Source organism: Pseudophaeobacter flagellatus (assembly GCF_021228235.1).
Classification (GTDB): Bacteria; Pseudomonadota; Alphaproteobacteria; order Rhodobacterales; family Rhodobacteraceae; genus Pseudophaeobacter; species Pseudophaeobacter flagellatus.
This window is the reverse complement of record NZ_JAJQRG010000015.1, coordinates 1-55,846: the sequence shown is the minus strand read 5'-3', so window position 1 is coordinate 55,846 and position 55,846 is coordinate 1. Positions and strand designations below refer to the sequence as shown.

Genomic DNA, 55,846 nt, shown 5'->3' with positions numbered 1-55,846 from the left:
CGCGCTCCAATGCGCGACTGATCCAAGAGCGGCTGTTGACCGACCGTGCCGCTGCGGCCCAATTCCTGCCCTTTCATATGCTGGATCATACCCCGGAAGAGGCGCTGGAAGCCATCGTGTCCCGGATTCAACCCGATCTACCACTCTCGGTGGTCTTGCTGGGCATGGGCGAGGACATGCATACCGCCTCATTGTTTCCCGGCGTTGCGGGCGTAAAAGAGGCGCTTTCAGCGCAGGCCCCGGCCTTGGCCATATTGCGCCCTGACAGCCAGCCGGAAGCACGCATCAGCTTGTCGGCCCCGGTGTTGAACGGGGCGCTGTCAAAACATCTGGTGATCTTTGGCGAGGCCAAGAAAGACGCCTTGAAGCGGGCGCTTTCATTGCCGCCAGAAGAGGCCCCGATCCAGGCGGTCTTGTCAGAAATGACAGTGCACTGGGCCCCATAACGACGCAACTGGGGGCCTTGGCGGGGCGCGCGGTGGTGGCGAACAAAACGTGGACCGGCGGGGGGTAGACTGGCAGCTGCAGATTGGGCCATCTAGGCTTGGCGCATATAGTACAAGGCTGCACCGGTTGGGGCTGGGTGCATCAGCCCTGCGCGGGCTTTGCCCCGTCTTTGGTGGTGAACTGCCGCTTTAGCGCCTCGGGCAAGGGGTAACCTGCGCTGCCATCGGGGCTGCGCAACACCATCACCGCCTCCAGCGCCGCCCGCAGCCCGCCAGACCAGATCTGCTGTTCCATCACATAAGAGGTGTTGCGAAAAGAGATCACCCGCGCTGTGGTGATATAGGGCTCATCCAGCACCATTTCGCGAATATAATGCACATTGGCATTGCGAAGCACCGAGCGCGGTGGCGGCATCCCGGCAAAATGCTGGGCGCAAAGCTGGTCAAAGTAAGACACCCGTGCGGTTTCAAACCAGCCCAGATAGGCCTTGTTGTTGACATGACGCAGGATGTCCAACTCTGAGAACCGAACCCGGTCCGCCAATGCCATGGGCTTTGGCTGATCCAGCCCCTGCGCCAGTTGTTCTTCCGCCGTCAGCGGTGTGAGATAGCGTAATTCCATAGCGATGGTTTGCCGCGCGGCGCCGCAAAAAGCAAGGGAGAGCGCAGTCCCGGAACGGAGCGGAACAATCCTGACTCAGGCCCTGCGGCCAGAGATCGCAAGACGGGAGACTTATGTGCAGAATATTCAGTCGGGGATAGGGAGATTTTCCCTGGTCCATGCGGCGCTATGGGAGATTTTGGAGCGGGTAACGAGAATCGAACTCGTAACTAAAGCTTGGGAAGCTGCCGTGATACCTTTTCACCATACCCGCCGCTGGGGCTTTGGTATCTAATGGCGGGGATGAGGTCAATACGCTGACAGCGGGAAAAGGCTTGCCAAGGGAAGTCTCTTGGCAAGCCTTTGTTTGGGCAATGCGAATTGGCTTGGCCCCGCGTGTGATGGCCGTCTCATGTGCGGGTTGTGCCGGGTTATCCGCGGCGGCGACGCCTACGGCCGCCTGTTGAACCGTCGCCACCGCCAGTGTTGAAATTCACCTCCGGCAGGGTGACCACCGTCGACAGAATCGGAAAAGGCTCGGCGGAGTTGGGAATCGCCGAAGCATTGACAAAATGCTCTTGGAAACGCGGCTCTACGGCTGTTTCGATTTTTTCGATGCGGCGCACGGTTTCTTCGATTTCGCGCCGCGCATCGGTGTTGAGCAGGGCAATGCGGGCGCCAGTGCCCGCAGCATTGCCCGCGCTGGTGACCTTCTCTAGCGGGCAGTCGGGGATCATGCCCAGGACCATCGCGTGCTTGGCCGAGATATGCGCCCCGAAGGCGCCGGCCAGCACCACGCGATCGACAGTTTCGACACCAAGTTTATCCATCAACAGGCGCGCCCCTGAATAGAGCGCCGCTTTGGCCATCTGGATGGCGCGAATATCGGGGTTGGTGATGGTGATCCTGGGGCCGCCGTCGGCGGATCCGTCCCAGACCAGGTAGGCATTGGTGCGCCCATCGACGATGCACCGCTGCGTTCCGGTTTGCTCTGCAGATCCGATCAGGCCGGACGCATCCAGCACCCCGGCCAGACGCATCTCGGCGATGGCTTCGATAATGCCCGAGCCACAGATGCCGGTGATGCCGGTGGTGGCGATGGCTGCGTCAAACCCGTCTTCGTCGGACCAGATGTCAGAGCCGATGACCCGAAAGCGGGGCTCTTTTGTTTCCGGGTTGATTTCAAGCCGTTCAATGGCACCGGGGGCAGCGCGCTGGCCGCTGGAAATCTGCGCGCCCTCAAAGGCGGGGCCGGTGGGGGAGGAACAGGCCAACACCCTGGTCTTGTCGCCCAGCAGGATTTCAGCATTGGTGCCCACATCAACCACCAGCACCAGGTCTTCTGATTTGTCGGGCGCCTCGGACAGGGCCACCGCTGCGGCATCGGCGCCAACATGGCCCGCGATACAGGGCAGTAGATAGACGCGGGCAGCGGGGTGAATGTTCAGGTCCAGATCCGTCGCGCGCAGCGATAGCGCACCAGAGCTGGCAAGCGCAAAAGGCGCCTGTCCCAGCTCAAACGGGTCGATCCCCAGAAACAGGTGGTGCATCACGGGATTACAGACAAAGACCGCATCAACGATAAGGCTCTGGTCGATCTCGGCTTCGCTGGCAATCTGGGTGAAAAGGGCATTCATGCCTTCGCGCACCGCGCGGGTCATTTCCTGATCACCGCCTTTGTTCATCATCCCGTAGGACACCCGGCTCATCAGATCTTCGCCAAATCGGATCTGCGGGTTCATGATGCCAGACGAGGCGATGACCTCGCCTGATTTCAGATCGCACAGATGCGCCGCGATGGTGGTTGAGCCAAGATCAACCGCGAGGCCATAAAGCGTGCCCGCATAGTAGCCGGGCCAGATATGCATGATCTTTGGCGGCTGGGTCTCATCGCCCAGATGTACCGCAACGGTGACCTTCCAGTTGCCCTTACGCAGGATCGGTTGCAGGCACTGCAGAATGTGCAGGTCGCTTTGTACGTTTTGCAGTTGCCACTGGTCGGCAAGCGCTGCGATCAGCCGTTCCATATCACCCGAGGGATTGTGCATGTCGGGTTCTTCCACCTCGACATAAAACAGCCGGGTCGAGGGGCTCATGATGATGTCGCGGGCTTCGGCCCGTTTGCGCACCACCTGACGGTGCACCTGGCTTTCGGGGGGGACGTCGATCACCACATCGCCCTGCACCTGGGCCTGGCAGCCCAGACGCCGACCGTCGATCAGTCCGCGCTTGTCCTTGTAGCGTTGTTCAACCTTGTTCCATTCGGTCAGGGCATCATCAGCGACACTCACCCCGTGTTTGGAGAATTCACCATAGGAGGGTGTGATCTGGCATTTGGAGCAAATTCCCCGGCCGCCGCAGACCGAATCCAGGTCAACGCCAAGCTGGCGGGCAGCGGTCAGAACCGGTGTGCCGATAGGAAAATGTCCGCGCTTGCCAGATGGGGTAAAGATGACGAGAGGATCGCTGCTCATGTAGGGCACCCTGTGAATTCCGAATTTCTGACCAGACCATAGGCGCAAGCCGCTGTAATCAAAAGTCGCGGAACGCCACAATTTGGTTCAGCCGCGTCTTTTTCTGCTCTGCCTGCCGCCAGTACCTTGCCGGGCGCGGGCCCCAAGCCCGGTGCCTTGGTCGGTGCCATGGCTTTGCCGTCTGCGCTGCGGCCAGCCGGGGTGGTGGTAGGCAGGGAATTCATTGCTGTAGCGCAGGAATTTTCGGTGGGGTCTTTTCTATCCGGGGGGACTGTGCAATAGGGTCACCGTCAAACGGGGTTTTGCATAGGGGTTGCAAATGCAGATTCGTGAGGCACTCACCTTTGATGATGTTCTACTGGTTCCAGGCGCGTCCGACGTCCTGCCCAGCACTGCTGATACGCGGACGCGCGTAACGCGGACAATTGATCTCAATATTCCGCTGATGAGCTCGGCGATGGACACAGTGACCGAAGCCCGCATGGCTATTGCGATGGCGCAGGCGGGCGGCATGGGGGTTATTCACAAGAATCTCGATACCGAAGAACAGGCGATGCAGGTGCGCCGGGTCAAACGTTTCGAGAGCGGCATCGTTTACAATCCCATCACCCTTTTGGCCAATCAGACACTGGCAGATGCCAAGGCGCTGCAAGAACGCTACCGGGTGACCGGTTTCCCTGTGGTGGATGAACTCGGGCGAGTGCTCGGCATCGTGACCAACCGCGATATGCGCTTTGCCCATGATGATGCAACGCCGGTTTCGGTGATGATGACATCCGACAATCTGGCGATGCTGCAGGAACCGGCCGATCTGGACGAAGCCAAGTCGATGATGCGGGCGCGCCGCATCGAAAAGCTGCTGGTCACCGATGGCGAGGGAAAGCTTACCGGGTTGTTGACGCTGAAAGATACTGAACAGGCCGTGTTGAACCCGACCGCCTGCAAGGATGATCTGGGCCGCCTGCGGGTTGCGGCTGCCAGCTCGGTTGGGGATAGCGGCTTTGCCCGCTCCGAAGCGCTGATTGATGCTGGTGTTGATATCGTTGTTGTTGATACCGCCCATGGCCATTCCGCCGGGGTGATTGACGCGGTGAAACGCATCAAGACGCAATACCCCAATGTGCAGGTCATTGCCGGCAATGTGGCCACTGCTGCCGCAACCAAAGCCCTGATTGGGGCGGGCGCCGATGCCATCAAGGTCGGGATCGGACCTGGTTCCATCTGTACCACCCGCATGGTGGCCGGTGTTGGCGTGCCGCAGCTGACCGCTGTCATGGACTGCGCTGCCGCCGCCGGAGATACTCCGGTAATTGCCGATGGTGGTATCAAGTTCTCTGGCGATTTTGCCAAGGCGATTGCCGCCGGTGCGTCCTGTGCCATGGTGGGGTCGATGATTGCAGGTACGGATGAATCCCCCGGTGAGGTCATCCTTTACCAGGGGCGGTCGTTCAAATCCTACCGTGGCATGGGGTCTTTGGGGGCGATGGCTCGGGGCTCTGCGGATCGCTATTTCCAAAAGGATGCCGCTAGCGATAAACTGGTGCCCGAAGGCATCGAAGGTCAGGTGCCTTATAAAGGCAGCGCAAATGCGGTGGTCCACCAATTGGTTGGCGGGCTGCGGGCCGCCATGGGCTATACCGGCAGCGCCACGGTTGAGGCCATGCGCAAGGATTGCTCCTTCGTGCGGATCACCGGCGCTGGGCTGAAAGAAAGCCACGTCCATGACGTGCAAATCACCCGCGAAAGCCCGAACTACCGTATCGGGTAAATCAGTTGAAAGGATGACGATGACCTCTTGTAGCCTTGGAGCCGTGGCATGACCCCGGCAGCCCGTCATCAGGCGGCCATCGAAATTCTTGATCTGATCCTTGAAGGGGAAGCGGCAGAAAAGGCGCTGACCACCTGGGGGCGGCGCAATCGCTATGCGGGGTCCAAGGACCGCGCGGCGGTGCGGGACCACGTGTTTTCCGCCCTGCGTTGCCGCCGCTCCTTTGCGGTGCTTGGTGGTGCGGAAACCGGCCGTGGCCTCACTCTGGGGGCGCTGCGCGCCGAGGGCAGCGCGCCTGAGGCCGTGTTTAGTGGCCAGGGCTATGGCCCCAGACCGTTGGATGATGCAGAACGGACCGCACCGCGTGACTTTGCCTCTGAGGCAGAGCGGCTGGATATTCCGGACTGGGTGTGGCCATCCTTTAGCAGCAGCTTGGGAGATCAGACCGAGGCCGCCGCGACTGCGCTGCAAACGCGGGCGCCCGTGCATCTGCGGGTCAATCTGCTGCGCGGCAATCGCGCCAATGCAATCGAAGCACTGGCGGAAGAGGGGATCCTCTGCGAACCACATCCCGTCAGTGAAACCGCGCTGGATGTGACCACCGGGGCGCGTAAAATCCGCAACAGCACCTGTTTTGCTGATGGCCTGGTGGAGCTGCAGGATGCCGCCAGCCAGGCGGTTGTCGATCAGCTGCCGCTGAAAGACGGCATGCGGGTGCTCGATTACTGTGCAGGTGGCGGCGGCAAGAGCCTGGCCATGGCCGCGCAGGCTAAGCTGGACCTCTATGCCCATGATGCAAATCCCAGCCGGATGATTGATCTGCCTTTGCGGGCGCAGCGGGGTGGGGTGGATGTGACCTGCCTGTCCGAAGAAGAACTGCCAAAGCAGGCCCCCTTTGATTTGGTGCTCTGTGATGTGCCCTGTTCTGGTTCAGGATCCTGGCGACGGGCCCCAGAAGGTAAATGGCGCCTTACCCGTGCGCAGCTCGATGAAATTCGCTATGCGCAGCGTCAAATTTTGCACGACGCGGCCGCGCTTGTCGGCGAAGACGGCCTGCTTGCATATGCGACCTGCTCTATGTTGGATGAGGAAAACTCTGAACAAGTTCAAGCGTTTCTGGACGAGGTTGAGGGCTGGTCGCTGCAGGTGCAAGCCGCCTGGCAGGTGCAGGATGGCACCGACGGGTTTTTTGTCTCTGTGTTGACGCGGCTTCCCGCAGGTTGTTAGGTAATTCGGTACGAAAGCTACATCACTCTTAACGTGGTTTTAAGGCTTTAGCGGCGTTATTGCGTTGAACAATCCAGAAGATGGAGCCGAGATGCCCGGAAGCCAAAATTCATCCGTGCCCGCCCTCAGAATATTCCATCCGGAACATCTGCGCCTTGGTGCGACTCTGGCGCTCTCCTGTGTTTTGCTGGTGGTGCCGATGTTCTTTACTTGGCCGGATTGGATTATGCGCGGCTTGACGGCTGTTGGCCTGACGCTGCTGGTGGTTGCTTTGCTGATGCTGATTCAGGCGCGGTTGCGGATGAATGCGCGGGCTATGGCGATAGAGCTGCTGACCGGGTTTATCGAAAAAGATGCAACCCCCAGTTTTGTCACCGACGATGATGGTAGCATTCATGCCTGTAATCACGCGGCCCAGAATCGCTTTAAGGACAATAGTGGCGATACCCTTGCCGGGGCGCTGCGCTCTGTGCTGGCCAATCCTTCGGCGGTCTTGTTCCGGCTGCAAAGCCGGGCGCGGTTTGAAGGCGCGGCGCGCGAGGACATCGTAACGCGCCGGGGCCATGTGCGGCTTGCGGTACATCAAATGCAGGGCGGCAATTTTTTGTGGCGTGTCGAAGATGTCGCTGAACGCCCCAGTGGGCGGGGATCAGAGGTGGTTCCGATCCCAATGATTACCGTTGGGCGCACTGGGGCTGTCCTGTTCATGAACGAGGCGGCACGCAAACTGGTGGGTGAACGGGTGAAATCCACCGATCGCCTGTTCTTGTCGCTGCCAGTCTGCAGTGGTGAGATCAACACCATCACGACAAAAGGTGGCCCGGTCGAGGTGCTGGTCACCGAGTTGAACCGCACCCAGGGCCGCAGCGAGCTGTTCCTGATGGAGGTCAACAGCGCTGAACTGCAGAGCCAGCAGTCCAGCTTTGAACATATGCCAGTGCCCTTTATCAAAGTGGCGCCGAACGGCGATGTGCTATCGCTGAACAAGATGGCGATGTCCATGTTGGGCGTCGATGGGCGCGAGACTCTGAAAATGGCCCAGCTGATGGAAGGGTTGGGGCGGCCGATGACCGATTGGCTGCACGATACGGCAGCGGGGCTGGCCTCTAACAAATCGGAATTCCTGCGCCTGTCGCGTCCTGACAAAGAGGTCTTTGTTCAGGTGACGCTGACCCGGGCGGTAGAAGACGGCAAAACCATTCTGATTGCTGTGCTCAATGACGCGACAGAGCTGAAAACCCTTGAGGCCCAGTTTGTACAGAGCCAGAAAATGCAGGCGATTGGTCAGCTTGCCGGCGGTGTCGCGCATGATTTCAACAATCTTCTGACTGCGATTTCAGGGCATTGCGATCTACTTCTTCTGCGTCATGATCAGGGTGATCAGGACTACGGAGATTTGATCCAGATCCATGAAAACGCCAACCGCGCCGCGTCACTGGTAAGCCAGTTGTTGGCCTTTTCGCGCAAGCAAACGCTGCTGCCAGAGATTCTGGACGTGCGCGATACCCTGGCGGATCTGACCCATTTGTTGAACCGCCTGGTGGGGGAAAAGGTCACGCTGACGCTTAGTCATGATCCGGTGATGCGGTCTATCCGCGCGGATAAGCGGCAGTTGGAACAGGTCTTGATGAACCTGGTGGTGAATGCCCGTGATGCGATGCCCAATGGCGGTGAAATTCGCGTTCGCACAGAGGCGGTGACCCTGGATAAGCCGCTGACCCGAAACCGTGTTACTGTGCCCGGAGGCAATTGGGTCACGGTCAAGGTCAGCGATGAAGGTGTCGGCATTTCAGCGGATAAGCTGCAAAAGGTCTTTGAGCCTTTTTATACCACCAAACGCACCGGCGAAGGCACCGGCCTGGGCCTGTCTACGGCCTATGGCATCGTCAAGCAGACTGGCGGCTATATCTTTGTTGACTCCGTTCTTGACAAGGGTACGCAGTTCACCCTCTTCTTTCCAGTCTATCAAGAAGGGCTGGAGATTGACGCCGAGGCCGAGGCAGAGAAGGTCGCCGTCGAGAAGCCCAAGGCGGTTGCGGCACCGCAGCACGGCGAAGGCGTGGTCTTGCTGGTTGAAGACGAAGCCCCCGTGCGGGCCTTTGCCTCGCGGGCGCTGCGGATGCGTGGCTATACCGTGCTAGAGGCGGAATCGGCAGAAGATGCGCTGCGCACCCTGGAAGACCCCAGCCTTGAGGTGGATGTCTTTGTTACCGATGTTGTGATGCCGGGGATGGATGGGCCGACTTGGGTGCGTGAGGCGCGCAAAACCCGGCCCGACACCCGTGTTGTCTTTGTCTCGGGCTATGCCGAGGGCGCCTTTGGGGAATCTGACGCGGTCGTCCCCAATTCGGTATTCCTGCCAAAACCTTTCTCGCTCAACCAGTTGACAGAAACGGTGCACGCGCAATTCCAGTGACGCCAGGCCCGGCGGGCCGCTGAATCTACCCGGTTTTGCGATCAGGTGATGCTGTCATAGAGCGCAAATTCATCCGGTTTCTTGCGCCGATACAGGGCATCGATTTCAGGGCTTAGGGTCAAATCCATCGCAGGGCTAACGTTGCGCTGTCGCAGGGCCAATTCGCCCCCCAGCCGATCTTGCAGGAACTGTTGTAGGCGGGGCTGATCTTCGTAGCGGAACAAATGCGTCACCCGGCAGCCGTTTTTCTGCGCCTCCAGAAACTTTGCCTGGCTGCCAACCTTGGCATGTTCAGGCTGCTGCCCCTTGCAGTAATCGCGCACAAAATCATCAAAGTTCAGCCCGCGGGTAGAGGTGGTCTTGCCGTCCAGAAAGGGGCGCTGGCGAAAGCGATACCAGCTGCCAAGCCAGCTGACGGGTTCGCGCATCACCGCTGCCACATCCAGCTCTGCGTTGCAGACCCGCGCGAACATGGGCCGAATCCATCGGTTATAGCGATAGAGCGGCGCATGCTTTAGCTCCGGTGGGTTGGTAATGGCTAGATCTGCACGGCTTTGCAGTGCCTCTTGGTAGGCGGATGTTCCGGTTTTTGGCACCGAAAGCAAAACCAGTCTTGCGTCATAAAATACCAGCATTTTTATCGTCAAACCCTGTAAAATAAGTTGTTTAAACCGTTGCGGCCCTGTTTAGCACCCCGCCGTTTGGCTGAATAGGTTAAGTTTGCGTTTGCTTTGTTCTCTTTTTGGTCCCATAAAGAACAAGAGGCGAACAAAGCAGTGATTGCCGCAAGCGCAGCTCTATGACACATAGAAGGGGACAAGGGACTATGGCGGATCTGTTGACCATGAAAAACAAAGTAAGCGGTGACAAGCAAAAGGCGCTCGACAGCGCGCTTGCACAGATCGAGCGGCAATTTGGCAAGGGCTCCATCATGAAGATGAGCGACGGTGCCATTCAGGAAATCGAGGCGAGCTCGACCGGGTCGCTTGGGCTGGATATTGCACTGGGTATTGGCGGTTTGCCGATGGGGCGCATCGTTGAAATCTACGGACCGGAAAGTTCCGGGAAAACCACGCTGACCCTGCATTGCGCAGCAGAGCAGCAGCGCAACGGCGGCGTTGTAGCCTTTGTTGATGCGGAACATGCGCTTGATCCGCAATATGCGGCCAAGCTGGGCGTCGATCTGGATGAGCTGCTGATCTCGCAGCCTGACACTGGCGAGCAGGCGCTGGAAATCACCGACACGCTGGTGCGCTCTGGTGCTGTGAATATGGTGATCGTCGATTCCGTGGCGGCCCTGACGCCCAAATCTGAACTCGAAGGCGATATGGGGGATTCTAGCGTTGGTGTGCAGGCCCGCTTGATGAGCCAGGCTATGCGTAAGCTGACCGGCTCTATCAGCCGCTCCAAATGCATGGTGATCTTTATCAACCAGATTAGGATGAAAATTGGCGTTATGTTCGGCTCGCCCGAAACTACAACCGGCGGTAACGCGCTAAAGTTCTATTCCTCTGTGCGTCTGGATATTCGTCGCATTGGCTCGGTCAAGGATCGTGACGAGATCGTCGGCAACGCCACCCGTGTCAAAGTGGTGAAGAACAAGGTGGCTCCCCCCTTCAAGCAGGTCGAATTCGACATCATGTATGGCGAAGGTATCTCCAAGATGGGTGAGTTGCTGGATCTTGGTGTTGCGGCGGGCGTGGTGAACAAGTCCGGGTCCTGGTTTTCATACGGGGATGAACGTATCGGCCAGGGACGTGAGAACGCCAAGCAATTCCTGCGCGGCCATTCGGCCATCGCCTATGACATCGAAGACAAGATCCGCGCCGCGCATGGGCTGGATTTCAACCGCCCCGATGCTGGGGATGAGGACGATATCCTGGAAGGCTAAGTCACGGGATTTTTGATCAAATTGGTCTTTTACGGGGACGCGGCCACGGCTGCGTCCTTTTTGCATAAGATGCCGGGGCGCAGGCGGTGGACAGGGGGGGGTTGGGGGGATAAACCTCGTTCCAACCTTGAACTCTGCCCGCAAAGGGATCCCTTCTATGGCGACGCTGAACGATATCCGCTCTACCTTTTTGAACTATTTTGCCAAGCAGGGCCACGAAGTGGTCGACTCCAGCCCGCTGGTGCCGCGCAATGACCCGACCTTGATGTTTGTCAACTCGGGCATGGTGCAGTTCAAGAACCTGTTTACCGGGGTTGAACACCGCGATTACAAACGCGCGACTACGGCGCAGAAATGCGTACGCGCCGGCGGCAAACACAACGACCTTGATAATGTCGGCTACACGGCGCGCCACCATACCTTCTTTGAAATGCTTGGGAACTTCTCTTTTGGCGACTATTTCAAGGAAGAGGCGATCACCTTTGCCTGGGAACTGATAACCAAAGAATTTGGTATCGACAAAAACCGCTTGCTGACCACGGTGTTCCACACTGATGACGAAGCCTTTGCGATCTGGAAAAAGCTGGGGGTTCCCGAGGACCGCATCATCCGCATCGATACTGCCGATAATTTCTGGCAGATGGGCCCCACAGGGCCGTGTGGTCCCTGCACCGAGATTTTCTACGATCACGGTGATCACATCTGGGGCGGTCCTCCCGGCTCTGCCGAGGAAGACGGCGACCGCTTTATCGAGATCTGGAATGTGGTCTTCATGCAGAACGAGAAGTTCGAAGACGGCACTATGGTGCCGCTGGACATGCAGTCGATCGACACCGGCATGGGGCTGGAACGCATTGGCGCCTTGTTGCAGGGCAGCCATGACAACTATGATACCGACCTGTTCAAATCACTGATCGAAGCTTCGGCTGATATCACCAGTTCCGATCCCTACGGTGATCAGAACGTGCATCACCGGGTGATTGCGGATCACCTGCGCTCTACCTCCTTTCTGCTGGCCGATGGCGTGATGCCCTCGAATGATGGCCGCGGCTATGTGCTGCGCCGGATCATGCGCCGTGCCATGCGCCATGCGCATCTGTTGGGGGCGAAAGATCCGGTCATGCACCGTCTGGTGCCCGCGCTGGTGCAACAGATGGGTGCGGCCTACCCAGAGCTGGGCCAGGCGCAATCGATGATCGAAGAGACATTGAAGCTGGAAGAAACGCGCTTCAAACAAACGCTGGACCGCGGGTTGAAGCTGTTGGACGATGAGGTTTCCTCGTTGGCAGAAGGCGCTCCGCTGCCTGGGGCGGCTGCGTTCAAACTCTATGATACCTTTGGCTTCCCGCTTGATCTGACCCAGGACGCGCTACGGGAGCAGGGCCGGGAGGTCGACACCGATGGCTTTGATACCGCCATGGCCGAGCAGAAAGCCAAGGCGCGTGCCGCTTGGGCGGGATCTGGTGAAAGTGCCGATAGCACCATCTGGTTCGACATCGCAGACCAGCATGGCGCCACCGAATTCCTGGGCTATGAAACCGAAAGCGCCGAGGGCCAGATCCTGGCTCTGGTCAAAGAGGGCGGCGAGGTCAAAGAGGCCGGCCAGGGCGATAAGGTACAACTGGTTCTGAACCAGACACCGTTTTATGCCGAATCCGGTGGCCAGGTCGGTGACAGCGGCGAGGTCCGTGTCGAAGGGGGCACGATCCGCATCAGCGATACCAAAAAATCCGCCGGCGTGTTCATCCATATGGGCGAGGTTACCAAGGGGCTGGTGACGACTGGCGCGCCTGCACAGTTGGCCGTCGACCACGCCCGGCGCGCCTCCATTCGTGCCAATCACTCGGCTACACATCTGCTGCACGAGGCGTTGCGCGAGGCGCTTGGCGATCATGTGGCTCAGCGTGGGTCCTTGAATGCGGATGATCGGCTGCGGTTTGACTTCAGCCATACCAAGGCCCTGAGCCTGGCAGAACTGAGCCAGGTGTCGGCCGATGTGAATCGCTACATTCGCCAGAACACACCGGTTGAAACCCGCATCATGACCCCGGATGACGCCCGCGCGCTTGGAGCGCAGGCGCTGTTCGGCGAGAAATACGGCGATGAAGTCCGGGTTGTCTCGATGGGGCGCGCGGCGACAGGCAAGGGTCAGGATGGCGAAACCTATTCGATCGAGCTTTGCGGCGGTACGCATGTGCGCCAGACCGGCGATATCGGAACCTTTGTCATTCTGGGCGATAGTGCCTCGTCGGCTGGGGTGCGTCGGATTGAGGCCCTGACCGGGGCGGAAGCCATTGCCTATTTGGAAGGCGCAGCGAGCCAGATGGCTGAAATCTCCGCCACTCTCAAGGCGCAGCCTGCGGATGTGATGGATCGCCTGAAGGCGATGATGGAGGAACGCAAGTTTCTGCAGAATGAGATTTCCAATCTGAAACAGCAGGTTGCCATGGGCGGCGGAGCCAGCGGTGGGGCTGAGGCCAAGGAGATCGGCGGCAAGGCCTTTCTGGCGCAGGCGCTGCAGGGGGTCTCGGGCAAGGATCTGCGCGGCTTGATTGATGCTCATAAGCAAAACATTGGCTCTGGCGTGATCCTGCTGATCGCGGAAGAGGACGGCAAGGTCGCTGTTGCAGCGGGTGTCACCGATGATCTGACATCCGAGGTTTCGGCGGTTGAGGTGTTGCGCGCAGCGGTGCCCGCGGTCGGCGGCAAGGGCGGCGGTGGCCGTCCTGATATGGCGCAGGGCGGCGGCAAGGATTTCTCTGGCGCTGAGGCAGCGATCGCCGCAGCAGAGGCCTTCCTGGTCGGCTGATTGCCCTGACAAGCAGTACAAAAGCGCCCGCAGTCATTTGACTGGAGGGCGCTTTTTTTGTCTCGGGTCAGACTTGGACCGAATGGTCAAAAAAATGATCGACCTCTGCCCGTAATGACCTATGCTGCGCAAAAGCTAGGCACGATACCGGAGGATCCCCATGCCCGCACTTTGGATTGCACATGTCACCGTCACCGATGAAGAGGCCTATGGCAAATACGCCAAACTGGCCGGTCCCGCCATCGCCAAGGCCGGCGGTGAATTTATCGCCCGTGGCGGCCGGTTTGTTCAGCTGGAAGGCAAAGAACGCCCGCGCAATGTGGTTGCGACCTTTCCCAGTGTCGAGGCTGCAGTCGACTGCTACCACAGCCCGGAATACCAAGAGGCCCTGAGCCATGCACGCGACGCCTCTGAACGCGAGTTGATGGTGGTGGAAACCTCGGCGTAAGTGCTTAAATTCAATGAATTTATAAACAGGGCACCCGATTTGGGTGCCCTGTTTGTTTTGGACAGCCCCAATGCGAATTGGTCCAGTTTGTAACAATCAGGGACCCGAAACAGAAAAGGACGCCCGAAGGCGTCCCTTTAAATGTCATATCGATCTGTGGCTTAGCCGTTTTCGCGTGCCATCCGCTTGCGTTCATGCGGGTCAAGATAGCGCTTGCGCAGACGGATCGAATTTGGCGTAACTTCAACCAGTTCGTCATCATTGATATAGGCGATTGCCTCTTCCAGCGACAGGGTGATCGGCGTGGTCAAGCGTACCGCTTCGTCAGTCCCAGAGGCCCGAACGTTGGTCAGCTTCTTACCCTTCAGCGGGTTCACTTCCAGATCATTTTCTCGCGAGTGCTCGCCGATGATCATACCGGTGTAGATATCCACCTGCGAGCCGATGAACATCTTGCCACGATCTTCCAGGTTCCACAGTGCATAGGCCACGGACTGACCGCTTTCCATCGACAAGAGAACGCCGGCGCGACGCCCAGGGATAGAGCCCTTGTGCGGGGCCCAGCCGTGGAACACGCGGTTCAACACGCCAGTACCGCGCGTGTCGGTCAGGAATTCGCCGTGATAGCCAATGAGCCCACGCGAGGGCACATGCGCGATGATACGGGTTTTGCCAGCGCCTGCGGGGCGCATCTCGACCAGCTCACCTTTGCGGGCGCCAGTGATCTTTTCAATCACCGCACCGGAGTATTCGTCATCAACGTCGATGGTTGCTTCTTCGATTGGCTCCATGCGGACGCCGTCGACTTCTTTCATCAGAACCTGCGGACGCGAGATCGACAGTTCGAACCCTTCGCGGCGCATGTTTTCGATCAGAACACCCATCTGAAGTTCGCCACGGCCGGCAACTTCAAAGGCGTCACCGCCGGGTGTATCGGTGATCTTGATCGCGACATTGCCCTCGGCTTCTTTCATCAGGCGGTCACGGATAACCCGCGACTGAACCTTTTTGCCGTCACGACCAGCAAGCGGGCTGTCGTTGATGCCAAAGGTCACGGTGATGGTGGGGGGATCGATCGGCTGAGCGTCCAGCGCCTCGTCTACGGCGAGGGCACAGATGGTATCGGCCACGGTGGCCTTGGTCATGCCTGCCAGAGAAACGATGTCGCCAGCTTGGGCTTCCTCGATGTCCTGTTGTGCCAGACCGCGGAAGGCCTGGATGCGGGTCACGCGGAACTGTTCGATCTTTTGGCCAATGCGCGACAGGGCCTGCACGGTGGCGCCCACTTTCAGCGAACCACTTTCCACACGACCTGTCAGCAGGCGGCCAACAAAAGGGTCAGAACCCAGGGTGGTGGCCAGCATGCGGAAATCTTCGCCCTGGCGTTTGATTTGCTTTGGCTCGGGCACGTGGTTGACGATCAAGTTGTACAGCGCGTGCAGATCCTTGCGGGGACCGTCGAGTTCAGCATCAGCCCAGCCATTGCGACCAGAGGCATACATATGTGGGAAATCCAGCTGATCTTCGGTCGCATCCAGAGAGGCGAAGAGATCAAAGCATTCATCCAGCGCGCGATCCGGCTCGGCGTCGGGTTTGTCGACCTTGTTCAGCACCACAATGGGGCGCAGGCCCAGGGCCAGCGCCTTGGAGGTGACAAACTTGGTCTGTGGCATCGGGCCTTCAGCGGCATCCACCAGCAGCACTACACCGTCGACCATCGACAGGATCCGCTCAACCTCGCCGCCAAAATCGGCGTGGCCGGGGGTATCAACGATGTTAATCCGTGTGCCGTTCCATTCCACCGAGGTGGGTTTGGCAAAGATGGTAATGCCCCGCTCGCGCTCCAGGTCGTTGCTATCCATGGCACGTTCTGCCACAGCCTGGTTTTCGCGGAAGGCGCCGGATTGTTTCAGAAGCTCATCAACCAGGGTCGTTTTACCGTGGTCCACGTGAGCAATGATCGCAATGTTGCGCATGTCCATGACGTCAGCCTTTGTAAGGAAGTTGCGCCGCGCATAGCCCGAACCCGCACCAAAGGCCAGCAGAAATACGTCTCCTGGGCCCTGTGAAGTAAAACCTGCAACAATACTGCGTATTTGATTGCAAATTTTTCCAGTTCAACACCGGGTCAGGGCTGGGGCTAAGCTGAGGCAAGGCTGGCGCGCAAGAGCGGTAAAGACCGGGCACTGTCACTTGGCGTCTTTGAGGCAGGGGCGCTAATGACCGGAAGAGGTGGAAAACAGGTGAATGACCAACACGCCGGCGAGGATCAAGCCAATGCCAAAGATTGCGGGCAGGTCCAGGCGTTGCCCAAACATAACCAACCCGATAAAGGCAATGAGCACAATGCCCAGCCCAGCCCAGATGGCATAGACCAGACCAACCGGCATGTATTTCAAAGCCAGCCCCAACATGAAAAACGAAAAACCATAGGCAACAATGACCACCAGAGAAGGCCCAAGGCGAGTGAACTGTTGGCTTGCCTGCAGCGCGGTGGTGCCAATGGTCTCTGCCAAGATCGCAAGGACAAGATAGAGGTAGTGGATGGGCATGTCAGGATCCTCTGCAGCTCTGAACTTTGGGGCTCTTCCTTGGCCATACCCGAAGGTTTTAATCTCCGACAGTCCGGAAACGGCACGGCGCGAAATTTTCGCAGGTGGTTTGCCCAAGATGGTATATTGCGAGGTTAGATTGTCAGATCGGTCGGGAAACTCTGGAACCAAAAACCCGCATCTTTGAACAGGTACCTGTGCAATCGAGATAATCGACGTCGGCCATGTGGCGCTGTATCAGGCCGCCAAACCTTACAGACCAAAATCGACTGGTCCCCCCACCACAAGCCGCTAGGAAATCAGACCAATGTGCCGTTGGGCCGCTTATCTTGGATCACCAATCTTTTTAGAAGACATTATCTCCCGCCCCGGTCACTCTCTTGTGGCGCAAAGTCAGGAGGCGACCGAGTGCAAAACCAGCACCAATGGGGATGGCTTTGGTGTCGCCTGGTACGACCGAAAGGCCGAGCCAGGGCTGTACCGCGATGTCTATCCGGCCTGGTCCGATACCAACCTGCGCGCACTGGCCCATCCGGTGCAGTCCGGGCTGTTCCTATCGCATGTACGGGCCTCAACCGGGTCTGCCATTAGCCGCAATAACTGCCACCCCTTTGCCGTTGGCCGCTGGTCCTTTATGCACAATGGCCAGGTCGGCGGATTTGAACGGTTTCGCCGCTACGCCGATATGTGTATCCCCGATGAGTTGTACTCCCATCGCAAAGGCGCCACCGATAGCGAGGTGTTGTTTCTGCTGGCCCTGAAGGAAGGGCTGGATCAGAATCCCTTGTTCGCCCTGGAGCGGGCTGTCGCAAAATTGGAGGCTCTGTCCCGCAATCGGGGCACCACGCCTCATATGCGATTGTCGGTGGCTTTGTCGGATGGGGAAAGGCTTTATGCGGCGCGCTACTCCTCCGATCATATCGCGCCTTCGCTTTACTACCGGTGGAGCGACACGCGGCAGGGTTGGGCCGTGGTGTCGGAACCGCTGGAACAAGAGCAGGACGGCTGGCATCAATTGCCCCCGGGTGGTTTTCTGACCCTGTCAGACAGAGGGAGTGAGGTTACGGATTTTGCCCCAGGCGGGCATAATATTGACCTGAGCTGCCCTGATTAACCATCTATAACCGTTTGTTTTCTTCAAACCATGGGGAGATTTTGTCGCGTACATAGGTCCAAACCTCGGGGGCGCCACGGGTGACTTTGACGCCAACGCGGGTCTCGACCTGTTGCAGGCTGACATCATACTCCAGCCAGCTTCCGCCACCGTTGTGAAGGTTCAGCAAAACTGGCTGCACCCGGTCAATGGCCTTGGCATAGACCGCATCGGCGCTTGTTGCTGCTTCAAACTCATCCCAGAGCGCCCGAAACTCTGTTGCCTGTGGCGCGGGCAGCAGGCCAAATAGACGATCAGCGGCCTGCTGTTCCTCAGCTTCCTGTGCTGCCAGAGCCTGTGCAGAGACCGCGCCGTGAATGGGGGTATCCCCAGCGTCTATTTCAACAATATCATGCAGCAGCAACATGTTGATAACGCGGAAAATGTCGATGTCAGTGGAGGCGTATTCCCCCAAGATCCAGCCATAGAGCATGATGTGCCAGCTGTGCTCGGCTGAGTTTTCCTCCCGTGACCCATCGCCAATCCAGGTAGCGCGCAAAACGGACTTCAGCCCGTCCGCCGCATTCAGGAATGGCAGGCGCGCGCGCAGTGCACCTGTGTCGTGATCGCTTTCGTACCCTAGCAAGTAAAGCGCGTGAAAATAAGCCTCTGGAAGACCTTCTTCAAGTGCAGTCGCGCGGCCGCCAAACAGGTTGCCCCGGACCACTTCAACATGATCGGGCAGCGGATCGCTGCCATATAGGGTTTGAAAAATGGGCTGGCAATGATCCAGGCGTTTGGCGAATTTTGCATCTGGGCTCTCGGCCTGTTCAAATTCAAGCCAAAGCGCGTGCAACGCCTTGCCTTGATCTGCGGGAAGCAGGCCAAATAACCGCTCTGCCGCCTTGGCTTCGGCTGTGGCCACGGCCTGCCAGTCAACCTCGTCGCCAATGGGGTGATCGCCGACGTCGATTTCGACCAGATCATGCAGTAAAAGCATTTGAATGACCCGCGACACCATCACCTGCGGCCCGGCAAAGGGGGTCAGGACAAGCGCGTATAGCGCCAGATGCCAGCTGTGTTCGGCTGAATTTTCACGGCGAGAGCAATCAAGGATCAGGTTCTGACGCTCAACCCCGCGCAGCCTGTCTGCTTCGAGCAGAAAGGAAAACTGCGCCCGCAGACGGTCGCTCATTGGCGGGCTTTCTCTTCCAGCGCATTTTGAACCCGCGCCAGTTTGGCGCTGATGAAATCACGGGCTTTGCGTTCGGCAAGGCGGACGCGGATTTCTGTCAAGAAGGCCTCTTCCAAGGATTGAGAGGCTGCCCCAAGAACCTGGGCAACCTCCATATAGAAACGATCCTCACCGATCGCATCCTGTACCTTGAGTGTATCGACCGCCAGTTTTTCGCCCAGCTTTTCGATCGTGCTCATCAGCGCGAATTCTCGGTCAGGCGGCGTTTCACATAATCGGTGGTGTGACCCATCAATGTATCCATGTGTTCGCCCTGGAAGAAATGATCGGCGCCCTCCACCTCGGTGTGGGTGACGGTAATACCTTTTTGCTCATGCAGTTTGCTCACCAGGTTGACCGTATCCGCAGGCGGTGCCACGCGGTCGGCGCTGCCGTTGATGATCAACCCAGAGGAGGGGCAGGGCGCCAGGAATGAGAAATCATACATGTTGGCGGGCGGTGCCACTGAGATGAAGCCGGTGATTTCAGGGCGGCGCATCAGCAGCTGCATTCCGATCCAGGCTCCAAAGGAGAACCCAGCAACCCAGCAATGCTTGGAGTTGTTGTTCATCGATTGCAGGTAATCCAGCGCAGATGCTGCGTCTGACAGCTCTCCGATGCCCTGATCGTATTCGCCTTGCGAACGACCTACGCCACGGAAATTAAACCGTAAAACGGTGAATCCCATGTTGTAAAATGCATAATGCAGATTGTAGACGACCTTGTTGTTCATGGTGCCGCCAAACTGGGGGTGCGGATGCAGAACAATGGCGATAGGCGCGTCTTTTTCTTTTTGCGGGTGATAGCGGCCTTCCAGGCGGCCTTCGGGTCCGGGGAAAATGACCTCAGGCATGGGTGGGTTAATCCTACTCTCATTTTCTGCAGATGCTGTTCAGGAATACTTGACGAATTCCATCAGTCATCTTAGAACAATTCTAATTGCTGGCGCAGGCCATTGCATTGCACCGTGACGCTGAGATACGCACTCAGGCGGAAAAGGTCAATGTTTTCGCGCTGAAACCAATGTTTGGAGAGATGGAAAGATGAAGCTTTCTACCAAAGGTCGCTATGCCATGGTCGCGTTGGCAGATATTGCGCTGCAACCGGGCGATGCTTTGGTGGTGCTTGGCGATATTTCCAAGCGTCAGAATGTATCGCTGCCCTATCTGGAACAGCTCTTCGTGAAATTGCGCCGGGCCGAGCTGGTGACATCGGTGCGCGGCCCCGGCGGCGGCTATCGTCTGGCGCGTCCGGCATCGGAAATTCGCGTCGTCGATATCTTGAGCGCGGTGGATGAAACGGTTGATGCGATGCACGTAGGGGCAGGGGTATCGGGTGGGACTAGCGGTAGTCGGGCGCAATCACTGTCCAACCGTTTATGGCAAAGTCTCAGCGCCCATGTCTATGTCTTCCTGCACCAAACAAGGCTGTCGGATGTCATTCAGAACGATCTGGCCCCCTGTCCTGCGGTTCCCGGCTTGTTTTCTGTCGTAGACGCGGAATAGCACAATGGGACTGCTGCAAATTCCCGCTCCTTTGGAACAAGAAAAGATGTTTCTATGACACGGGTTTACCTGGATCATAATGCAACGACCCCGTTGCACCCGGATGCACGCGCCGCCATGATTGCGGCGATGGAGCATTGCGGCAATCCATCTTCGGTACATGCCGAAGGGCGGGCCGCCAAGGCCGTGGTGGAACGTGCGCGGGCGCAGATTGCGGCGGCCTTTGGGGCGGATGGTGCCGATATTGTCTTTACTTCTGGCTCTACCGAAGGGGCCTCTCTGGCGCTGGCGGGGCGGAAACTAAGCGCAGCTGCGATTGAGCATGATGCTGTAAGAGCCTGGACAAGCGAAGAATTGTCGACTTTGCCCTCAGGGCATGTCGCGCCAGATGCGGTGGAGAATGCTGCCCTGCAGCTTGCCAATTCCGAAACCGGTGTTGTGCAGGATTTGCCGCAGGGGCTCGCGGTGAGCGACATGACCCAGGGCTTTGGCAAGCTGCCAATCGCCTTTAATTGGATGGGGGTTCAGATGGCCCTGATCTCCGCCCATAAACTGGGCGGGCCAAAGGGCGTTGGTGCCGTGGTGATGCCGCGCGGCACCGATCTTGCCGCGCAAATTCGCGGCGGCGGTCAGGAAATGGGTCGCCGCTCGGGCACCGAAAACACCATTGGCATTGCAGGCTTTGGCGCGGCTGCCGAAGCGGCAGCCCGGCAATTGGCTGATGGCACCTGGGAACGCGTGACAGAGCTGCGCGACCTGATGGAAGAGGCCCTTGTGGCTGGCGCTCCAGAGCTTATCTGTATTGGCAAAGACAGTGCGCGCCTGCCCAATACCTCTTGCTTTGCCGTCCCCGGCTGGAAGGGCGAAACCCAGGTCATGCAGATGGACCTTGCGGGCTTTGCCATCAGTGCCGGGTCTGCCTGTTCCAGTGGCAAGGTGCGCGCCAGTGCGGTGTTGCGCGCAATGGGATTTGACGAAGAGATCGCTCAGGGCGCCGTGCGCGTCTCACTTGGGCCGACAACAACAAAAGAAGAGGTGCTGCGTTTTGCTGATGCGTGGCTCCAGAAACACAAGAAACATCGCGCCCGCGTGGCGTGAGTTTAGGAGAAAATCATGGCCGTTTTGGACCAGACCCAAGTCAAGGAAGGTGTTGATCAGGAAACCGTGGATGCGGTGGCCGAGGTCAGCACGTATAAATACGGCTGGGAAACCGATATCGAGATGGAATATGCCCCCAAGGGCCTGACCACCGACATTGTTCGCCTGATCTCGGAAAAGAACGAAGAGCCCGAGTGGATGCTGAACTGGCGCCTGGAGGCCTATGATCGCTGGCTGCAAAAGGAAGAGCCAACCTGGGCCATGGTCGACTACCCTGAAATCGATTTTCAGGACCAGTATTATTACGCCCGTCCCAAATCGATGGAAGTGAAGCCAAAATCCCTGGATGAGGTCGATCCCAAGCTGCTGGACACCTACAAAAAGCTGGGTATCCCGCTGAAAGAGCAGATGATTCTGGCCGGAGTCGAGGGCGCTGAGGATGCCCCCGCCGAAGGCCGCAAGGTTGCCGTGGACGCGGTGTTTGACTCCGTTTCTGTTGGCACCACCTTCCAGGCTGAGCTGAAAAAGTCCGGGGTGATCTTCTGCTCGATCTCTGAGGCGATCCGCGAACACCCCGAGCTGGTGAAGAAATACCTCGGCACTGTGGTTCCGGTCTCTGATAACTTCTATGCGACGCTGAACTCGGCCGTGTTTTCGGATGGCTCCTTTGTCTATATCCCGCCGGGTGTGCGCTGCCCGATGGAGCTGAGCACCTACTTCCGCATCAACGCGGAAAACACCGGCCAGTTTGAACGTACCCTGATCATCGCCGACAAGGGCTCATACGTGAGCTACCTGGAAGGCTGTACCGCGCCGGCCCGTGATATCGCCCAGCTGCACGCGGCTGTGGTTGAGATCATCATCGAAGAAGACGCTGAGGTGAAGTATTCCACCGTGCAGAACTGGTATCCGGGCGACGAAAATGGCAAGGGCGGTATCTATAACTTTGTCACCAAACGCGCCGATTGCCGCGGTGATCGCGCCAAGGTCATGTGGACCCAGGTTGAAACCGGCTCTGCCGTGACCTGGAAATACCCCTCCTGCATTCTGCGCGGCGCCGAGAGCCAGGGCGAATTCTACTCGATTGCCATCGCCAACAACATGCAGCAGGCTGACACAGGCACCAAGATGATCCATCTGGGCAAGAACACCAAATCGCGCATCGTGTCCAAAGGCATCTCTGCCGGCAAGGCGCAGAACACCTATCGCGGTCTGGTGTCAATGCACCCCAAGGCCAAGAACAGTCGCAATTACACCCAGTGTGACAGCCTGCTGATCGGCGATAAATGCGGTGCCCACACGGTGCCCTATATCGAGGTCAAGAATAACTCATCTCGGGTAGAGCATGAGGCGACAACCTCCAAAGTGGACGATGACCAGCTGTTCTATTGCCGTCAGCGCGGCATGGACGAAGAAGAGGCGGTGGCCCTGGTGGTCAACGGCTTCTGCAAGGACGTATTGCAGGCCCTGCCGATGGAGTTTGCCATGGAAGCGCAGCAGTTAGTCGCCATCTCGCTGGAAGGTTCGGTGGGCTAAAAGGTGGAGAAGGAACGGAGCACTGACGAACTTGTCGATACGTATTGGCAGCTTCATAGAAGTGGCCAACGTGAGATGCATTCCAAAGCATTCCGTGGGCTGCTGTTCATGGCACCGTTCCTAATTCTAATGTCCGCTGCCATATTTGCGTTGGCTGGTATCGAGATCATTGATCCTTGGTACTGGTTTATGTGCCTATTTCCGGCCCTCCTCTTCGGCTGGTGGTTTGGGGTCAGGCCACTTGAAAGAACCAAGAAAGAAAACCGCATGGCTCAGTCTGAAATAGCCAATGTACTCAAAGAGAGGATTGAAGAATGATCGTCACCACCACTCCCTCTGTTGAGGGCTATCAGATCGCTGAATACAAAGGCATCGTCGTGGGCGAGGCCATCATGGGCGCCAATGTGGTGCGTGATGTCTTTGCCTCGATCACCGATATCGTTGGAGGTCGCTCTGGTGCCTATGAGAGCAAGTTGCAGGACGCGCGTGAAACCGCGCTGGCTGAACTTGAGGACCGGGCCCGTGAAAAGGGCGCCAATGCGGTTGTGGGCGTTGATCTTGATTACGAGGTCGTTGGCAATTCGATGTTGATGGTTTCGGCCAGCGGCACAGCAGTGGTGATTGGTTAAGGATGACCCTCGTGGCCTCTCATATCACGGCTGGGAGCGGTCCCTTGCGCCTGTTTTGGTGGAAAGCGGTGCCAAACTTTGGCGACGCGCTTTCATCCAGCGTGGTGGCGCATCTGAGTGGCCGTGACGTGGTGCATACTGGCCCGGGTAAGGCGGATATTTTTGCCACCGGTTCGATCCTGCAAATTGCCCGGCGCAAGTATTCCGAGGTAAAGACCTATGCCCAGAAGCCGGTGATTTGGGGGTCTGGGCTGCTGCATGCGGTTTCGTCACTTGGGTTTTTATCCAATGTAAACATTGCCTTGTTGCGCGGTCCTGTATCGGCGTCTTTGCTGGGGATCAAAACGGAAAAGTTTGGCGACCCTGGTCTGCTGGTTGCAGAGATCTTTGCGCCCGCGCCATCTAAAACCCATCGGATCGGCCTGGTTCCTCATCATAGCCAGATGGCAGACCCAGAGATTCAAAGCCTTGCGGACAGCAGTGAGGAGATCTTGCTGATTGATCCAAGTCAGGCCCCTGCCACTGTCTGTCGCCAGATCAGCGCCTGTGGACATATCTATGCTGCCTCGCTGCATGGGTTGATCACCGCAGACGCTTACGGCGTGGCCTCAACCTGGGTATCGCCCGGGGATCAGGGGCATCTGAAATACTACGACTACGCCGCCTCTATCGGGCGGGTGCTGATTTCCCCGCTGTCCTGGGACCAGATCCCGGATCATGCGCGGGCAACGCAACAACCGGCAGATCTACCCTACGCTGCGGGCATCCGTCGCGCCCAGGCAGATCTGCGCCACAGCTTTCCTGCGTGCTTGCGCGCACAACAAACATTGGCCGTGCCTGAACCGGCACGGCCCTAAGAAAAGAGACGAGGAAAAAATGCTCGAAATCAAAAACCTGCACGTCAAACTTGAAGATGAGGACAAGCAGATCTTGAAAGGTCTGAACCTGACTGTTGAGGCTGGCAAGGTGCATGCGATCATGGGGCCGAATGGCTCTGGCAAATCGACGCTGTCTTATGTGCTGTCCGGGCGCGATGGCTATGAGGTCACCGAGGGCAGCGCCACCATGGCGGGCGAAGACCTGCTGGCGCTGGAACCCGAAGAGCGCGCGGCGCTTGGGGTGTTCCTGGCTTTCCAATACCCGGTTGAAATCCCCGGTGTTGGCAACATGACCTTCCTGCGCACCGCAGTGAATGCACAGCGCAAAGCGCGCGGTGAAGAAGAACTTTCGGCGGCTGAGTTCCTGAAATCCATCCGCGCCAAGGCCAAGGATCTGAAGATCGACGCTGACATGCTTAAGCGTCCGGTCAATGTCGGTTTCTCTGGCGGTGAGAAAAAGCGCAACGAAATCCTGCAGATGGCCATGCTGGAACCCAAGATGTGCATTCTGGATGAAACCGATTCCGGCCTGGATGTGGATGCAATGAAACTGGTGGCCGAGGGGGTGAACGCCCTACGCGACGAGGGCCGTGGTTTCCTGGTTATCACCCACTATCAGCGCTTGCTGGATCACATCAAACCCGATGTTGTACACATTCTTGCCGATGGCAAAATCGTAAAAACAGGTGGCCCCGAACTGGCGCTGGAAGTCGAAAACAACGGCTATACCGATATCCTGGCGGAGGTGTCCTGAAATGGGTCTTGCTGATGTGAAACAAAGCGCCACCGAGGCCCGGCTGGCCGCGCTGCGCCTGCCCGAAGGCGGCTGCTTGGCGGCGGCCCGTCAGGCGGCCCTGGCGCGGGTGCAAACCCTCGGGCTGCCGAAACGTCGGGATGAATACTGGAAATTCACCTGCCCCGACACGCTGACGGAAGCTGACGTAACCAAGGCCTCTGTCTTTGTCTCGGACGAGGTGCCGATGTTCGATGATTTCGATCGCTTGAAGATCATTTTTGTTGACGGTGTGTATGATGCTGATGCCTCTGATGATCTGAGCCTGGAAGGCGTTACCATCGATCGGATCGCCGATATTTGCGGCCAGGACATCCACTGGGCCAAGGATCTCTATGGCGTGTTGGAAGCCCGTGGCCAGGCCCCTGTGGCACGGCCGCTGGCTGCGCTGAATACGGCCTTTGCGACGGATGGCATTGCCATTCACGTGACCGGCACACCGAGCAAGCCGATCAATCTGGTTTACCTGCATTCGGATGAGATGTCCGATGCCATGGTGCACCATCTGGTCCGGGTCGAGGCAGGTGCCGAGGCAACCCTGCTGGAAAACGGCCCAGGCGCATCGCGCTTTAACACCTGCCTGGAGATCGACATTGCCGACAGCGGCAAGTTGCATCTGGTGCGGGCGCAGGGGCGTGACCATGAACGCCGCGCTGCAAACCATATGTTTGCCCGTCTCGGCAAAGAATCCGTGTTCAAGAGCTTTACCCTCACCGTAAATGGTGTGCTGACCCGCAATGAATCGGTGATCGAGCTGTTGGGTGATGATGCCATCGCCCATATTGCTGGTGCCTGCGTCGGGGATGGCGATTTCCACCACGATGACACCGTGTTCATCACCCATGATGCCGTCAACTGCGAGAGCCGCCAGGTTTTCAAAAAGGTGCTGCGCAACGGGGCTACCGGGGTGTTCCAGGGCAAAATCCTGGTCAAGGAGGGCGCACAAAAGACCGATGGTTACCAGATCAGCCAGTCGCTCTTGCTGGATGGTGACAGTCAGTTCCTTGCCAAGCCAGAGCTGGAAATCTACGCTGATGATGTGATCTGTTCACATGGTTCCACCACTGGGGCAATCGACGAAGAGGCGCTGTTCTACCTGCGCTCGCGCGGGATTCCGACAGCCGATGCCACCGATCTTTTGACCCTGGCCTTTCTGGCCGAAGCAGTTGGCGAAGTCGAAGACGCAGATATCGCCGCTGACATTGTTGCCCGGCTCGAAGGCTGGCTGTCGCGGCGTCGCTGAATGGCCGTTACCGGAGATATCCTGGCGACCTATCGGGGGCCGCGTCGCGTTTTTGCGCGGCTCCTGGCGATGGGTCCGCGGGAGGACCGCGTGCTGGCGTTTTTGATGGCAGGCTGTGCGCTGATGTTTATTGGGCGTATGCCCAGCCTCGCGCGCGAGGCGCATCTCACCGGGCAGGAACAGACAATGTTACTGTCAAACGCCTTGTTTGGCATCATTTTTGTGGCTCCTCTGGCGCTCTATACCCTGGCGCTGATCCTGCACTGGATCGCCCGTATCTTGCGCGGCGAGGGCGAGAGCTATGCCGCCCGTCTGGCCCTGTTCTGGAGCTTCCTTGCTACCAGTCCGCTGATGCTGCTGAATGGTCTGGTGGCTGGTATGATCGGGCCGGGGACCGAGCTGAACCTGATTGGCGGGCTGTGGTTTTCCGCCTTCCTGTGGTTTGTGATCTCGGGGATGTATCAGGGCTATTGGGCGTGTCCAAAGGTGCAGGCATGATGTTTGTCTGGTCTTTCTTGATGCTGACCCTGCGCCAGCCGGGGACAGCGGCGCGCAGCATTTTGTTGCGGCAATGGCCGGATGAGGCCATCTGGACCGGGCTCTTCCTTGCCATCACCCTTAATGCGCTGTTCTTTGGTGTGCTGGCGATGCTTGTGCCCGCCTCGGCAGAGTTGGCCGGGGTGAAAATGGTGCCGGGTATTTCCGGGCTGTCGCTGTTCACGGCCGCGCTGCGCAGTCTTGGTTTTGCCGCACTTGTCACCTTTGGTGGCCGGATGATCGGCGGGAGCGGGCGTTTCATGCCGATCCTGGCGCTTTTAGTCTGGTACCAACTTGCGCAGCTGGTGGTTCTAGGGCTGGCCCTGCTGGCGCTGCAGCTTTCGGCGATGCTGGGCACGGTGGCTGTCTTGGTGGTTGGCCTTGTGATGTTTTACGTGCTGTTGAACTTTGTCAATGAAGCGCATGGGTTTGCCTCTCTTTGGCGCGCTTTTGCCGTGGTTTTGATGGCGACGATCCTGTTGTTCTTTGCCATGATCTTTCTTGCCGGGCTGCTAGGCCCTGCCATTCTGGGGTTGCCCGAAAATGTATGATGTTGAAAAAATCCGTAGCGACTTTCCGATCCTGTCCCGTCAGGTGAACGGTAAACCGCTGACCTATCTGGATAATGGTGCCTCGGCGCAGAAACCGCAGGTGGTGATTGACGCGATCAATCAGGCCTACTCTCATGAATATTCAAATGTTCACAGGGGTTTGCATTACCTTTCAAATCTTGCCACTGAAAAATACGAAGGGGTGCGTGGTCGGATTGCCACCTTTCTGAATGCAGCCAGCGAAGACAGCATTGTCCTGAACTCGGGCACCACCGAGGGCATCAATATGGTGGCCTATGGCTGGGCGATGCCCCGGCTGCAGCCGGGCGATGAAATCCTGCTGTCAGTTATGGAACATCACGCCAATATCGTTCCCTGGCATTTCCTGCGTGAACGTCAGGGGGTGGTGCTGAAATGGGTCGACACCGCGCCAGACGGCAGCCTGGACCCACAGGCCATGATTGATGCGATCACCCCAAAGACCAAGCTAATTGCAATTACCCAATGTTCCAACGTGCTGGGCACGGTTGTTGATGTGAAATCCATCACATCTGCCGCCCATGAAAAGGGCGTTGCCGTCTTGGTGGATGGATCACAAAGCGCGGTGCATATGCCGGTGGATGTGCAGGATCTTGGCTGCGATTTTTTTGCCATCACCGGGCATAAACTCTATGGGCCTTCGGGGTCGGGCGCCATCTATGTGCACCCGGACCGGATGGCAGAAATGCGCCCCTTCATGGGCGGCGGCGATATGATCCGTGAGGTGTCCAAGAGCCAAGTGATCTATAATGATCCGCCGATGATGTTTGAAGCCGGCACCCCCGGCATCGTGCAGACCATCGGGTTGGGCGTTGCGCTGGAGTATATGATGGGTCTGGGGATGGAAAACATCGCCGCCCATGAAGCCGCACTGCGTGACTATGCCATGGCCCGGCTGACCGGGTTGAACTGGCTGAATGTTCAGGGGCAAGCCGCTGATAAGGCTGCCATCTTCAGCTTTACGCTAGAAGGTGCCGCCCATGCGCATGATATCTCGACCATTCTGGACAAGAAGGGCGTCGCAGTGCGCGCCGGTCACCACTGCGCCGGGCCGCTAATGGAACATCTTGGTCTATCGGCGACCTGCCGGGCCTCTTTTGGCCTGTATAACACCAAGGCTGAGGTCGATACCCTGATTGAAGCGCTGGAACTGGCACATGAACTGTTTGCCTGATAGCACCGCGCGGCTGCTCTCGCCGAGGAAAGACTAACAGATGCCCCACATCAGCCTTTGCATTCCGGCCTATGCCATGGGCGGAATGGGTGCAGGGTTCCTGGCGCAAAGCTTTGATATTCTCACCACGCAGACCTTTTCTGATTTTGAGGTGGTGGTCTCGGATCAATCGGATGATCAAGCCGTGGCCGAGATCTGCGCGGAGTTCTCTGATCGGCTGTCCATTCGTCATATCTGGAACCGAGATGACAAGCGCCAGGCCTCGGCCAATGTGAACAACGCCATGCGCCATGCCAGCGGTGAGATCGTTAAGATCCTGTTTCAGGATGACTATTTGAACGGTGTTGATGCATTAAGAACCATCGCGCAATCCTTTGAAAAGGGGGCGAAATGGCAGCTTTGTGGATCGGGGGTCAGCCGCGATGGCGGTGCGGTTGAATGCCCGATGGTGCCGCGACTGACGCCAAAGCTGATGTTTGGCAAAAACACGGTTTCCAGCCCCTCGGTGTTGGCGATGCGGCGCGTGGATCTGGCCTATTTCGACGAAGAGCTGATCTGGCTGATGGATGTCGATCTGTATCAGCGGCTTTGGGACCTGCTGGGCGATCCGGTGATTTCACCAGACACATTGGTGGTGAACCGTGTACATGCCGGCCAGGTGAGCGCCAGCGTCTCGCCAGAATTGCGGCGGCATGAATTGCGCTATATGCGGGCCAAGCAGGCCGGGGGGCTGTCGTTTTCACAGTGGCTGGAATACTGGCGCCAGCTGTTGAAAGCCCGCTAGCCGCCCGGCTGCTGACCTTAGCTTGGCAAATGTATTTTGAACCGGGCTCGGATCTTTTGATCCAACTCTGCATCAAAACAAGCGCTGGATCGCTCTGACAGGATCTGCTCTTTGCGCGCCGTTGCCTTATGCAGCAGATCTGGCTTTCCCAGTTCCGCCCATTCCTTGGGAGAGCTGCGGTCGCCCAGGGCGGGGTAGACAAAATCGGTCTGCATGCGCCCCAGTGTCTGGCTGGTGCCCAGATAATGCCCCGGGCCATTCAGGCAGACCTCGGCCATCTGATCCAGGGCAAGGGTTTCGTCCGTGACCTCTATTCCGCGGACACAGCGTAGCGCCTGACCAATAAGATCATCGCCCAATATCAGGGATTCATGGCAAAAACCCAACAATGAGGCATGCATTCCGGCGGCCTCATAGACCATGTTCAACCCTGATAGACCGGCCATCAGATTGGAACACATCTGTTCCCATCCGGCCTGCATATCTGGCAGTTTTGAATCGGAAATTCCTGCCGCCGCGCCACCGGGAAGACCATAGAACTTATGCATCTGTGCACAGCCAGCGGTCAGCAAAGCCTGCTCACCAGAGCCCCCGATCATCGCTCCGCTGCGCAGATCCAGACCAAAGGGCCAGGTGCCAAAGATGGCGGGCGCACCGGGTTTGATGGCGTTGACATAGACCAGCCCCGCCAGGCATTCGGCCACCGCCTGAGTGATCGCGCCGGCAATTGTGGACGGGGCCGTCGCCCCCGCCATGCCCGCTGACAAGAGCAGCACCGGCATGCCATGCTTGATGCATTCCTCCATCACCTGGCAGCTTTCGGTGGCAAATTTCATCGGCGGCACCACAAAGCAGTTGGAGTTGGACACAAAAGGCCGCGCGCGCCAGTTTTCTTCGCCGCCGGCAATCATATGCAATAGCTCTATCGCCGGGGCGACAAAGCCGGGTTCGCTGAAGGATGTACCGATATGTTTCGTGGTGCCGGAGGTGGTAGCATAGATCGAATTCAGGTCCATCTCAAGGTTGTCAGGGATATCACGACAAACCATAGGACGTTGAACAAAATGGATATTATCCAATACGTTGCAGATGCGAGAGGCATCATGCAGGTCCTGAACCGTGGAATCGCGGTAGTGGCGGCCCGCAACATCCACCATATGCACTGCCGCCCCGGCGGTGCCATAATGCACCCGATTGCCCGAAAGTTCGAGATCATGCATGCCATCGCGGCTAAACAGGGTGAGCGACCGGTTGGCCGCCGCTAGCATGTCCTCGACCAGCGCGCGGGGAAAACGGATCCTGCCATCTGCGCCCTGAACGCAGCCAGCCTCTGTCAGGTATTTCACACCACTGGGCGGCGCATCGGCAAGGCCGATCTGTTCCAGCGCATCTAGGGCGGCGCGGTGGATACGTTCTACGCCCTCTGTGGTCAGGGGCTTCAGCACGCCGCCTTCCAGACCCGGCCGGATAGAGCGCAGATGGTCGGGCAGGGCGCTGGCACGGGCGGTGCGACGGGCCGTGCGGCCACCACTGCGGGCGGCTTTAATGGGGGGAACGGCGGCGGAGTCGGCGGACGGGTCGATCATGGGGCGGATCCTTGCGGCAAAAGCATATGCATTTTTGGGGTGGTATCGACTTCACCGCCCCGGGCCGACCGCGTGCGGCAAGGCCTCTGGCGGCACCAATCGTGCGCCCCACTAGGCTAATTTGACTGCGTTCCGCCGACATCTCTGATCCTTTTTGTCACTTCTTTAGCCTTGGTATTTTTGCCCGCTGATTCTAGCGCGTTTGCGACCCATGTGAAATTTGATGAAATATTTTCACCCACATTAGGGGCGGCACAGATCTTCGGTGCGCGTAGCGACAACATTTTTTATCAATACTTACAATGTAGTTGAGCCTGTATACTCATGTATATTTCAAGGCGGTTTCGCGCGAATTACCTCGTAAAATTGAACCGCTCTTTAAGGAATTTCAGCCAAAATAGCGGGGGAGATAACGTCGCGTTTTGAATGGCGCTGAAATAGGGCAAGAAATCATGCCAGCTGCTAAGAAGTTCCAAAATGCTGTCGCCCCTTGGCTTTTGTCCGGTGCGATTGCCACTCTGGCGCATGCCTGCCCGCTGGCAGCGGCAGATTGGAGCCAGACCTCCTTTGTTTCCAATGCAGCAGCCGCATCCAGAGATCCCTATGGCGCATCGCAGGACAGCGAGACGCGGCTGACCTTCTCGACCGACAGGGATTACGGCGCCGTGGTGCTGGGCGGGACCTATCGGCGGGGCAGCAGCGGTGCCTATCCGGGGCATTACCCCGGCCTTGCGACTCCATCGCAAAGCGACAGCGTCCACCTGCGGGCCGGATATGATTTTGGCGGCAGCCTGGGCTATGTCACGCTTGGCCATGAACAGACGCAAGGCCATGCGCAGGCCGAGAACGAAACCTTAGGGATCGGGGTGCGGGTGTCGCTGAACCGGGCGCTGCAATTGACCGGCGAACTGTTGCATCATGGTGGGAACAATACGGCGCAGAGCAGCGCCCAGACCAGCCGCCAAGCCCCGACGCGGATTTCTATCGGTGCTGCGTTTCGGTTTTGAAACCCGTCGATTTGTCATCTTGTCGGCCGACATCAGCCTTGGCGGCGCGCGTTAGCCATGCTAAGTGCTTGACCATGAACCAGACCTGCATCCGCATTATTTGTTGCATTCCCTGCTGAAATCTTCAGCGGGCTGGTTTCTGTCGTTTTCTTCACCTTGACAAGTTGCTAAGCCCGCATTGCGTGCCTGCATATCCGCACCCGCCAAGGAGCTGTCATGACGACGATCAATCTGCACAACACCAAGACCCGCAAAAAATCGGAATTCACCCCGATTGATGACACCAATGTGCGGCTGTATCTCTGTGGCCCCACCGTCTACGACCGGGCGCATCTGGGCAATGCCCGCCCGGTGGTGGTGTTTGATGTGCTCTATCGGATGTTGCGCCAGGTCTACGGCGCGGCGCATGTGACCTATGTGCGCAATTTCACCGATGTCGATGACAAGATCAACGCCACCGCCCTAGCCCGCAAAGAGGCAGGCGCCCCCGGCAGCCTAGAAGATCTGGTGCAGCAACGGACCGAAGAAACCATTGGCTGGTATCTGGCTGATATGGGCAGTTTGGGCGCGTTAGAGCCTGATCATATGCCCCGTGCGACGCAGTTCATCCCACAGATGGTTGCCATGATCGAGGATCTGATTGCCAAAGATCATGCCTATGCGGCCGAAGGCCATGTGCTCTTTGCCGTAGACAGCTGGAAAGAGCACTATGGCGCACTGTCGGGCCGATCGGTTGATGATATGATCGCTGGCGCGCGGGTCGAAGTCGCCCCCTATAAGAAAAACCCGATGGATTTTGTCCTGTGGAAGCCATCAACGGAGGAGTTGCCCGGCTGGGACAGCCCCTGGGGACGCGGGCGGCCCGGCTGGCATATTGAATGCTCTGCCATGGCACAGGATCTGCTGGGGCCCAGCTTTGACATTCACGGCGGCGGCAATGACCTGATGTTTCCGCACCATGAGAATGAAATCGCACAAAGCTGCTGCGTCAATGGCGATGACAGCTTTGCGCGCTATTGGCTGCATAACGAGATGTTGCAGGTCGAGGGCAAGAAGATGTCCAAGAGCTTGGGCAACTTCTTCACCGTGCATGACCTGTTAGAGCAGGGCATTCCGGGGGAGGTGATCCGCTTTGTGTTTTTGTCGACCCATTATCGCAAGCCTATGGACTGGACCGAGAAGAAAGCAAAGGAAGCAGAAACAACCCTGCGTAAGTGGCGGGCGCTGACAGCGGGCATCGAACCCGCCGCCAGCGCTGCTGCCGCAGTCGTTGACGCACTGGCTGATGATATCAACACCGCCGGGGCAATTGCTGAAATGCACAAACTGGCAGCGGCTGGCGATGCGGCGGGGCTGCTGGCCTCGGCACATCTGCTGGGGCTTCTCACGGATGATCTGGGCGGCTGGGCCAACCAGCCAGCAGTTGACCTGTCACGCTTTGAGGCGCAGCTGGTTGCGGCGCGTCAGGCTGCCATGGACACCAATAATTTTGCTGAGGTAGACCGGCTAAAAACCGCCCTTGTCGCAGCCGGGGTAGAGGTCCGTATGAGCAAGGCGGGCGTCGAACTGGTGCCGGGGGCTGGGTTTGACCCTGCCAAGCTGGAGGCGCTGCAATGACAAACCCCCGGCTTTACCTCTACGACACCACCCTGCGGGACGGTCAGCAAACCCAGGGTGTGCAGTTCTCAACCGCTGAAAAAAAGCAAATCACCCAGGCGCTTGATGACCTTGGGATTGATTACATCGAAGGCGGCTGGCCCGGGGCCAACCCCACGGATAGCGCCTTTTTTGACGAGGCCCCAAAAACCCGCGCCACCATGACCGCCTTTGGCATGACCAAGCGGGCAGGGCGTTCGGCCGAAAATGATGATGTGTTGGCGGCGGTGATGAATGCCGACACCCCGGCCGTCTGTCTGGTGGGCAAGGCGCATGATTATCATGTGACGGCGGCGCTTGGCATTACCCTAGATGAAAACCTGGAAAATATCCGGGCCTCGGTTGCGCATATTGTGGCCCAGGGCCGGGAAGCGCTGTATGATGCGGAACACTTCTTTGATGGTTACAAGGCGAACCCGACCTATGCCCTGTCAGCCTGCCGCGCCGCGCTAGAGGCGGGGGCTCGCTGGGTGGTGCTGTGTGATACCAACGGCGGCGCCATGCCCAGCGAGGTGCACCGCATCGTCGCCGAGGTGATCGCCGCTGGCATTCCGGGGGATCGGCTGGGGATCCACACCCATAACGACACCGAAAATGCGGTGGCCTGTTCGCTGGCCGCGGTGGAGGCTGGCGCGCGGCAGGTGCAGGGCACTCTCAATGGGCTGGGAGAGCGCTGCGGCAATGCAAACCTGACCAGCTTGATCCCAACTCTGCTGTTGAAAGAGCCCTATGCCAGTCAGTTGGACATAGGTGTCAGCCGTGATGCGCTGGCAGGCCTGACCAAGCTAAGCCGGATGCTGGACGATATTCTGAACCGGGTGCCCACCAAGCAGTCGCCCTATGTCGGGGCCTCTGCCTTTGCGCATAAGGCCGGGCTGCATGCCAGTGCGATCCTGAAGGATCCCAGTACCTATGAACATATCGAACCCGCGCTGGTCGGCAATGCCCGCATTATTCCGATGTCCAACCAGGCCGGCCAGTCAAACCTGCGCAAACGCCTGCAGGATGCCGGGTTGCAGGTCGAAAAGGGCGATCCGGCCCTGGCCCGCATTCTGGAACGGATCAAAGAGCGCGAGGCCGAGGGCTATTCTTATGATACGGCGCAGGCCTCTTTTGAAATGCTGGCACGGGCAGAACTTGGGCAAGCGCCAGATTTCTTTGAGGTAAAGCGCTACAAAGTCACGGTGGAGCGGCGTAAGAACAAGTACAACCGCATGATCAGCCTCTCTGAGGCGGTTGTGGTGATCAAGGTGGATGGCGAAAAGCGTCTCTCGGTCAGCGAATCTATGGATGAAACTGGCAATGATCGCGGCCCGGTGAACGCCTTGGCCAAGGCGTTGGCCAAGGACCTTGGGCGCTATTCCAGCATTATCAATGACATGCGGCTGGTGGATTTCAAAGTGCGCATCACCCAGGGCGGCACAGAGGCCGTCACCCGCGTTATCATCGACAGCGAAGATGGCAAGGGACGGCGCTGGTCCACTGTGGGCGTCAGCGCCAATATAATTGACGCCTCATTTGACGCGCTGCTCGATGCGATGCGCTGGAAACTGATCCGCGATACCGGCGATACTGCATAGGCCGACAGCTGACCTTGGCCCCGTTTGGGCGGCGCGCCGGGCAGCATGGTCGCAATTGAAGGATTTTCAGGTGAGCGATAAAGCAGCCTTTGATGATGATGTCACCCGTTGCGCCGAGCTGGTGCAACAGGGGGATCCTGATCGCTTTCTGGCGACCATGGCGGCTCCGGTTGCGGCGCGGCCGGTGCTTTTTGCGCTCTATGCTTTCAACATAGAACTGGCGCGTGCCCCCTGGGCCAGCCAGGAAAGCATGATTGCGGAAATGCGGGTGCAGTGGTGGCGCGATATCGGCAGCGAAATTGCCCAGGGCGGGCCGGTGCGGCGGCACTTTGTTGCAACCCCGCTGGGGCGGCTGCTGCCGGGTGATCTTGCCCGGCATATCGAGGAGATGGCCGAGGCTCGCCGCTGGGATATCTACCGCGAACCCTTTGAGGATGAGGGCGAATTTGATCGCTATATCTATGCAACCACGGGCGGGTTGATGTGGATGGCTGCGGCGTCTCTTGGCCCGGCGGATGAGGCAACGGTGCGCAAATTTGCCTATGGTGTTGGCGTGTCCAACTGGCTGCGCGCCATCCCTGAACTGGTGCAGCACAAGCGCATTCCGCTGCTGGATGGCACCCCTGATGGGCTGCGCCACCTGGCGCAAAAAGCCTTGGATCAGATTGAACAGGCGCAACGGGATCGCAAAAAAATCTCTCGCGAGGCCGGCAGCGCGCTCTTGTCAGGTTGGCAGGCGCAGGCGCTTTTGCGGCAGGCCCTGAAGTCGCCGGAACGGGTGGCCGAGGGCAGCCTGGGACAAAGCGAATTTCGCCGTCGTGCAGGCCTGATCTGGCGCAGCAGTCGGCAGCGCTGGTAGATCATCATTCCCCTGTAGGGAGCTGATATAATTTAAAAAAAGGCGCCACATTGGGCGCCTTTTTCTTAGGGTGACACATCCTAACACTCGACTGATTTGGGACGCAGCGCCAACCAGAGCAAAGCGCCACCCGCCAGCACCAGGAAGGGCACCATTGCCATATTGACGGCATTCCAGCCCTCAACCGGATTGCCCCCCGAGCAATTCATCAAGCCGCCCGAGGCCAGCGAAGCCATGGTGACACCGCCAAAGACCAAAAGGTCATTCAGCCCCTGCATGCGGCCGCGCTCTGATGCGTCATGGGCACCAGCCAACATGGTTGTGGCGCCGATAAAGCCAAAGTTCCATCCCAGACCCAAAAGCACGAGTGCAACAAAGAAGTTTTCTAAGTCAACTCCTTGCAAGGCAACAACCCCCGCAGCTGTCAGGGTCAGCAGACCTGCAGCAACAACCTTGTGAACGCCAAATCGCGCAATCAGGTGGCCAGTGAAGAACGACGGCACATACATCGCCAATACATGCGAGGTGACCACATCCGCTGCGGTATTCTCGGTGAAGCCGCAGCCAACCACCGCCAGCGGCGTCGAGGTCATCACCAGGTTCATCAGCGCATAAGAGACCATGGCGCAGATCACAGCGACAGCAATAGTTGGGGTTTTCAACAGTTCCAGTCGACTGCGCCCTCTTGGCACATCGGCGCGCGGTGCAGGAGGTTTCGGAATGTCCAGGAACAAGAACAGGCCAGAGCCGATCACATTCACTGCGATTACCGCCATATAGGTACCAAGGAATGGAATAACAAAGACTTGGCTGGTGGCTTTTACAATTTGCGGCCCAATAATCGCTGAGAGCAAACCGCCGGCCATGACATAGGAAATCGCCTTTGGGCGAAAGGCCTCTGAGGCGGTGTCCGCAGCAGCAAAGCGGTAGAACCCATGCGCGCTCATGTAGACGCCGGTCAGCAGGCTGCCCAGAAGGAACACCGGGAATGACCCAAGATAAAGCCCGTAGGCCCCGATCACGCCCCCCAAGGCGCCAAAGGCGGCCCCAGTGAAAAATCCGGCACGCCGACCCCAGCGCTGCATAATGGCTGAAATCGGGGTTGCTGCCATCATCGACCCGGCCACAATGAGTGAAATCGGCAGGGTGGCGAAACAGGGGTTCGAGGCCAGAGATTGGCCAGCCAGCCCGCCAATAATAAAGATCATCGGCATTTGAGAACCGAGGATAGCCTGGGCCAGTACCAGGATGGCAACGTTTTTCTTGGCGATCTGGTCGCTTGTGGGGGTGGTGATGTTCATTGTCATGTGAAATGCCTAGCCTTCATAATTGGGCGGAACAAGCGGCAAGCTGTGCATTGGTACAATGTCGTGGTTGTACCACCAGAGAGGGGTATCGACGTGACATCCATTGTTGTTGACTGCGCACCCGCTGCGGGCCGGATCATTTGCGGTGATACCTGTGTGGCCGAGGGGGCCGCCTGGCTTGCAGATCACGATCCGCGCTTTGCGCGGGCACTGGCCAGTTGCGGAGCGTTGCCGCTGCGGCGCAGGCCCGATGGCTTTGGCGAACTGCTCAGCGCCATTATCAGCCAACAGGTCAGCGTTGCCTCGGCAAAGGCCATTTGGCAACGGCTTGTTGACGCCCATCTGACCACCGAGGCCGCGATCCTCTTGACCCTGGAAGATGCGCTGCGCTGCGCGGGGCTCAGCCGCCAAAAAATACGCTATGCCAAAGCTTTGGCCGAGGAAGCGATTGACTATCACGCGTTGCGCGATTTGCCGACAGATCAGGTTGTCACGACCCTGACCCGAGTGACGGGCATCGGGGTCTGGACCGCCGAGATCTACGCCATGTTTTCCCTGGGACGGGCGGATGTCTTTGCGCCTGGCGATCTGGCCCTGCAGGAATCTGCAAGGATTCTGTTTGATCTGCCCGAACGCCCCAAAGAGCGGCAGCTAAAACTTCTGGCCGAAGCCTGGTCTCCCTGGCGGTCGGTTGCGGCGCGCATCTTGTGGGCCTATTACCATGTGGCAAAGGACAGGGAAGGGATCCGATGACTCGTGTACTGAAAGCTGAGCGCAAAGAGCCGCTCTCCGGGGTGACCCGGTCGATTGTGGTGTTTTTGCACGGCTACGGCGCCAATGGCGCCGATCTGCTGGGGCTGGCAGATCCCTTGGGCGAACATCTGCCCGATACATTGTTTGTGGCACCGGATGCGCCGGAGAACTGCCCCGGCGCGCCAATGGGGTATCAGTGGTTCCCGATCCCCTGGATTGACGGCTCTTCCGAAGAGGAGGCCATGCGCGGCATGAATGCCTCTGTCGAGGATCTCAATGCCTTTCTCGATGCGCTGATGGTGGATGAAGACGTGCTGCCAGAGCAGGTGGTGCTGTTTGGTTTCTCGCAGGGTACAATGATGAGCCTGCATGTGGCCCCTCGCCGCGAAGACGCGGTCGCGGGCATCGTTGCCTTTTCGGGGCGTCTGCTTAACCCAGAAACATTGAAGGATGAGGTCATCAGTCGGATGCCTGTCATGCTGGTGCATGGGGATGCCGATGATGTGGTGCCGCCGCAATCGCTGCCCGAGGCGGCACAAGCCCTGGATGAGGCGGGTTTCAAAGATGTCTTTGCCCATATCATGAAGGGCACAGCGCATGGCATTGCCCCCGATGGATTGAGCGTCGCGCTCGCCTTTATGCGCGACAAGCTGGGTCTTTAAAGCCCCCCTGCAGGAGACAAGGTGCCGGGCGGTACTGGGTTTCCTGCAGCGGGTATCCTGCACCGTACGCCGCCTGCTAGGGTTTGCGTTTGTGCACAGGTCTGGCGGCTCTCTTGCGGGGGGCTTTGTCCGGATGCCGCTGCGCACCTGGTGTTTTGCTGCTTTTTTCTGTGTTGCCTTTGGCCCGGCGCTTGGGCAATTGCGAAGGCTTGGCACGGGGCGGGATCTTGGGGACTTCCAGATCTTGCCACTCTGCCTGCGCCAATCCATCCAGGCTCCAGGCACCGATACTATAGCGGATGAGCCGCAGCGTGGGGAATCCAACCGCCGCTGTCATCCGTCGCACCTGACGGTTTTTCCCCTCTTGCAGGGTCAACGATAGCCAGCTGGTGGGGATTGATTTACGCTCTCGGATCGGCGGTGTGCGGGCCCATAGCTGGGCAGGCTCTGCCATCCGCTGCGCCTTGGCCGGGCGGGTCACGCCATCTTTCAGCGCCACCCCCTGCGCCAGGGCGGCAAGCGCGGCATCGCCTATCTCACCTTCGACCTGCACCCAATAGGTCTTGGGCATCTTGTGCTGTGGGTCGCTGATCCAGGCCTGCAGCGGGCCGCTATCGGTCAACAGCATCAAGCCTTCGCTGTCGCGATCTAACCGCCCGGCGGCATAGACACCGGGGCAATCAATAAAGGCGCTCAAGGTGGTGCGTGGGCTGTCTGTGCTGCCAGCATCGGTGAACTGCGGCAAGACATCAAAGGGTTTATTGAAGCGAATAAGACGGGTCATGGCGCTGCAATAGGCAGTGGCGGCGGCTCTGGCAAGCCCGCGCCCCTAGGCTTGTCCCTGCACCTGCCAGTGGGCTGTGTCACGGTTCCGTCACGTGGCACAGATAGACGTCAGGGCACCGACGGGCGAAATCTTGTGGTCAGCCAGGGCTTGTCAGATGCAGACCACGATATATAGTTATATATATGCCGGGGCGGGTTCCCCGCTCTGGTGCCAGAATGGCAGACAGGGCGAGGAAGACGTAGCATCATGGATGGCGATTTCAGAACTGATTTTGTAAGGAACCCCAGTGCCTTGCGCCAGCATCCGGCCTTGGTGTTGAATGCCGATTACCGGCCATTGTCCTATTACCCGCTCTCTCTCTGGAGCTGGCAGGAAGCCGTCAAGGCCGCCTGGCTGGACCGGGTGGATATTCTGGCCGAATATAACGAGGTTGTGCACAGTCCCAGTACGGTGATCAGAATTCCTTCTGTTGTGGTGCTGAAAGACTATGTCAAACCTCAAAAGCGTGTGGCCTTCACGCGCTTTAATTTATTTCTGAGAGATGAGTTTTGCTGCCAATACTGCGGCGCGCGCGGGGATCTGACCTTTGACCACGTGGTGCCACGGGCCGCAGGCGGGATCACCAGCTGGGAAAATGTCGTGGCGGCCTGTTCGCCCTGTAATCTGAAGAAGGGCTCCAAATCGCTGCACTATCTGGGCATGTCCCTGCGCAAACCACCCAGACGGCCCGGTGCGGAAGAGCTGCGCAACACTGGCCGGAAATTCCCACCCAACCATCTGCACGACAGTTGGATGGATTTTCTCTATTGGGATACCGAGCTTGACGCCTGAAGCTGCTGTTTCATAACTAGTTTCCCAGTTTCAGGCCTGCCCAAGACGGTGCAGGCCTGCCAAGCGGCGTTACCCTTTTGAGCGTTGCAACATGCCAAACAGATCGCGTGGGTCATCCGGGTCGGCCAACATGTCCAGATCAAGGAAGAAATCGGTTCCCTTGATATGGTCGCGGATATAACGCAGGGCGCTGAAATCCTCGATGGCAAAGCCGACACTGTCAAACAGGGTGATCTGCTTGTTGTCCCGGCGGCCCTGTTTCTGGCCGGTGATGACCTGCCACAACTCCGTAACGGGAAAATCTTCGGGCATCTGCTGGATTTCACCTTCGATGCGGGTCTGGGGGGGGAATTCGACAAAAACATCCGATCGATGCAGGATCCCAGCGGCCAGTTCGGTCTTGCCGGGGCAATCGCCGCCGATCGCATTGATGTGCACCCCAGCGCCAACCATGTTGTCTGTCAGGATGGTGGCATTCTGTTTGTCGGCGGTGCAGGTGGTCAGGATCTGCGCGCCCTCGATGGCCTCTTCTGGCGTGCCGCATTGCACGACCTCAAGACCAGCCGCTGCAAGATTTCGGGCACATTTTGCCGTTGCCGCTGGATCCTTGTCAAACAGACGCACCGATTTCAGCCCGCAGATCGCCTTCATCGCCAGGGTCTGGAATTCGGATTGGGCGCCATTGCCGATCATAGCCATGGTATCTGCACCCTTTGGTGCCAAGTGCTTAGCTACCATAGCGGATGTGGCAGCCGTGCGAAGTGCGGTCAGCATGGTCATCTCGGTCAGCAGCACGGGATAGCCGGTGTAGACATCTGCCAACAGACCAAAGGCGGTGACCGTTTGCAGGCCTTCGCTGGTGTTTTTGGGGTGGCCGTTGACGTATTTGAAGCCATAGGCCTCGCCATCCGAGGTCGGCATCAACTCGATCACGCCCACATCGGAATGGCTGGCCACGCGAGGCGTTTTGTCAAACAGCTCCCAGCGTTTGAAATCGGCTTCGACATAGTCTGCCAGATCTTTCAACATGGTTTCGAGGCCGATGCTGTGCACCAGGCGCATCATGTTGTCGACGCTGACAAAGGGAACAAGTGCTTTATGCGAAGGTGTGGTCATGATGTGGTCCTTTCACGGGGGCTGAGGTGGACGCCGGCCAACATGCAGCGAACCGATCCCCCGGCGGTTTCGAGAGTGGGAATGGAAAGCGGCAGCAGCTGGGCTGACCGCTCTATGATGTTGATCTGCTCAGGACGCAGCGCATCCACGGCGCGGCTGGACAGAGCAAGAAGCCTGGTTTTTCCTTTAAGTTCAAAGGCATTGCCCGCAAAGTTTGCGATCTGATCCGCAGTTAGATCAATGACCTCACGACCCGTTTCCGCCAGGCGATTGGCGATTTCGTGGCGGCGGATCCTATCAGGGATCATGGAGAGGCAGATCAGCGCAAAGTCGGTGCCAAGCCCCATCAACACATTGCTGTGGTAGACATCGCGCCCCTGGGCATCGCGTGCCTCAAAGGCCATGGGCTCATAGTTGAAATGGGTGCAGAACCGTTCCAGCAAAACGGGATCGGCGCGGTTGGATTTCACCGTATAGGCAATGCGGCCCATGTGATCGAGAACCATGGCGCCGGTGCCCTCAAGCGCCAGATCGTCTTGCTCAAGGCCAGAATAGTCGATCACATCCTGCACCCGGTAGAGGCGCTTTAACTCTTCAATCACGTCCCAGCGGCGCTCTAGTCGTCGATTGGCGGCATACATCGGGTAGACCGCGATATGCCCGCCCGCATGGGTCGAAAACCAGTTGTTGGGAAAGACACTATCTGGGGTCTTGGTACTGGTGTCGTCAAAGACATGCACGCGAACCCCGGCCTCTCGCAGGGTTTCCACCGCGCTGTCAAACTCTTGCAAGGCCTGGCGCTTGATCGTTTCTGGATCCCCCAGAGAGATCTGAAATGCATTGTCGCCCTTGGTTTCCGGGTTCGAGCAAAAGTGATGCGGGCGGATCATCACAACCGCGCCGGGGGCTTGCAGGCTGTTCAATTGAAGCTCCGGGTTGGGCGGTCAAAGACACGGCGACCAAGGGCAGAGGCGCAAAGATCCACCATCAGATGCGCCGTGCGGCCCCGTTCGTCCAGAAAGGGGTTCAACTCGACCAGATCCAAAGAGGTCATCAACCCGGAATCATGCAGCATTTCGCAGACCAGATGGCCCTCGCGGACTGTTGCGCCACCTGGCACCGTGGTGCCAACCGCAGGCGCAACGGCCGGGTCCAGAAAATCCACATCCAAAGAGACATGCAGCAAGCCATTTGCCGCCGCAACCTTGGCAAGAAACTGCGCCATTGGTCCGGCAATGCCGTTTTCATCGATATCACGCATGTCATGGCGGTGGATCGCGCTGGCCTCCAGCGCCAGGCGTTCCGGCGTATCAACCGACCGTAGCCCGATCATGCAGACATTTTCCTCTGGCACCGGGTTCGCCACGGTAGGAAAGCCATCAAATCCATCGCGGCCAGTGAAATAGCCAACCGGGGTGCCGTGCAGATTGCCGCTGTCAGTGCTCTGGGGCGTGTGAAAATCCGTATGCGCATCCAGCCAAAGCACAAAGAGCGGCCGATTGACGGAGGCGGCATAATCCGCAACCCCAACAACAGACCCCAGGGATAACGAGTGATCCCCCCCCAAGAACACCGGCAGCCCCTGCGACATGGTTTCCTGCGCGATCGCCGCCAGCGACTGGGTCCAGCCGATCGTTTCGTTGCGGGCAAAGATGCCGCTCTCGTCCGTTTCAGGCGGGTAGGGCGCAGGGGCGAGGTTGCCCAGGTCCTTGACCTGATGGCCCAACCCCGAAAGCGCCTCTGCCAGGCCTGCGGTGCGGTAGGCATCTGGTCCCATCAGGCAACCGGGTCTGCGTTTGCCGCTGTCCACAGGGGCACCAATCAAGATACAGGTCTTTTGGCTCATGGCAGATCTCTCCTCTAGAGTGCTTGCCTTGTTAAAGCCTCCGAATTGGGGTGGTTGAAACCGATCATTTTGACCTTTATGAAAGGGTAACTGCCATATCGGAGCGAAAATTGGATAAAACGGACGAACGCCTTATCGCTGCGCTGCGGCATAATGCACGGGCCAGCCTGTCGGACTTGGCATTGCAACTGGATCTGTCGCGCACGACGGTGCGCGCCCGCATTGAACGGTTGCAGCTGCGCGGCGATGTTCTTGGCTTTACCGTTGTTCTAAAGGAAGACGTCCTGCGCGACCCGGTGCGCGGCTTGATGATGATCGGCATCGAAGGACGCGGTGCCAGTAGGATTATCCGCCAGCTTCAGGGGCTGCCGGAGGTGCGCGCAATTCATACCACCAACGGGCGCTGGGATTTGATCGTCGAACTGGGGACCGAAACCTTGGAAACGCTGGATGCTGCGCTGGCCAAGATCCGCACCTTTGACGGGGTGGTCAGCAGTGAAACCAATCTTTTGCTTGCGACAAAGAAGGATTCCTAGGCGGCCGTCAAGACTTGCTGCGCGCGGCTGCGATCCACAGACAGGCCAAACCGATAGAGGCAATTGCATTCCAGCTGGCCATCGATAGGCTCAACAGTTCCCACGGGATATCATCACAGCGCACCAGCGGCGCGCCCAGGATCTGCTCCATCAACTGTTCCGGCGTCAGCCCGCCAATCGGCCCCGATGTACAGGTCGTCGGACCTTGCCAGAATCCGCGTTCCACCCCGGTGTGATAGATCCCGATGCCCGCGGTGGTCAGCGCCGCTGCAGCCCCTAGATAAAGCAGTGCGTTCACCGGCAGGATCAGTGCCAGAATGCCAATGCCAATTGCCGCCAGATGCGGGTAGCGCTGCCAATAACACAGCTTACAGGGCGCCATCTCTCCGATATACTGAAAACCCAGCGCGCCCAACATCATAAGCGCAGAACCTACAGTTGCGGCCAGCAGAAAAAAACGTTGCATTCACAGATACCTCAGGGCAAAAAATCCACCAAAAAGGAGCACGATAAAGACGCAGAACACAAGCCCTAAACGGTGCTCGATGAAGCTGCGAATGGGGGCGCCAAAGACCCGCAACAGCGCCGCAACAACAAAGAACCGTAGTGCGCGCGCCAACACAGAGGTCGCCATAAAGGTTGCAAGCGGCATGCCGGTCCAGCCGGACATGATGGTAATGACCTTATAGGGAAACGGCGTCACCCCAGCCCCCAGGACCGCCCAAAAGCCAAAGTCATTGAATTTGGTATTAAAGGCCTCCATCGCATCGCCTTTGCCCATGGCTTGCAGAATGGGTTGGCCAATCGTTTCATAGAACAGCGCACCGATTGCATAGCCCAGCAGTCCCCCCGCAACAGAGGCCACCAGCGCCACCGAGGCGATCAGCCAGGCCCGTGAGGGCCGCGCCAGAATCATCGGAATCATCAAGACATCCGGCGGTATCGGAAAGACCGAGCTTTCAACAAAGGCGACCGCCGCCAACCACCACAGGGCATGTGGGTGATCCGCAAGGGCCATAGTTCGATCATACAGCCTGCGCAGCATCCAAGATACCTTTCCCGTTAATCTTTGGTAAGGGGGTTACATGCGGCTGCGCAGAGGTCAATATCACCGTGCTACAAGCGCATATTTTCTGCCGATTTTCTTGCATTCTGCTGACATTTTCCTCTGGACCTCGGGGGCAGGCTTAGTTAGGAACAAACCGTTGCCCAAGTGGCGGAATGGTAGACGCAGGGGATTCAAAATCCCCCGCTGGTGACAGCGTGCCGGTTCGAGTCCGGCCTTGGGTACCATATTCTTCAAGGGCTTGCGTTGCTGAGTTAATGCAAGCCCTTGAGAACCTCTTCACAAGTTCCCCCAGCAGTTCCCCCATTCTCTTTTCGTTCACGTTCTGTCGCGTCGGCTTTGGGCCTGTTTTGAAAGCCTTCTCTGCGATGCACGCTGGCGATACTTTTGAACCATGGCTAGAGTTTTGTGGCCTGTCACAGATTGAATTTCCGCATCAGAACAACCTGCCTCCGCCAGCTCCACCGCAGCTGTGTATCTCCAGCCATGCATGACTAGGCCATTGCATATTGCTCCTGCTGCCGTTCTGACTTTACGAAACCGCTTTTCAATCGCGTCGTAACCAACCGGCATAGTTAGGTTCTTTGCAAGAATGTAGGCGCCACGCCTGGGGATCTCAGACAGGTGTTTGCGCAGGCGTTGCGGACAGTAGATCCAGATGCGGACATCCGTTTTGTCCTGGATTACAGAAATCGATTCTCCGTCAAAGTGCTCCCATTTCATCGAGCACAGATCGCCGGGTCTTTGCCCAGTTCCCGTACCGAGGAAGAAGGCGGTTAGAGCCGTCTCATCGTCAAGATCATTGGCAGCTTCGATATACGCGAGTTGAGCATCCTCCGGCCAGGGTTCAAACTCCCGTTTTGGTCCATATAATTCAATACCTTCTGCGGGATTTTTAACGTCCCAGTCCAGATCATTACTCGCAAAGTTGTATAGCCGCCTGATCAGTTGGACGTACAGATCTGCCTTTCTTGGGGTATCGCCCATCTTTTCATGGATGGCCCTAACCGCTGCCCTGGATGTCTTGGTGATGCATTTTGACGAGTTTTTTTCCAGCAGCGCATCGAGAACCGGATGATATTTTCGCTTTGTTCCATCGGCGAGCTTTTGAAACTTGCTGCTACCCCGGTAGGAAACGATGAGGCGTTGCCAAGAATGCGCGGCGGGTTTTGCGACTGCGGGAGATCTTCCTGATCTGATGGCCCAGTAAGCTCGATCGAATTCAGCGCTGTCTTCGTCAGGCGGAAGTGGAATGTAGCGCTCCCTTCGCTTTGCGCCCTCAGCCCATCTAATTCTGTAATACAGGCGGCCGTTTTTCATGGCCACGTTTGGTTTGCGCTGGCGCCTCATAGTTCAAGATCCTCATTTCCTGCGGGCTTTTTGCCCCGCATCGCAGCTGCCAGCTCGTCAACATCCCAGCGCTCTTCACCCATAATTCGGCAGGGCCCAGGTAGAGCCCCGGCCTCAACCAGTGAGGAAAACAGAATTCTGGGCATGTCGAGGAGCCGGGCTGAGTTTTGCTCAGAAGCGAAAAGTGGCGTTAGCTTTTTCATTGGGGTCTCCTCTGTTCTGAGACGGCAAAAGGTGTTGAGGCTCGCGAGTTTTGTTGGTTCTGGGCTCGTAGCAAATCGAGTTTCAGCATGGGCCTGGATGAGGTGCTGGGGCTGACGGTCGAAGAGCATAAGATCAAAACCCAGGATCCGGCGGCGGTGTTTCAGCCAATTGCCAGCCAGACCAAATCAAAGGACGGCAAGAACCCGCATTGTGCGATCGTCGATGAGCTGCACGAGCATGACAAGCGCGATGTCTGGGACTCGATGGCCTCGGCTCTTGGTGCGCGGGAACAGCCGTTGCTGATCGCCATCACCACAGCCGGTTACAACACCGGGGGGATCTGTTTCGAGCAGCGCAAGTATCTGCAGAGCCTGCTGGACGGGGACCGCAAGAATGAGCGCTATTTCGGCCTGATCTTTGAGGCCGATGAAGGGGATGAGCCGGGAGACCCCAAGACCTGGGCCAAGGCCAACCCTAGCCTGCATGACGCCAAGTCATTGGATTACATGCAGGATGAGTGGGAGAAGGCAGAGGCCAGCCCGGCGGCGCTGGGGGAGTTCCTGCGCAAGCACCTGGATATCTGGACCAGCGTTGGTGCTGCAGCAATTGATATGGAGGCCTGGCGGGCCAGCGAGGATGCCAGCATGAAGTTGGTGCAGTATCGCGGGCACAAAGCCTATATTGGCGTGGATCTTGCCACCCGGAAAGATCCGGCCAGCGTTGTGGCGCTGATCCCTGATGGCAAATTCTATCGCCTGTTCAGCTGGCATTTTTTGCCGGAGAAAATCGTGGATGCGCCAGGCAATGAGCATCTCTGGGGCTGGAAGAAAAAGGGCCTGATCTACACCACGCCAGGGGCGGAACTGGATCTCAACATGGTAGAGGCGTTGGTTCTTCAGCTTGCGGGGCTGGGCGATGATACTTGGGGCTGGTCAGATCTTCCGGCGCTTGATGTTGAGATGGTGGTCTATGATGCAGCTTTTGCCGCGCAGATGGCGGCCAATTGGGAAAACGCCGGCATTACCGCAGTCGAGTTGCGGTCGCGGGCGGCCAACCTGAATGAGCCTTTCAACAAGCTGATTGCCAGCGTTGAAGATCACCGGGTGATCAATGACGGCAATGAGGTTCTGACCTGGATGGCAGGCAACACTCTGCAAAAACAGGTGCAGGGCGGCGACTACATCTATCCGACCAAACAGGTGCCTGAGGATTCCATTGATGGAATGATCGCCACCATGAATGCCATCTGGCCACTATGCCAGGTGCCCGAAGATACAAGCGACGCAGAGCGACGCGGCAGCTTTTTTGCAGCACTTGGAGCCTCATCATGAGCCTGATCGACAAGGCGCTGTCAGCCGTTGGGTTGCAGCTCAAATCCGCCAGTGCGGTTAAATGGACGGATGGCCGTGGCCAAGGTGGCGAGGCTGGCAATGCTGGAGAGCTGGTCAGTGCACAGTCCAGCCTGGGGCTTTCGGCGGTCTGGGGCTGTGCCAACTTGATCAGCGGCACCCTTTCCTCACTCCCCTTCGAGGCGATCCGGCGCACGGAGGGCGGTATTGCCGAGGTGGCCACAAGCCACCCGCTGCACCGGGTGATTTATGAAAGCCCGAACTTTGACCAAACGGCGTTGGATTTCTGGGACTTCATGAATCTATCGCTGGAGCTTTGGGGGAATGCCTATGCCTCGGTGGTGCGCAAAGATGGAAAAGTGACGGCGCTTTACCCGGTTCACCCGGAGGCCATGGTAGTGCGGCGTCTCGAAAATGGCCGGATCGAATATCGGTGGAGCGATAATGGCAGGCCCTTCGTCAAGCTCGATCGGGATGTGTTCCATGTCCGTGGCCCTGGAGGTAATCCGCTGGGTGGCATGTCGACGTTGCGCTTTGGGCTGCAGACTTTTTCCTCGGCGCTGGCGGCAGAGCGGGCGGCTTCCAGCATGTTCAAGAACGGGCTGCGCCCCTCTGGGTTGATCAAGTTCAAGGAGTGGCTGAACGCGGAAGAGCGGATCACAGCGGAGGCTATTATTGAAAAATATCAGGGCGCGGTGAATTCGGGTAAACCCTTCATCGCGGAGGGTGGCCTGGAGTATGAGCAGATCACCATCTCGCCGGAAGACGCACAGATGCTGGAAACCCGCCAATTCTCTGTGGAAGAGATCTGCCGGTTCTTTCAGGTGCCGCCTGCCTTGATCGGCCATGCCGGTGCGTCGACCGCCTGGCCAACAAGCGTTGATCAGCAGGTGCTGATGTTCACCAAGTTCTATCTGCGCCGTCGGGTGAAGCGGATCGAGCAGGCGGTGCACAAACAGCTGCTGACGCCAGCTGACCGGGCGGCGGGGATTGCAGTGCGGATCAATATGGATGGGTTGCTGCGGGGCGATAGCGCCAGCCGTGCCAGCTTCTATCAGACCATGGCCCAGATCGGTGGGATGACCATCAACGAAATCCGCAAGCTGGAAGGCAATCCGCCAGTACCGGGCGGGGATGTCGTTCGGATGCAGATGCAGAATATCCCACTTTCGGAAACAGGAGAAAGCTGATGTCGATTGAGACAAAAGATGTGGTCTTTGACCTCAAGGCCGCAGCGGCAGATGGTGCCATCGAGGGCTATGCCAGTCTGTTTGGTGAGGTGGATCAGGGCGGTGATATCGTTGCCGCTGGTGCCTATGGGGCCAGCCTTTCCAAGCTGGCGGCACAGGATCGCAAGGTGAAAATGCTGTGGCAGCATGATCCGGCGCAGCCGATCGGGGTTTGGGAAGAGCTGCGCGAAGATGATCGGGGTCTTTGGGTCAAGGGCCGGATCCTGACCGAAGTTGAAAAGGGCCGCGAGGCGATTGCCTTGATCAAGGCGGGTTCGATCGATGGTCTGTCGATTGGCTATCGGACGATCAATGCGCAGAAAGACGATGGCGGCAATCGGGTGCTGCAAGAGGTTGATCTTTGGGAGGTGTCACTGGTGACGTTCCCGATGCTGCCAACGGCGCGCGTGGCGACCAAAGGCGATGTGCCTTCAGAACTCATTGAAAAGCTCAAGGCCGGGGACCGGCTGACAGAGCGGGAATTCGAGACAGCGGTCAAGGGACTTGGCCTCTCGAATTCACAGGCGGAGCGTGCCGCGCGCATCCACCTGAAGGGGCAGGGGGATCCTGCTGCAGCGGAGACTGACGCGAGAGTGTTTCTGACAACTCTCATGGGTTCCTGACCCAACAATCAATCCATAATTTATAGGAGGTTCCCCATGTCGGGAGAAACCAAATCCGCTGCAGAGCTTGCAGTGGAAATGAAAGCTGCGTTTGAAACAAAGTTCGATGCGGTGAAAGCAATTGCTGAAGATGCCTTGGGCAAAGCCAAGGCGGGGGAGACCCTGAGCCAGTCCATGAAGGAAAAGGCCGATGAGGCCCTGACCGAGCTTGGCGGTCTCAAGGGCAGCCTGGAAGAGCTGGAGCAAAAGCTTGATCGCACCGGCGGTGACGGCGGGGCAGAAGTCAAATCTATTGGCAGTCAGTTCACCGAGAGCGATGATTTTCTGCGCTTCAAGGACAACCCGCGCAAAAGTGACAGCGCCGAGCTTACGGTCAAGGCTGATCTGACCACCACCACCGGCGGTGCGGGTGGCATGGGAGCGGCGGTGCATTCCAACCACCTGCCCGGCATTGCGCCGATGCCCCAGCGTCGGATGACTGTTCGTGGCCTGTTGATGCCTGGGCAGACGGATCAGCCCAACATCGATTATGACCGCGAGACCGGGTTCGCCAATAATGCGGATGTGGTTGCCGAGGGTGGGTTGAAACCGCAATCTGATTTCCAGATCGAAGAAATCCAGACCCGCACCAAGGTGATCGCGCATTGGATCCGGGCGTCCAAACAGACCCTGTCCGATGTGGCGCAAATTCGCTCCATTATCGACAATCGCTTGCTTTATGGCCTGTCTTTCAAAGAAGAACAGCAGCTCTTGTTTGGCGATGGCACCGGCGAAAATCTGCATGGTATCATTCCGCAGGCCACGGCCTTTGCGCAGCCTGTCGGCTTCCCGGTTGGCACCTCGATCGACCAGGTGCGGTATATGGCGCTGCAGGCGGTTCTGGCGGAATACCCTGCCACCGGCATTGTGATGCACCCGGCGGATTGGGCCTGGATCGAAACCCTGAAAGATGGCGAGGGTCGCTATATTATCGGCAACCCGCAGGGCACTCTGTCGCCCACGCTTTGGGGGCTGCCGGTGGTCGCGACCCCGGCTATGGCGCTGGATAAGGTTCTGGTTGGGGCCTTTGATATGGGGGCGCAGATCTTTGATCAGTGGACCTCGCGCATCGAGACGGGCTTCCAGAATGATGACTTCACCCGCAACAAGGTGACTGTCCTGGCTGAAGAGCGTTTGGCGTTGGCCGTCTACCGCGATGAATCTTTCATCTATGGCGATTTTGGCCGTCAGGCCGTCTGACCCCCTCTCTGACCAATCGGGGAGGCGGGCAAGCTGCCTTCTCGTACTGCCAACTGGAGTAATATCACATGGATTATAAAGTGTTGCGCCCGCATCTGGGCGATAAGGCCTATCTGCCGGGCGATGTGCGATCGGCAAAGGCCGCCTCGGTATCGCATCTGGTGGCGAAAGGTGTGCTGGCCCTTGTGACGCAGGAAGAACCATCTTCTGAAGATGGTCAGAAAGCCGTGGCCGAAAACAGTGGCAACGCGGCGGGTCTGCTGACCGCGCTGGAAAACAAGGCCGACGAGCCGCCGCAGAATGCAGCGACCACAGGCCCTGGCACGGTTGAAAAAACCAACTCCAAAACCTAGCAGGAGCATAGGCAATGTGGCTGGAGAGGCTTACAGGCGGGGCAACTGACCTGATCACTTTGGCGGATGCCAAGGACAAGTTGCGCATCATATCTCCTGAGGGTGACGACCCAGAGCTGGACGCGGAGATTGCCCGTGTGATTGCCTCTGCATCGGCTGCTTTGGATGTGGATCAGGACGGCTTTGGCGGGTTGGGGTTCCCCCTGGTCTCGCAACAATGGTGTCGTCGCGGTGCCGCGTTTGATGAGCGGTTTCTGCAGCTTCCCTTTGCGCGGATCTTGTCGGTTGACGAGATCCGCTATCTGGATGCGACGGGAGCGGAGGTGGTTGCTCCCGCCGAGAGTTACGCCCTGGTGGGGCGTGGGCGGATGCGCCAGGTGGTGCGGGTGTCCGGCGTGTCGTGGCCCGCTGTTGCTGATCGGCCTGATGCTGTCACACTTACATTTACTGCAGGTTTTGAAAGCCTGGAGGCGGTACCGGAGGATTTGAAGGCGGCGGCAAGGGAGTTGGTCAAGTTCTACTATGATCATCCGCTTGCCGACGCCGCCACCGGGATTCCTGAGCAGGTGCAGCGCGGTGTAGATCGGTTGACCCGTCGCTATCGGGCATTTGCGCTATGAAACGGCAAGCACTTCCGCCTCTCGATCGGCGTGTTTCTCTTTTGGGCACCCAGTATGAGGAGAACGAAGCGGGTGAAAATGTTGCGACTGGTTGGGACGAGATTGCAAAGGCTAGAGCCAACTATGCGCCAGTGTCTGATGGTGAGCGCCTTCGGGCGGCGGCTGTTGAGCAGAAGGTCGAGGCGCGCTTTGTCATGCGTTGGTCTAAAGCTCTAGCCGTGATTACTGGTGAAAATAGGCTGCGTTTTGACGGTGCTGATTGGCACATTACCGGGATCAAAGAAATTGGTCGGCGGCGCATGTTGGAAATCAGCGCATGGCGGGTCAAGAAAGCAGGGGGCTGATATGGTTGCGAAACTGCGCATTGAAGGGTCTGGGGATATCGAGCGCGCCCTGGTGCAGCTGACGCGGGGCCAGTCCAAAGGGTTGCGGACCGAGGCTTACCGCGATGTCGTGGGCGTCTGGACCGTCTGTTATGGCGAAACCAAGGGCGTGCAGCCCGGTGATCGCTACAGCAAGGCCGCGTGCGACGCGATGCTGGCGCGCGAGATCCTCGCTTATGAGGCGGCGCTGGATCGATGCCTGAAACACCCGGTGCCCATCGGTATGAAGATCGCCCTGGTCAGCTGGACCTATAATGTCGGGGCAGGGGCCGCCTGCACATCGACCCTGGTGCGCAAAGCCAATGCCGGGGATCTCGCCGGGGCCTGCGATGAGCTGCCACGCTGGAACAAGGCGGGCGGGCGCGTCTGGGCCGGGCTGGTCAATCGACGCGGCGCTGAACGGTCCATGTGCCATCAGGCCCTGAAAGCGGCGGCATGATCCGGGCTGTTATCTTGCGCAATCTACCGGGCATTGCCCTGGTTGCGGTGCTGGCCGGGGGCGTCTGGACTGTGGCGGATGCCTTCCAGGACCGCAGCCGGTTGCGCGCCGATCTGGCCGCTACCCGATCGGAGCTGGCCACAGCGCAGGCCACCCTGCAGCAGGCCGCCGAGACCGCCCGCATCCACCGCGCCCACCTGGACCGCGCCGCCGATCAGGCCCGCGCCTGGGGGGCGCTATCAAATGATCTGCAAAACATGGAGGGCCGCGATGCGTCTTTATCACCTTTGCTTGCCGCTACTGCTCAGCGCCTGTTCTCAATCGGCCAGTGAGGCGGTTATGCCGCCGCCCCAAGTGCCGGCCGATCTGCTGCAGCCCTGCGCTGGATACACCGGGCCAGTGCCGCAATCCGAAGGCCAGATCTCGGATGCTCTGATCGCCGAGGCGCGCGGGCGGACCTGCGCCAATGGCAGGCTGGCAGCTGTGGCCGAGGTATTGGCCCTGCCAATTCTTGAAGACTGATTCCTCCGCGTTGTAGCCAGGATCTCCTAGCAGCCATTCGGTGTTTGGCAAGCGGCTCACCAGAGCGATCATCACGGTCTGTTTCTAGCCATAACCTGCGGACTAAGCCACCATCATCTCGGCGAAGACGCCTCTATGGCTCCACCGTTTCCAGCGATTTCTTATGCTTTTGTCCGGGCCGCATTCCTTCGCGGTCATCACAATAAGTGCCGGAAATCAATGGCTCTTGAGTCTAAGGACCGCTTGTGCCGCCAGTGGGGCTCTGCTCCAAACCTCCGAGGATATTTGTAAAACAGAGTTTTCAAGTAGAATTTCCATGCGGAACAGGCTAGGAAGCCGATGGTCGCGAATAGAATGATGGCCTGTCCTCTGTTGGGGGTAGGCGGTTTCAACTAGTCCTCCAACAGGATGATATATTATATATGATGTCTATTTTTGAAGATGATTTCTTGAAGATCAAATCGCGCCAAAATAAAAGCGACCACGAAAGCAACTCTATCCTCCTGTCCTTCACTGGAATCGGCCACGCAATGGGTGATTTGAACGTTCAAAAGCCAGAGTTCTTTGGGGCAGGACGCTCTTTTGACAACATCATATTCATAATCGATAAGACAAGGTCTTGGGCAAATAAGTTGGATTTTGACATTGTCAAAGACGCTATAGCGCCGCTTGTTGGGAAACGAAAGATTTACTCTATTGGCAACAGTATGGGGGGTTTTAATTCTATTATATCAACACATTATGTGCCAACAGAAGTATGCGTCGCGTTTGTCCCTCAGTATAGCGTCAATCCATCTATCGTTCCTTGGGAAGGCAGATGGAAAGAACACACCTCAAATATCAAAAAATTCCGTTTTGATAGCGTGCGAGAATATATGAGTAATACAACAGACTACTTCATATTTTCTGGTGGAAATGGCCCGGACCGAAGACATGCACATCTATTTCCAGTAAAGAGCAACATCCGTCACTACTCTTTTCCTAGTATTGCTCATAATGTTTCTAAAAGACTTAAAGAAATGGGCGTATTGGATAATGTAGTGCAGTCCTGTTTCGATCGTGCAAGTGACCTGCCCCAAAGCCTAGAATATGACATACTAAGCCCCAAAAGTATTTGAAACCTAGGCCATCAATATAGCAGGAGCGAACTGAGCGCAGGCCAATTTGGTATTCTAGCATCAGGGAATAGAGCCCGAAGCACCGCAGGCCGTGACATCGGCCCTGACGGCTGTCGGTGGTGCTGACGGTCTGACGGCGCTGGCCATGATGGGGCTGACCCGAGCGGCCAGTTGAGCATCTTTTGGGGCGCCTGACCTGCTGGGCATCAGATTGCCTCGCGTCGTGAGTTCGAGCAGCTGCGCAAAACGGACCCAGCCACCCTGACGGACCTGCAACGCGCGGCCCGGTTTTTGTATCTGCAGCGCTAGGACTTTGGTGGCAAGCTCGGTGGTGTCTTTGGCGTTGCCACCGATCGCCCGTCTAGGTTCAGCCTGTCGCGCTTGGAGCCAATTCTTGAAGCAGCCCATGAACGGCTGGAAAGCGTGATCTTTGAGAACCTCGACTAGTCGGATTTGATCCGCCGCTATGATGGCAGCAAGACGCTTTTCTACCTGGATCCGCCTTATTGGGGCGGCGAAAGCGACTATGGCAAAGGTCTGTTTGAGCGCAGCGCCTTACAGGCAATGGGCGAGCAGCTGGCCGAAATCCGTGGCAAGTTCATCCTGTCGATCAATGATCGCCCTGAGATCCGCGAGCTGTTCGCCGGATTTTAGTTTGAAGAGGTGCGGTTGAAATATACCGTTACTGCAGGCGGCGCGACGGAGGCGGCAGAGCTGATCATATCCAACTTTGAGCCGCGGATCGGGTTGATCTAGGGAAGGAGGAATTGGCTGGCGGGGCATAGTGGTCTCGCCAGTTGTAAAAGGGCGGGAAAGTGTGAATTCGCTGCACGTGCATGGATCGAGCTATGTCCGGGCGAAAGCGGTCGCTCAAAGAGCCACGCCCTAGATGTGGTTGCAGCAGCCTGCATCAATGACTGCTATGCGTAACAACATAACATAATCCAGATGATCACAGAAGGGTTTGCTATGCGTCGTCGCAGATACGTTTAGCGGAGACGGCTTAGGTTTCCGCTTTGTAGCGCCTCATAAATTTCGAAATCCAGGGCGTTTGCCCTGTGCAGTTCTGCGGTTAACTCTGGTGACAGGGACATATCCT

Annotated in this window: 57 protein-coding genes, 2 tRNA genes and 1 pseudogene (1 of these 60 cut by a window edge); 41 read left to right on the top strand and 19 right to left on the bottom strand. The window is 58.0% G+C overall.

What is annotated here, in order from left to right:
* Positions 1–446, top strand: the 3' portion of a protein-coding gene (gene pgl / locus LRK71_RS19650) for a 6-phosphogluconolactonase (protein WP_232405660.1). The gene continues 226 nt to the left of window position 1, outside the view; only the last 446 of its 672 coding nucleotides appear in the window; its start codon lies beyond the left edge, outside the window; the stop codon is at positions 444–446.
* A gap of 142 nt (positions 447–588) precedes the next feature.
* Here pgl and LRK71_RS19645 read toward each other — a convergent pair whose 3' ends face one another.
* The 3 genes from LRK71_RS19645 to LRK71_RS19635 form a co-directional block, all read right to left on the bottom strand.
* Positions 589–1,068, bottom strand: coding sequence for an acyl-CoA thioesterase (locus LRK71_RS19645; RefSeq protein ID WP_232405659.1), 480 nt, complete (start codon positions 1,066–1,068; stop codon positions 589–591).
* Positions 1,069–1,247: 179 nt separating this feature from the next.
* Positions 1,248–1,321 (bottom strand) — tRNA-Gly (locus LRK71_RS19640).
* Positions 1,322–1,478: 157 nt separating this feature from the next.
* Positions 1,479–3,521, bottom strand: a complete 2,043-nt coding sequence (locus LRK71_RS19635) for an ASKHA domain-containing protein (RefSeq protein ID WP_232405658.1) — start codon at positions 3,519–3,521, stop codon at positions 1,479–1,481.
* Positions 3,522–3,840: 319 nt separating this feature from the next.
* Between LRK71_RS19635 and guaB the strand changes: the two genes are divergently transcribed.
* The 3 genes from guaB to LRK71_RS19620 all read left to right on the top strand — a co-directional run bounded on the left by guaB (position 3,841) and on the right by LRK71_RS19620 (position 8,932).
* A complete protein-coding gene (gene guaB, locus LRK71_RS19630) occupies positions 3,841–5,289 on the top strand; it encodes an IMP dehydrogenase (protein ID WP_232405657.1) in 1,449 nt (482 codons plus the stop codon).
* A 48-nt stretch (positions 5,290–5,337) separates the two neighbouring features.
* Complete coding sequence (locus LRK71_RS19625) at positions 5,338–6,516, top strand: RsmB/NOP family class I SAM-dependent RNA methyltransferase (protein WP_232405656.1); 1,179 nt, start codon at positions 5,338–5,340, stop codon at positions 6,514–6,516.
* Positions 6,517–6,607: 91 nt separating this feature from the next.
* Positions 6,608–8,932 carry a hybrid sensor histidine kinase/response regulator gene (locus LRK71_RS19620; RefSeq protein ID WP_232405655.1) on the top strand — a complete coding sequence of 775 codons (2,325 nt, stop codon included), beginning with the start codon at positions 6,608–6,610 and terminating at the stop codon, positions 8,930–8,932.
* Positions 8,933–8,973: 41 nt separating this feature from the next.
* Here the strand turns inward: LRK71_RS19620 and LRK71_RS19615 are convergent, their stop codons facing one another.
* Positions 8,974–9,567, bottom strand: a complete 594-nt coding sequence (locus LRK71_RS19615) for a gamma-glutamyl kinase (RefSeq protein ID WP_232405654.1) — start codon at positions 9,565–9,567, stop codon at positions 8,974–8,976.
* Between the two features lie 191 nt (positions 9,568–9,758).
* On the opposite strand from LRK71_RS19615, the gene recA reads away from it, so the two are divergent.
* The 3 genes from recA (at position 9,759) to LRK71_RS19600 (ending at position 14,080) form a co-directional block, all read left to right on the top strand.
* Positions 9,759–10,823: a recombinase RecA gene (gene recA, locus LRK71_RS19610; protein WP_232405653.1), complete on the top strand. Its 1,065-nt coding sequence runs from the start codon at positions 9,759–9,761 to the stop codon at positions 10,821–10,823.
* A gap of 157 nt (positions 10,824–10,980) precedes the next feature.
* Positions 10,981–13,632: an alanine--tRNA ligase gene (alaS, locus tag LRK71_RS19605; RefSeq protein WP_232405652.1), complete on the top strand. Its 2,652-nt coding sequence runs from the start codon at positions 10,981–10,983 to the stop codon at positions 13,630–13,632.
* A gap of 160 nt (positions 13,633–13,792) precedes the next feature.
* Positions 13,793–14,080, top strand: a complete 288-nt coding sequence (locus tag LRK71_RS19600; RefSeq protein WP_232405651.1) for a DUF1330 domain-containing protein — start codon at positions 13,793–13,795, stop codon at positions 14,078–14,080.
* A gap of 161 nt (positions 14,081–14,241) precedes the next feature.
* On the opposite strand, the gene typA is transcribed toward LRK71_RS19600, so the two are convergent.
* Together typA and LRK71_RS19590 are read right to left on the bottom strand one after the other, a co-directional pair.
* Positions 14,242–16,062: a translational GTPase TypA gene (gene typA, locus LRK71_RS19595; protein WP_232405650.1), complete on the bottom strand. Its 1,821-nt coding sequence runs from the start codon at positions 16,060–16,062 to the stop codon at positions 14,242–14,244.
* A gap of 234 nt (positions 16,063–16,296) precedes the next feature.
* Positions 16,297–16,632: a DMT family transporter gene (locus LRK71_RS19590; RefSeq protein ID WP_232405649.1), complete on the bottom strand. Its 336-nt coding sequence runs from the start codon at positions 16,630–16,632 to the stop codon at positions 16,297–16,299.
* A gap of 307 nt (positions 16,633–16,939) precedes the next feature.
* Here LRK71_RS19590 and LRK71_RS19585 point away from each other — a divergent pair, with 307 nt between their 5' ends.
* Complete coding sequence (locus LRK71_RS19585) at positions 16,940–17,746, top strand: class II glutamine amidotransferase (protein WP_232405648.1); 807 nt, start codon at positions 16,940–16,942, stop codon at positions 17,744–17,746.
* A 4-nt stretch (positions 17,747–17,750) separates the two neighbouring features.
* Here the strand turns inward: LRK71_RS19585 and LRK71_RS19580 are convergent, their stop codons facing one another.
* Genes LRK71_RS19580 through LRK71_RS19570 form a run of 3 tightly spaced genes read right to left on the bottom strand, consistent with a single transcriptional unit; the run spans position 17,751 to position 19,812 of the window.
* A complete protein-coding gene (locus tag LRK71_RS19580) occupies positions 17,751–18,920 on the bottom strand; it encodes an HD domain-containing protein (RefSeq protein WP_232405647.1) in 1,170 nt (389 codons plus the stop codon).
* The gene (locus LRK71_RS19575) at positions 18,917–19,159 is read right to left on the bottom strand and encodes a hypothetical protein (RefSeq protein WP_232405646.1); all 243 of its coding nucleotides are present in this window, start codon (positions 19,157–19,159) and stop codon (positions 18,917–18,919) included. Before LRK71_RS19575 ends, LRK71_RS19580 begins: the two co-directional genes overlap by 4 nt.
* Positions 19,159–19,812 carry an alpha/beta hydrolase gene (locus LRK71_RS19570; protein WP_232405645.1) on the bottom strand — a complete coding sequence of 218 codons (654 nt, stop codon included), beginning with the start codon at positions 19,810–19,812 and terminating at the stop codon, positions 19,159–19,161. Before LRK71_RS19570 ends, LRK71_RS19575 begins: the two co-directional genes overlap by 1 nt.
* Positions 19,813–20,002: 190 nt before the next feature.
* Between LRK71_RS19570 and iscR the strand changes: the two genes are divergently transcribed.
* Genes iscR through LRK71_RS19510 form a run of 12 tightly spaced genes read left to right on the top strand, consistent with a single transcriptional unit; the run spans position 20,003 to position 29,726 of the window.
* A complete protein-coding gene (gene iscR, locus LRK71_RS19565; RefSeq protein ID WP_232405644.1) occupies positions 20,003–20,464 on the top strand; it encodes a Fe-S cluster assembly transcriptional regulator IscR in 462 nt (153 codons plus the stop codon).
* Between the two features lie 54 nt (positions 20,465–20,518).
* Complete coding sequence (locus LRK71_RS19560; protein ID WP_232405643.1) at positions 20,519–21,562, top strand: cysteine desulfurase family protein; 1,044 nt, start codon at positions 20,519–20,521, stop codon at positions 21,560–21,562.
* A 15-nt stretch (positions 21,563–21,577) separates the two neighbouring features.
* Positions 21,578–23,098, top strand: coding sequence for a Fe-S cluster assembly protein SufB (gene sufB, locus LRK71_RS19555; protein ID WP_232405642.1), 1,521 nt, complete (start codon positions 21,578–21,580; stop codon positions 23,096–23,098).
* Positions 23,099–23,101: 3 nt separating this feature from the next.
* Entirely contained in the window at positions 23,102–23,416 is a 315-nt protein-coding gene (locus LRK71_RS19550; protein ID WP_232405641.1) for a hypothetical protein, read from the top strand.
* The gene (locus LRK71_RS19545; protein WP_027240223.1) at positions 23,413–23,727 is read left to right on the top strand and encodes a heavy metal-binding domain-containing protein; all 315 of its coding nucleotides are present in this window, start codon (positions 23,413–23,415) and stop codon (positions 23,725–23,727) included. The genes LRK71_RS19550 and LRK71_RS19545 overlap by 4 nt, the downstream gene beginning before the upstream one ends.
* 44 nt (positions 23,728–23,771) lie before the next feature.
* Positions 23,772–24,584, top strand: coding sequence for a polysaccharide pyruvyl transferase family protein (locus LRK71_RS19540; protein ID WP_232405640.1), 813 nt, complete (start codon positions 23,772–23,774; stop codon positions 24,582–24,584).
* 19 nt (positions 24,585–24,603) lie between these two features.
* Positions 24,604–25,359, top strand: coding sequence for a Fe-S cluster assembly ATPase SufC (sufC, locus tag LRK71_RS19535; RefSeq protein WP_232405639.1), 756 nt, complete (start codon positions 24,604–24,606; stop codon positions 25,357–25,359).
* A gap of 1 nt (position 25,360) precedes the next feature.
* The gene (locus tag LRK71_RS19530) at positions 25,361–26,641 is read left to right on the top strand and encodes a SufB/SufD family protein (protein ID WP_232405638.1); all 1,281 of its coding nucleotides are present in this window, start codon (positions 25,361–25,363) and stop codon (positions 26,639–26,641) included.
* Positions 26,642–27,139, top strand: a complete 498-nt coding sequence (locus tag LRK71_RS19525) for a YIP1 family protein (protein WP_232405637.1) — start codon at positions 26,642–26,644, stop codon at positions 27,137–27,139.
* Entirely contained in the window at positions 27,118–27,729 is a 612-nt protein-coding gene (locus LRK71_RS19520) for a YIP1 family protein (RefSeq protein WP_232405636.1), read from the top strand. Before LRK71_RS19525 ends, LRK71_RS19520 begins: the two co-directional genes overlap by 22 nt.
* On the top strand, positions 27,722–28,942 hold the full coding sequence (locus LRK71_RS19515; RefSeq protein WP_232405635.1) for a cysteine desulfurase: 1,221 nt from the start codon (positions 27,722–27,724) through the stop codon (positions 28,940–28,942). Before LRK71_RS19520 ends, LRK71_RS19515 begins: the two co-directional genes overlap by 8 nt.
* Positions 28,943–28,982: 40 nt before the next feature.
* Positions 28,983–29,726, top strand: coding sequence for a glycosyltransferase family 2 protein (locus LRK71_RS19510; RefSeq protein WP_232405634.1), 744 nt, complete (start codon positions 28,983–28,985; stop codon positions 29,724–29,726).
* A gap of 17 nt (positions 29,727–29,743) precedes the next feature.
* Here the strand turns inward: LRK71_RS19510 and LRK71_RS19505 are convergent, their stop codons facing one another.
* Entirely contained in the window at positions 29,744–31,312 is a 1,569-nt protein-coding gene (locus tag LRK71_RS19505) for a trimethylamine methyltransferase family protein (protein ID WP_232405633.1), read from the bottom strand.
* 452 nt (positions 31,313–31,764) lie between these two features.
* Between LRK71_RS19505 and LRK71_RS19500 the strand changes: the two genes are divergently transcribed.
* From LRK71_RS19500 to LRK71_RS19485, 4 genes are all read left to right on the top strand, one after another.
* Complete coding sequence (locus tag LRK71_RS19500) at positions 31,765–32,319, top strand: hypothetical protein (RefSeq protein ID WP_232405632.1); 555 nt, start codon at positions 31,765–31,767, stop codon at positions 32,317–32,319.
* Between the two features lie 216 nt (positions 32,320–32,535).
* On the top strand, positions 32,536–33,936 hold the full coding sequence (gene cysS, locus LRK71_RS19495) for a cysteine--tRNA ligase (RefSeq protein ID WP_232405631.1): 1,401 nt from the start codon (positions 32,536–32,538) through the stop codon (positions 33,934–33,936).
* Positions 33,933–35,555, top strand: coding sequence for a citramalate synthase (cimA, locus tag LRK71_RS19490; RefSeq protein ID WP_232405630.1), 1,623 nt, complete (start codon positions 33,933–33,935; stop codon positions 35,553–35,555). The genes cysS and cimA overlap by 4 nt, the downstream gene beginning before the upstream one ends.
* A 70-nt stretch (positions 35,556–35,625) precedes the next feature.
* Positions 35,626–36,414, top strand: a complete 789-nt coding sequence (locus tag LRK71_RS19485) for a squalene/phytoene synthase family protein (RefSeq protein WP_232405629.1) — start codon at positions 35,626–35,628, stop codon at positions 36,412–36,414.
* A gap of 80 nt (positions 36,415–36,494) precedes the next feature.
* Here LRK71_RS19485 and LRK71_RS19480 read toward each other — a convergent pair whose 3' ends face one another.
* On the bottom strand, positions 36,495–37,721 hold the full coding sequence (locus LRK71_RS19480; RefSeq protein ID WP_232405628.1) for an MFS transporter: 1,227 nt from the start codon (positions 37,719–37,721) through the stop codon (positions 36,495–36,497).
* Between the two features lie 93 nt (positions 37,722–37,814).
* Between LRK71_RS19480 and LRK71_RS19475 the strand changes: the two genes are divergently transcribed.
* Together LRK71_RS19475 and LRK71_RS19470 are read left to right on the top strand one after the other, a co-directional pair.
* Entirely contained in the window at positions 37,815–38,474 is a 660-nt protein-coding gene (locus LRK71_RS19475; RefSeq protein WP_232405627.1) for a DNA-3-methyladenine glycosylase family protein, read from the top strand.
* A complete protein-coding gene (locus tag LRK71_RS19470; RefSeq protein WP_232405626.1) occupies positions 38,471–39,136 on the top strand; it encodes an alpha/beta hydrolase in 666 nt (221 codons plus the stop codon). The genes LRK71_RS19475 and LRK71_RS19470 overlap by 4 nt, the downstream gene beginning before the upstream one ends.
* A 76-nt stretch (positions 39,137–39,212) precedes the next feature.
* Here the strand turns inward: LRK71_RS19470 and LRK71_RS19465 are convergent, their stop codons facing one another.
* Complete coding sequence (locus tag LRK71_RS19465) at positions 39,213–39,920, bottom strand: pseudouridine synthase (RefSeq protein ID WP_232405625.1); 708 nt, start codon at positions 39,918–39,920, stop codon at positions 39,213–39,215.
* A 249-nt stretch (positions 39,921–40,169) separates the two neighbouring features.
* On the opposite strand from LRK71_RS19465, the gene LRK71_RS19460 reads away from it, so the two are divergent.
* Positions 40,170–40,754 (top strand): HNH endonuclease, encoded by a 585-nt coding sequence (locus LRK71_RS19460; protein ID WP_232405624.1) that lies wholly within the window; start codon positions 40,170–40,172, stop codon positions 40,752–40,754.
* Between the two features lie 69 nt (positions 40,755–40,823).
* Here the strand turns inward: LRK71_RS19460 and ocd are convergent, their stop codons facing one another.
* The 3 genes from ocd to rocF are packed head-to-tail and all read right to left on the bottom strand — an operon-like array spanning position 40,824 to position 43,716.
* Positions 40,824–41,870: an ornithine cyclodeaminase gene (gene ocd / locus LRK71_RS19455; protein WP_232405623.1), complete on the bottom strand. Its 1,047-nt coding sequence runs from the start codon at positions 41,868–41,870 to the stop codon at positions 40,824–40,826.
* Positions 41,867–42,793, bottom strand: coding sequence for a citrulline utilization hydrolase CtlX (gene ctlX, locus LRK71_RS19450; RefSeq protein ID WP_232405622.1), 927 nt, complete (start codon positions 42,791–42,793; stop codon positions 41,867–41,869). Before ctlX ends, ocd begins: the two co-directional genes overlap by 4 nt.
* On the bottom strand, positions 42,790–43,716 hold the full coding sequence (rocF, locus tag LRK71_RS19445) for an arginase (protein WP_232405621.1): 927 nt from the start codon (positions 43,714–43,716) through the stop codon (positions 42,790–42,792). The genes ctlX and rocF overlap by 4 nt, the downstream gene beginning before the upstream one ends.
* 110 nt (positions 43,717–43,826) lie before the next feature.
* Between rocF and LRK71_RS19440 the strand changes: the two genes are divergently transcribed.
* On the top strand, positions 43,827–44,252 hold the full coding sequence (locus LRK71_RS19440; RefSeq protein ID WP_122073687.1) for an Lrp/AsnC family transcriptional regulator: 426 nt from the start codon (positions 43,827–43,829) through the stop codon (positions 44,250–44,252).
* A gap of 7 nt (positions 44,253–44,259) precedes the next feature.
* On the opposite strand, the gene LRK71_RS19435 is transcribed toward LRK71_RS19440, so the two are convergent.
* Together LRK71_RS19435 and LRK71_RS19430 are read right to left on the bottom strand one after the other, a co-directional pair.
* Positions 44,260–44,718, bottom strand: a complete 459-nt coding sequence (locus LRK71_RS19435) for a disulfide bond formation protein B (protein ID WP_232405620.1) — start codon at positions 44,716–44,718, stop codon at positions 44,260–44,262.
* Positions 44,719–45,297: a YqaA family protein gene (locus LRK71_RS19430; RefSeq protein WP_232405619.1), complete on the bottom strand. Its 579-nt coding sequence runs from the start codon at positions 45,295–45,297 to the stop codon at positions 44,719–44,721. It lies immediately after the preceding gene.
* Positions 45,298–45,459: 162 nt separating this feature from the next.
* Here LRK71_RS19430 and LRK71_RS19425 point away from each other — a divergent pair.
* A tRNA-Leu gene (locus LRK71_RS19425) sits at positions 45,460–45,545 on the top strand.
* A 91-nt stretch (positions 45,546–45,636) separates the two neighbouring features.
* On the opposite strand, the gene LRK71_RS19420 is transcribed toward LRK71_RS19425, so the two are convergent.
* Together LRK71_RS19420 and LRK71_RS19415 are read right to left on the bottom strand one after the other, a co-directional pair.
* Complete coding sequence (locus LRK71_RS19420; RefSeq protein WP_232405618.1) at positions 45,637–46,668, bottom strand: tyrosine-type recombinase/integrase; 1,032 nt, start codon at positions 46,666–46,668, stop codon at positions 45,637–45,639.
* Positions 46,665–46,871: a hypothetical protein gene (locus tag LRK71_RS19415; protein WP_232405617.1), complete on the bottom strand. Its 207-nt coding sequence runs from the start codon at positions 46,869–46,871 to the stop codon at positions 46,665–46,667. Before LRK71_RS19415 ends, LRK71_RS19420 begins: the two co-directional genes overlap by 4 nt.
* 87 nt (positions 46,872–46,958) lie before the next feature.
* Here LRK71_RS19415 and LRK71_RS19410 point away from each other — a divergent pair, with 87 nt between their 5' ends.
* The 12 genes and pseudogenes from LRK71_RS19410 (at position 46,959) to LRK71_RS20620 (ending at position 55,401) form a co-directional block, all read left to right on the top strand.
* Entirely contained in the window at positions 46,959–48,203 is a 1,245-nt protein-coding gene (locus LRK71_RS19410; RefSeq protein WP_232405616.1) for a terminase TerL endonuclease subunit, read from the top strand.
* Entirely contained in the window at positions 48,200–49,411 is a 1,212-nt protein-coding gene (locus LRK71_RS19405; protein ID WP_232405615.1) for a phage portal protein, read from the top strand. The genes LRK71_RS19410 and LRK71_RS19405 overlap by 4 nt, the downstream gene beginning before the upstream one ends.
* Positions 49,411–49,887, top strand: a pseudogene (locus tag LRK71_RS19400) (HK97 family phage prohead protease); the annotation flags it as partial. The gene LRK71_RS19405 and the pseudogene LRK71_RS19400, both read left to right, overlap by 1 nt.
* Before the next feature lie 222 nt (positions 49,888–50,109).
* Positions 50,110–51,312, top strand: coding sequence for a phage major capsid protein (locus tag LRK71_RS19395; RefSeq protein WP_232405614.1), 1,203 nt, complete (start codon positions 50,110–50,112; stop codon positions 51,310–51,312).
* Positions 51,313–51,380: 68 nt separating this feature from the next.
* Positions 51,381–51,665, top strand: coding sequence for a hypothetical protein (locus LRK71_RS19390; RefSeq protein WP_232405613.1), 285 nt, complete (start codon positions 51,381–51,383; stop codon positions 51,663–51,665).
* A gap of 14 nt (positions 51,666–51,679) precedes the next feature.
* A complete protein-coding gene (locus tag LRK71_RS19385) occupies positions 51,680–52,285 on the top strand; it encodes a head-tail connector protein (protein ID WP_232405612.1) in 606 nt (201 codons plus the stop codon).
* Complete coding sequence (locus LRK71_RS19380; RefSeq protein WP_232405611.1) at positions 52,282–52,629, top strand: head-tail adaptor protein; 348 nt, start codon at positions 52,282–52,284, stop codon at positions 52,627–52,629. Before LRK71_RS19385 ends, LRK71_RS19380 begins: the two co-directional genes overlap by 4 nt.
* A gap of 1 nt (position 52,630) precedes the next feature.
* Complete coding sequence (locus tag LRK71_RS19375) at positions 52,631–53,107, top strand: lysozyme (protein ID WP_232405610.1); 477 nt, start codon at positions 52,631–52,633, stop codon at positions 53,105–53,107.
* Positions 53,104–53,439: a hypothetical protein gene (locus tag LRK71_RS19370; protein ID WP_232405609.1), complete on the top strand. Its 336-nt coding sequence runs from the start codon at positions 53,104–53,106 to the stop codon at positions 53,437–53,439. Before LRK71_RS19375 ends, LRK71_RS19370 begins: the two co-directional genes overlap by 4 nt.
* Positions 53,440–53,446: 7 nt before the next feature.
* Complete coding sequence (locus tag LRK71_RS19365) at positions 53,447–53,629, top strand: hypothetical protein (RefSeq protein WP_232405608.1); 183 nt, start codon at positions 53,447–53,449, stop codon at positions 53,627–53,629.
* 425 nt (positions 53,630–54,054) lie between these two features.
* Positions 54,055–54,747, top strand: coding sequence for a hypothetical protein (locus LRK71_RS19360; protein WP_232405607.1), 693 nt, complete (start codon positions 54,055–54,057; stop codon positions 54,745–54,747).
* Between the two features lie 453 nt (positions 54,748–55,200).
* Positions 55,201–55,401, top strand: a complete 201-nt coding sequence (locus LRK71_RS20620) for a DNA adenine methylase (protein WP_408636024.1) — start codon at positions 55,201–55,203, stop codon at positions 55,399–55,401.
* The last annotated feature ends 445 nt before the right edge of the window (positions 55,402–55,846 follow it).

Bases quoted from the DNA above. Each gene is read 5' to 3' on its own strand.
- LRK71_RS19645 (WP_232405659.1), bottom strand. From the start codon at position 1,068: ATGGAATTACGCTATCTCACACCGCTGACGGCGGAAGAACAACTGGCG.
- LRK71_RS19635 (WP_232405658.1), bottom strand. From the start codon at position 3,521: ATGAGCAGCGATCCTCTCGTCATCTTTACCCCATCTGGCAAGCGCGGA.
- guaB (WP_232405657.1), top strand. From the start codon at position 3,841: ATGCAGATTCGTGAGGCACTCACCTTTGATGATGTTCTACTGGTTCCA.
- LRK71_RS19625 (WP_232405656.1), top strand. From the start codon at position 5,338: ATGACCCCGGCAGCCCGTCATCAGGCGGCCATCGAAATTCTTGATCTG.
- LRK71_RS19620 (WP_232405655.1), top strand. From the start codon at position 6,608: ATGCCCGGAAGCCAAAATTCATCCGTGCCCGCCCTCAGAATATTCCAT.
- LRK71_RS19615 (WP_232405654.1), bottom strand. From the start codon at position 9,567: ATGCTGGTATTTTATGACGCAAGACTGGTTTTGCTTTCGGTGCCAAAA.
- recA (WP_232405653.1), top strand. From the start codon at position 9,759: ATGGCGGATCTGTTGACCATGAAAAACAAAGTAAGCGGTGACAAGCAA.
- alaS (WP_232405652.1), top strand. From the start codon at position 10,981: ATGGCGACGCTGAACGATATCCGCTCTACCTTTTTGAACTATTTTGCC.
- LRK71_RS19600 (WP_232405651.1), top strand. From the start codon at position 13,793: ATGCCCGCACTTTGGATTGCACATGTCACCGTCACCGATGAAGAGGCC.
- typA (WP_232405650.1), bottom strand. From the start codon at position 16,062: ATGGACATGCGCAACATTGCGATCATTGCTCACGTGGACCACGGTAAA.
- LRK71_RS19590 (WP_232405649.1), bottom strand. From the start codon at position 16,632: ATGCCCATCCACTACCTCTATCTTGTCCTTGCGATCTTGGCAGAGACC.
- LRK71_RS19585 (WP_232405648.1), top strand. From the start codon at position 16,940: ATGTGCCGTTGGGCCGCTTATCTTGGATCACCAATCTTTTTAGAAGAC.
- LRK71_RS19580 (WP_232405647.1), bottom strand. From the start codon at position 18,920: ATGAGCGACCGTCTGCGGGCGCAGTTTTCCTTTCTGCTCGAAGCAGAC.
- LRK71_RS19575 (WP_232405646.1), bottom strand. From the start codon at position 19,159: ATGAGCACGATCGAAAAGCTGGGCGAAAAACTGGCGGTCGATACACTC.
- LRK71_RS19570 (WP_232405645.1), bottom strand. From the start codon at position 19,812: ATGCCTGAGGTCATTTTCCCCGGACCCGAAGGCCGCCTGGAAGGCCGC.
- iscR (WP_232405644.1), top strand. From the start codon at position 20,003: ATGAAGCTTTCTACCAAAGGTCGCTATGCCATGGTCGCGTTGGCAGAT.
- LRK71_RS19560 (WP_232405643.1), top strand. From the start codon at position 20,519: ATGACACGGGTTTACCTGGATCATAATGCAACGACCCCGTTGCACCCG.
- sufB (WP_232405642.1), top strand. From the start codon at position 21,578: ATGGCCGTTTTGGACCAGACCCAAGTCAAGGAAGGTGTTGATCAGGAA.
- LRK71_RS19545 (WP_027240223.1), top strand. From the start codon at position 23,413: ATGATCGTCACCACCACTCCCTCTGTTGAGGGCTATCAGATCGCTGAA.
- sufC (WP_232405639.1), top strand. From the start codon at position 24,604: ATGCTCGAAATCAAAAACCTGCACGTCAAACTTGAAGATGAGGACAAG.
- LRK71_RS19530 (WP_232405638.1), top strand. From the start codon at position 25,361: ATGGGTCTTGCTGATGTGAAACAAAGCGCCACCGAGGCCCGGCTGGCC.
- LRK71_RS19525 (WP_232405637.1), top strand. From the start codon at position 26,642: ATGGCCGTTACCGGAGATATCCTGGCGACCTATCGGGGGCCGCGTCGC.
- LRK71_RS19515 (WP_232405635.1), top strand. From the start codon at position 27,722: ATGTATGATGTTGAAAAAATCCGTAGCGACTTTCCGATCCTGTCCCGT.
- LRK71_RS19510 (WP_232405634.1), top strand. From the start codon at position 28,983: ATGCCCCACATCAGCCTTTGCATTCCGGCCTATGCCATGGGCGGAATG.
- LRK71_RS19505 (WP_232405633.1), bottom strand. From the start codon at position 31,312: ATGATCGACCCGTCCGCCGACTCCGCCGCCGTTCCCCCCATTAAAGCC.
- LRK71_RS19500 (WP_232405632.1), top strand. From the start codon at position 31,765: ATGCCAGCTGCTAAGAAGTTCCAAAATGCTGTCGCCCCTTGGCTTTTG.
- cysS (WP_232405631.1), top strand. From the start codon at position 32,536: ATGACGACGATCAATCTGCACAACACCAAGACCCGCAAAAAATCGGAA.
- cimA (WP_232405630.1), top strand. From the start codon at position 33,933: ATGACAAACCCCCGGCTTTACCTCTACGACACCACCCTGCGGGACGGT.
- LRK71_RS19480 (WP_232405628.1), bottom strand. From the start codon at position 37,721: ATGACAATGAACATCACCACCCCCACAAGCGACCAGATCGCCAAGAAA.
- LRK71_RS19470 (WP_232405626.1), top strand. From the start codon at position 38,471: ATGACTCGTGTACTGAAAGCTGAGCGCAAAGAGCCGCTCTCCGGGGTG.
- LRK71_RS19465 (WP_232405625.1), bottom strand. From the start codon at position 39,920: ATGACCCGTCTTATTCGCTTCAATAAACCCTTTGATGTCTTGCCGCAG.
- LRK71_RS19460 (WP_232405624.1), top strand. From the start codon at position 40,170: ATGGATGGCGATTTCAGAACTGATTTTGTAAGGAACCCCAGTGCCTTG.
- ocd (WP_232405623.1), bottom strand. From the start codon at position 41,870: ATGACCACACCTTCGCATAAAGCACTTGTTCCCTTTGTCAGCGTCGAC.
- rocF (WP_232405621.1), bottom strand. From the start codon at position 43,716: ATGAGCCAAAAGACCTGTATCTTGATTGGTGCCCCTGTGGACAGCGGC.
- LRK71_RS19435 (WP_232405620.1), bottom strand. From the start codon at position 44,718: ATGCAACGTTTTTTTCTGCTGGCCGCAACTGTAGGTTCTGCGCTTATG.
- LRK71_RS19430 (WP_232405619.1), bottom strand. From the start codon at position 45,297: ATGCTGCGCAGGCTGTATGATCGAACTATGGCCCTTGCGGATCACCCA.
- LRK71_RS19420 (WP_232405618.1), bottom strand. From the start codon at position 46,668: ATGAGGCGCCAGCGCAAACCAAACGTGGCCATGAAAAACGGCCGCCTG.
- LRK71_RS19415 (WP_232405617.1), bottom strand. From the start codon at position 46,871: ATGAAAAAGCTAACGCCACTTTTCGCTTCTGAGCAAAACTCAGCCCGG.
- LRK71_RS19410 (WP_232405616.1), top strand. From the start codon at position 46,959: ATGGGCCTGGATGAGGTGCTGGGGCTGACGGTCGAAGAGCATAAGATC.
- LRK71_RS19405 (WP_232405615.1), top strand. From the start codon at position 48,200: ATGAGCCTGATCGACAAGGCGCTGTCAGCCGTTGGGTTGCAGCTCAAA.
- LRK71_RS19395 (WP_232405614.1), top strand. From the start codon at position 50,110: ATGTCGGGAGAAACCAAATCCGCTGCAGAGCTTGCAGTGGAAATGAAA.
- LRK71_RS19390 (WP_232405613.1), top strand. From the start codon at position 51,381: ATGGATTATAAAGTGTTGCGCCCGCATCTGGGCGATAAGGCCTATCTG.
- LRK71_RS19385 (WP_232405612.1), top strand. From the start codon at position 51,680: ATGTGGCTGGAGAGGCTTACAGGCGGGGCAACTGACCTGATCACTTTG.
- LRK71_RS19380 (WP_232405611.1), top strand. From the start codon at position 52,282: ATGAAACGGCAAGCACTTCCGCCTCTCGATCGGCGTGTTTCTCTTTTG.
- LRK71_RS19375 (WP_232405610.1), top strand. From the start codon at position 52,631: ATGGTTGCGAAACTGCGCATTGAAGGGTCTGGGGATATCGAGCGCGCC.
- LRK71_RS19370 (WP_232405609.1), top strand. From the start codon at position 53,104: ATGATCCGGGCTGTTATCTTGCGCAATCTACCGGGCATTGCCCTGGTT.
- LRK71_RS19365 (WP_232405608.1), top strand. From the start codon at position 53,447: ATGCCGCCGCCCCAAGTGCCGGCCGATCTGCTGCAGCCCTGCGCTGGA.
- LRK71_RS19360 (WP_232405607.1), top strand. From the start codon at position 54,055: ATGTCTATTTTTGAAGATGATTTCTTGAAGATCAAATCGCGCCAAAAT.